This is a genomic window from Mesorhizobium sp. C432A, assembly GCF_030323145.1.
GTDB lineage: Bacteria > Pseudomonadota > Alphaproteobacteria > Rhizobiales > Rhizobiaceae > Mesorhizobium.
The window spans coordinates 3,996,207-4,053,431 of sequence record NZ_CP100470.1; the positions used below are offsets into that span (position 1 = coordinate 3,996,207).

The window sequence follows — 57,225 nt, forward strand, 5'->3', positions numbered from 1 at the left end:
GCCCTTCGAGTCGATTGTCGCCAAGGCGAAGTAATTTCGCTCGAGAATACCAGGCACGGCCTTTCGGGCTTGCAAAACAGACCCGGTCGCGGATGCGCGGCCGGGTTTTTTCATGCCGGTTCAATTCCGGGGCTTCGGCGGTTCACGATTTTGAAAATCGCCTCGGTTTCCCCACCTAGCCATATTGTCAGCTAACAAGAAGGGCTTAAAATCGTCCATCGAACACCTACATATCGAACTCGCATGGGGATTCGAAAGAGGCAGGACTACGTGACTTCAGGTTTGACTGCCACGACAAGCGTGGTGCGGATGCAAAGTGACGGCGACGGCAATGAGGCCGGTCGCGGCACAGCCGTCATTACGCGCACGAAGACCAAGACCAAGAAGCCCAGCCTTTACAGGGTCCTCATCCTCAACGACGACTACACGCCCATGGAGTTCGTGGTTCACGTCCTGGAGCGTTTTTTTCAAAAGGACCGCGAAGCCGCCACACGCATCATGCTTCATGTTCACAATCATGGGGTGGGAGAGTGCGGGGTCTATACATTCGAGGTGGCCGAGACCAAAGTGTCTCAGGTCATGGATTTCGCCCGACAGAATCAGCATCCGCTGCAATGCGTGATGGAGAAGAAGTGAGGTAACATGCCGGCTTTCTCCCAAGGCCTGGAAAAGGCGCTTCACCAGGCGCTGACGCTCGCCAATGAGCGGCACCATGAATATGCAACCCTAGAACATCTGCTGCTCGCCCTCATCGACGACACGGAGGCGGCCGCCGTCATGCGCGCCTGCAACGTCGATCTCGACGAGCTGAAGCACACCGTTCTGACCTATATCGACACCGAGCTCGATAATCTCGTCACCGGCTACGATGAGGATTCCAAGCCGACCGCCGGCTTCCAGCGCGTCATCCAGCGCGCGGTGATCCATGTGCAGTCGTCGGGCCGCGAGGAAGTATCCGGCGCCAACGTGCTCGTCGCCATCTTTGCCGAGCGCGAGAGCCATGCCGCTTATTTCCTGCAGGAACAGCAGATGACCCGCTACGACGCGGTCAACTACATCTCGCACGGCATCGCCAAGCGCCCCGGCGCATCGGAGACGCGCTCGCCGCGCGGCGCCGATGACGAGCAGGGCGGCCAGAACGGCGCCGAGCCGCAGGAGGAAGGCGGCAAGAAGAAGCAGCAGCAGGATGCGCTGACGGCTTATTGCGTCAACCTCAACAACAAGGCCAAGGCCGGCAAGATCGATCCGCTGATCGGCCGCGAGAGCGAAATCAACCGCACCATCCAGGTGCTGTGCCGCCGCTCCAAGAACAACCCGCTCTATGTCGGCGATCCCGGCGTCGGCAAGACGGCGATTGCCGAAGGTCTGGCCAAGCGCATCGTCGAAGGCGACGTGCCCGAAGTGCTGCAGGACGCCACCATTTTCGCGCTCGACATGGGCACGCTTCTGGCCGGCACCCGCTACCGTGGCGATTTCGAAGAGCGGCTGAAGCAGGTTGTCAAGGAGCTAGAGGATTATCCCGGCGCCGTGCTGTTCATCGACGAGATCCACACCGTCATCGGCGCCGGTGCGACGTCCGGCGGCGCGATGGATGCGTCGAACCTGTTGAAGCCGGCGCTGTCTTCGGGTGCCATCCGCTGCATCGGCTCGACCACTTACAAGGAGTTCCGCCAGTTCTTCGAGAAGGACCGCGCTCTGGTGCGGCGCTTCCAGAAGATCGACGTCAACGAGCCGACCATCGAGGACGCCATCGAGATCATGAAGGGCCTCAAGCCCTATTATGAGGAATTCCACAAGGTGAAGTTCACCAACGAGGCGATCAAGGCTTCGGTGGAACTGTCGGCCCGCTACATCAACGACCGCAAGCTGCCGGACAAGGCGATCGACGTGATCGACGAGACGGGCGCCTCGCAGATGCTGGTGCCGGAAGCCAAGCGCAAAAAGACGATCGGCATCAAGGAGATCGAAGCCACGATCGCCACGATGGCCCGCATCCCGCCGAAGACGGTTTCGGCAGACGACGAGAAGGTGCTGCAAGGCCTCGACATCGAGCTGAAGCGCGTCGTCTATGGCCAGGACACCGCCATCACCGCGCTGACCTCGGCGATCAAGCTGGCACGTGCCGGCCTGCGCGAACCGGAAAAGCCGATCGGCTCCTACCTGTTCTCAGGCCCGACCGGCGTCGGCAAGACCGAAGTCGCCAAGCAGTTGGCTGCCTCGCTCGGCGTCGAGCTGATCCGCTTCGACATGTCGGAATATATGGAACGCCACACCGTCTCGCGGTTGATCGGCGCGCCTCCCGGCTATGTCGGCTTCGACCAGGGCGGTCTGCTTACCGACGGGGTCGACCAGCATCCGCACTGCGTGCTCTTGCTGGATGAAGTCGAGAAGGCGCATCCGGACCTGTTCAACATCCTGTTGCAGGTCATGGACCACGGCAAGCTGACCGACCATAACGGCAAGCAGATCGACTTCCGCAATGTCATCCTTATCATGACCACCAATGCGGGCGCATCCGATGCGCAGCGCGCGGCGATCGGTTTCGGATCGACCAAGCGCGAAGGCGACGATGTCGAGGCCATCAACCGGTTGTTCACGCCGGAGTTCCGCAACCGTCTCGATGCGATCATCCCGTTCGGTTCGCTGCCGGTGCCGGTCATCCATCAGGTGGTGCAGAAGTTCGTCATGCAGCTCGAGGCCCAGCTCTCCGAGCGGGGCGTCACCTTCGACCTGTCGTCCGACGCGATCGCCTGGCTGGCCGACAAGGGCTATGATGAGCGCATGGGTGCGCGGCCGCTCGGCCGGGTCATCCAGGAGCACATCAAGAAGCCGTTGGCCGACGAGGTGCTGTTCGGCAAGCTCAAGAAGGGCGGCACGGTGCGCGTCACCGTCGAGAAGAAGGAAACCGGCGAAACCGGCCTGAAGCTCGAATCACTGGCCGACGAAGCCCCGGTGCAGCCGAAGCAGGAGCCGGAAGAGGCGCCGAAAGCCCGCAAGGCGGTGGCCAAGAAGCCCGTCGCCAAGAAGGCGGTGGCGCAGAAGCCTCAGCCCAAGGGCAAGGACGAGCCTGAGCCGAAGGGCAAGGACGGCGGCAAGCGCAGCCTGGTGCCGCAACTGCCGCGCAAGAGCTAAAAAGTTCGCCTATGAAAAAAGGGCCCGGTGACGGGCCCTTTTTCATTGGCTGGCCGGTTTGCCGACACAGCGCCCCTGCTTTTCAGGTCAGATGTTGTTAGGTCAGGCGGCGACGCCCTCGGGTGCAAACTTGCCCAGGAAGTACCCGCACGCCTTCCAGATGGCGATCGAAATCAGAACGCTCGCATAGCCATCCACGGCATAATGCCAGCCAAGGACGACCGAGCCGACCATGATGATTGCGGCGAATGCCCACATCAAAAGGCCGGCCAACCATGAGCGGCGTGTTGCATAAAGCGCGAAAAGCACCGCCATCGCTACATGCATGGACGGGAAGGCGGATATGCCGAGACTGCCTGGCGTCGCCCCGATATAGCCGCTCCACACAATGTCCTGCGTGCTGAGCGCCCAGATCGGATAGATGCGATCGGCGGCGGCGAGTGCTTGCATCAGGGAATGATAGTCGCTGCCCAGCCCCAGTCGCTCGTAAAAGCACGGCCCTGCCGAAGACAGGCCCATCGCCAGGAAAAAACCCGCCAGTATCCACACGAGCATGAAGCTCATCAGGAACTGGTGACGCAGCTTCGTGTCCCTGCGCGTGATGCAAGCGATGAAGACCGAGGCGATAAGGACGACGAACCAGGAATTGTAAGCCAGGTTGAACGATCTTACGGCGAGCGGCGACTGGACGATAAACCATAGCCATTCATGGGGCGCTCGGCCGAAATGCAGCACCCGGTCGGCCTGAGCCAATGCGTGATCCCATGCGAATGGCGAAAGGATCGCGACCGCGCCTTTCAACACACCGAAAGCGGATATGAGCGCAATGCACGCGGCCAGACCATTCAGGCTGTTGGCGTTGCGCTCGGCGTCGCCGAAGACGCCGCCGATCGATCGCAGGAAAGTGCCGAGCGGCTCAGGATCCCGCTTGATGAGTGCAAGGTGAAAAAAGCTGCCGAGTGCGAAGGCGCAGCCACCGATCCAGAAAGCGAAAAGAAGGTATTGGGAATAGTCTTCCAGCACGCCGAAATCCGGCATGTTTCCGGTGCGCAGGCCGACCGCGGCTGCCAAAAGCAGGGCAGCGATGGCCATCGCGTGCAGCAGGCGGTGTCGCCGGTACGCGTCCGCCAAGGTGCGCAGAAAGGCCCGCCCGGCAGCTGCTTTTACCAACGGCTCTGATGTCGCAACCGAATGTTCCACGATTTTGAAAACCCAAACGCATCCCGGTACGGAGCACGTTATCACGGCGTGGTTTGATATTTTCCTAACCGACGTGGTGGATTGTGGCTGAGCGCATCTCCCTGAGGCGCGCGCCACCTCAACCGTTCAGCGCTGCTCGGATCTTCGCCGCGTTCTCCGTCAGCACTTCGGGCTTCTCCATCTGCCCCGTATGCGGCTTGAGCGCGATGCCTTCGAACCGCGGGATGACATGGACATGTAGGTGGTAGACGGTCTGGCCGGACGCCGGTTCGTTGAACTGCAGGATGGTGACCCCGTCAGCGCCGAAAGCCTTTTTGACCGCCAGCGCGACCGTTTGGACCGTGGTGAACAGCCGGCCGAGCGTCGCGGGATCGGCATCGAGCAGATTGCGCGACGGTGCTTTGGGCACCACCAGCGTGTGACCGGGGCCTTGCGGCATCACATCCATGAAGGCGACCACGGCATCATCCTCGTAGATGCGGTGCGAGGGGATTTCGCCGCGCAGGATCTTTGCGAAGATATTGCTGGGGTCGTAGGCCTCGGTCATGGCGGCGCTCCGGGAGTATGCTCCCGGTGTAGCGAAGCTGTCCCGGACCGGCAAGATGGTCAGGTAAGATGGTCAGGCGAGGGCAGGGGCGGATCGCTATTCCTCAAGATCCTTGCGGAACGGCGTATGCTCTTCCAGGATTTCGCCCATCCGCTCGACCTCGCGGCGTTCCCGCCGGAGATAGTCGGCCACAGCATTGCGCAGGCCGGGATGTGCGATGTAGTGCGCCGAATGCATGGTCACGGGACGATAGCCGCGCGCCAGCTTGTGCTCACCCTGCGCGCCGGCCTCGACCACCTTCAGCTTACGCTCGATGGCGAAGTCGATGGCCTGATGGTAGCAAACTTCGAAATGCAGGAACGGGTGGTCCTCGATGCAGCCCCAATTGCGGCCGTAGAGCGCATCGGAGCCGATGAAGTTGATGGCGCCGGCGACATAGCGGCCATTGCGCTTGGCCATTACCAACAGGATATCCTGGGACATGCGCTCGCCGATCAGCGAGAAGAACTTGCGGTTGAGATAGGGCCGGCCCCATTTGCGGCTGCCGGTATCCATATAGAAGGCGAAGAAATCGTCCCAGGCCCTTTCGGTCAGGTCCTTGCCGGTCAGCCGGTCGATCGAGATATCGTTGGCGAGCGCCTCGCGCCGCTCCTTCTTCATCGCCTTGCGCTTGCGCGATGCCAGCGTGGCGAGGAAATCGTCATAGGTCGAAAAGCCTTCGTTGAAGAAGTGGAACTGCTGGTCGGTGCGGTGCAGGAAGCCGGCTGCTTCCAGCGTTGCAACGTCGCTTTCACTGGCGAAGGTGACATGCGCGGACGACACGCCGAGCTTTTCCGTCACCGCCTTTAGGCCCGCTGCGAGACCGGCCTTCACAATGGCGCTGTCCTCGCCCTTGCTGACCAGCAGGCGAGGGCCGGTGACCGGAGAGAACGGCACGGCGCATTGCAGTTTCGGATAGTAGTTGCCGCCGGCGCGTTCGAACGCATCGGACCAGCCGTGGTCGAAGACATATTCGCCCTGGCTGTGCGATTTGAGATAGCAGGGCACGGCGCCCAGCAATCTGCCTTGGGCATTTTCCAGTCTGAGATGATGACCTTGCCAGCCGGTACGCCGCACGGCGCAGCCGGAATCTTCAAGCGCGCTCAGAAAAGCATATGAAACGAGAGGGTTATAGCCATTTTCTGTGTCGCTGCGGGTTGTGCCGGTAAAGCCGTTCCACTCGTCGCAGGTGAAGGCATTGATGCCGGCGGCAACGCGGATGGAAAACTCCGCATTCGCCGTTTGCCCGTCACCTTCATCACCCTGATCCATGGGGCTTATTTAAGCTCTGTCGGGGCCGCTACAAGTCACGTTTCAGGCACTTCCATCAGGCGACATTGACCAGATCGGGTTCGAACCCTTCGAACGTCATCTGGTCGGCGTATTTGAAGGTGAGATCCACCGCCGGCTGGTCATGCACCGTCCAGGTGATGACAGGCATTTTAAGCCTTTCGCGCACGAAGCTGACGAACGGGTTCGGCAGATCGCCCGCGGCATAGGAGGTGAAGGCGAGGTCATGCGCCAGCATGGCGAAATGCGCCTCGATCAACTGGTTGTCCTGGCCATAGGCCGTGAGCCCGCCCGGAATTCCTGGCGCATCCCTGGGGAAATCGCGGACCAGCCAGTGGTCGAACGACATGATCGCCGCCTTGCCCTTGTAGCGCTCCAGCATCTTGCCGACGCTCGCCACCAGGCCCTCGTCGTAGCCGGGCACACCCTTCAATTCGACCACCAAAGGCACGCGGCCGTCGACCAGGTCGAGCACCTCCTGAAGTGTCGGCACATGGTCCTTGGTGCCGCCGATCCTGAGCGCCGCCAGTTCCGCTGCCGTGCGCTGCCAGACGAAGCCGTCCTGGCCGGTCAACCGACTGAGATCGCCGTCATGAATGATGACGGGGACGCGGTCGGACGACAAATGCACGTCGCATTCGATCGCATAGCCGCGCTCGGCGGCAGCAGCGAAGGCCGACAGCGTGTTTTCCCAGCGCGTCTTGTTCATGTCGTGAAAGCCGCGATGCGCCACCGGGCGGGCGGTCAGCCAGGAAAGGTCGGTCATTGTCTTGGTCCTGCTCATGCGACCTCGAAGACGGCTTCGATTTCCACTGCGGCATTAAGCGGCAGACAGGCGGTGCCGACGGCGGAGCGGGCATGCTTGCCGCGCTCGCCAAGGGCCGCGACCAGGAAATCGGAGGCGCCATTGGCGACCAGATGCTGCTCGACGAAATCCGGCACTGATGCAACAAAGACGGTGATCTTGACCAGCCGCTGGATTTTTTCGAGATCGCCAAGTGCTGCTTTTGCCTGCGCCAAGATGTTGATTGCACAGTACTTTGCGCCTTCCTTGCCGGTTGCCGTGTCGACGTCGCGGCCGAGCAGGCCGCTTGCCTGCAGCTTGCCGTCCTTGAGCGGCAACTGCCCGGCGGTGAACAAAAGATTGCCGGACCTGCAATAGGGCACATAGTTCGCGGCGGGCGCTGCGGCGGCAGGTATCGTCACGCCGAGATCGCTTAGCCGCTTTTCGATTGTTTCACTCATCGTATTTCCCTATTGCTTGGAGACGCCGCGCTGGCCGGGCCGAAATTGCTATTTTTGCCTCGCTTCCGCCACGACTTTTTTTAAGCTGGACCATCCTTACCTGCGGCCTGCCATCAGCTGCGACGATCGGAGCCCTTTATGCGCGCAACGCGCCTTGCCTTCCACGCCGTTCTCGTTCCGGTGCTGTTCTCGATGGCTCCAGCCTTTGCCGTGCCGGCGCTGCAGGCGCATCGCGCCGTCTACGATCTTACCCTCGACAAGGCGTCGGACCGCTCGGGCATCACCGGCATTTCCGGCCGCATGGTCTATGAGTTCAACGGCTCGCCCTGCGAGGGCTATACGGCAAAATTCCGTTTCGTCACCCAGATCGCCACCGGCGACAACACCAGGCTGACCGACCAGCAGACGACCACGTTCGAGGACGCTGAAGGCAAGACCTTCTCGTTCGTGACCAAATCCTTCGTCGACCAGAACCTAGACAAGGAGGTCAAGGGCACCGCCACGAAAGAGACCAAGGGCCTCAAGGTCGACATCGACAAGCCCGAGAAGAACAGCCTGGAACTCGCCGCTACTCAGTTCCCGACCCAGCATCTGGTCGAACTGATCGGCAAGGCCGAGAAGGGCGAGAATTTCTACGAAACCAGCCTGTTCGACGGTTCGGAGGATGCCAACAAGGTGATGACCACCACCGTCATCGTCGGCAAGAAGGCCGAGGGCGACAAGGCCGACCCCGAAGCGCCGGCGCTGGCCAAGCTTGCAGGCGACAAATACTGGCCGGTCGACATCGCCTATTTCGACGAGACCGACAAATCGGGCGAAGAGGTGCCGGAATACCGCATCAGCTTCAAGCTGCACGAGAACGGCATCACCCGCGACCTCACAATGGACTATGGCGAGTTCTCGATGACCGGAAAGCTGGTCAACCTGTCGCTGTTCGATCAGACCAAGCCTTGCCCGGTCTCGAAATAGCAACAATGCGGCGCTGGCCACGGCAGGCTTGATGGCAGTTCCCGATGGCGGTCTATGTCGATGCGGCGATCTGGAAATGGGCCGGCCATCGCTGGTGCCACCTGATGGCCGACGATACGGACGAACTGCATCGTTTCGCCGCCGAGCTTGGCGTCAAGCGTTCGTCCTACCAGGGGCCGCCCAGGACATCGGCGCCGCACTATGACATAACCGGCTTCGAGCGCGACCGGGCGGTGCGGCTCGGCGCCATCGAATGCAGCCGCGAGGAGATCGTTGCGATCTTCAGGCGCGTACGGGTACCCAACGGAAAGGGCCGATCGTGACCCTAACGGCATTCCTGGCTTATTGCCTTGCCATCACACTTGCCGCCGCCACGCCGGGACCGGCGATGTTCACGGTGATCACCAACGGCGTGGCACGCGGCTTCCTGCGTGCGTTCGTCGCCGGAATGGGCATTGCCGCCGGCGATGCCGTGCTGGTCACCCTGGCACTGCTCGGGCTGGTGGCGCTGGCCCAGACCTTCGAATGGGTGTTTCTCCTGTTGAATACGCCGGTGCGGCCTACCTGATTTTCCTCGGCATCAAGATGTGGCGGGCCGCGGCCGCGCAATCGGCCGCGCAAGGAATCCCCCAAACCGGATTGTCGCGGTCGTTCCTGCTTGGCGCCTCCGTGGCGCTCGGCAACCCGAAGGCGATCCTGTTCCACGCCTCGATCATGCCGCTGATCCTCAACCTCGACACCATGACGTTTGCCGACGGCCTGCTGGTGGTGGCAGTCGTCGTCGGCGCCAATATTCTCACCATTGGCATCTACGCCGCGCTGGCGGGCAGGGCATCCGGCTGGCTCAGGACGCCCGAACGCATGCGGCTGATTAACCGGTTCGCCGGCAGCGCCATGATCGGCACCGGAGCGCTGATTGCCGCACGCTGAGCGATGAAGCACCTCACCGCTTGCGTTTGCAGCGCTTCCCCTCTATATGCGCGCTCATTCCACACACGGACTTTGGTGTCTGCCCGGGAGAAATCCGGCTGAAACCTCCGGTGGCGTTCGAGGACAAAGTCCAAAAATGCCTGTGTCCGTGGAGGCTAACCGGAAAAGGAACTAAGAATGGCACTGCCTGATTTCAGCATGCGCCAGCTTTTGGAAGCTGGCATTCACTTCGGCCACCAGACCCACCGCTGGAACCCGAAGATGGCGCCTTACATCTACGGCGCCCGCAACAACATCCACATCATCGACCTGTCGCAGACGGTGCCTTTGCTGCACCAGGCTCTGAAGCAGGTTTCCGACACCGTTGCCAAGGGCGGCCGCGTGCTGTTCGTCGGCACCAAGCGCCAAGCGTCCGACATCGTCGCCGACGCCGCACAGCGTTCGGCCCAATACTATGTCAACTCGCGTTGGCTCGGCGGCATGCTGACCAACTGGAAGACGATCTCGAATTCGATCCAGCGCCTGCGCAAGCTCGACGAGATGCTGGCCGGCGAAGCCCAGGGCCTGACCAAGAAGGAACGCCTGAACCTCGACCGCGAGCGCGAGAAGCTCGACAAGGCGCTCGGCGGTATCAAGGACATGGGCTCGACGCCCGACCTGATGTTCGTCATCGACACCAACAAGGAAGCGATCGCCATTCTCGAGGCCAAGCGCCTCGGCATTCCGGTCGTTGCCATCATCGATTCGAACTGCGATCCGGACAAGATCGACTTCCCGATCCCCGGTAATGACGACGCGGCGCGCGCCATCCAGCTCTATTGCGACCTGATCGCCAAGGCTGCCATCGACGGCATCGCCCGCCAGCAGGGCGCGCTCGGCGTCGACATCGGCGCCTCGGTCGAAGCTCCGGTCGAACCGGCGCTTGATCCGGCTCCGGCCCCGGCTGCGGACGCTCCGGAAGCTTGACAATCGAAGGCCGGTTGCGGCCTTCATCATTCTCATATTTGGCACGCTAGACGGACGCATCACCGAGTACCGGTGGTGCGTCGGTGCATTTAAAACAAAGAGGCGACAATGAGCATTTCGGCTGCACAGGTCAAAGAACTCCGCGACTTGACCGGCGCGGGCATGATGGACTGCAAGGCGGCGTTGACCGAGACCAACGGCAACATCGAAGAGGCCGTCGACTGGCTGCGCAAGAAGGGCATTTCCAAGGCCGACAAGAAGGCTGGCCGTACTGCCGCCGAAGGCCTGATCGGCGTCGACTCCGGCGTCCGCGAGGCCGCCATCGTCGAGGTTAACTCCGAGACCGATTTCGTGGCCCGCAACGAGCAGTTCCAGGAGATCGTTCGCAATGTCGCCAAGGTCGCGCTTGCTTATGGCACGACGGAGGCTGTCTCTGCCGCAAAGTATCCGGGTTCGGACAAGTCGGTCACTGACACCATCAAGGACGCCGTTGGCACCATTGGCGAGAACATGAGCTTCCGCCGTTCGGCCAAGCTCACCGTCCCGCACGGTGCTGTCGCAACCTACGTCCACAATGCGGTTGCCGATGGTCTTGGCAAGCTCGGCGTTCTGGTCGCGATCGAGACGACGGGCAATGAGCATGCCGCCAACGCCTTTGGCCGCCATGTCGCCATGCATGTCGCCGCCACCAACCCGCTGGCGTTGACCGCCGAGCAGATCGATCCGGCAGCGGTCGAGCGCGAGAAGGCGATCTTCGCCGACCAGGCGCGCCAGTCCGGCAAGCCGGAAGCGATCATCGAAAAGATGGTCGAAGGCCGCCTGCGCAAGTTCTACGAGGAAGTCGTGCTCCTCAAGCAGGCCTTCGTGCTCAATCCCGACATCACTGTCGAGCAGGCGCTGAAGGATGCCGAGAAGGACATCGGCGCTCCGGCCAAGATCTCCGCCTATCTGCGCTTTGCGCTGGGCGAAGGCATCGAAAAGGAAGAGACCGATTTCGCGGCGGAAGTCGCGGCGGCGGTGAAGAAGTAGTTTTAAAAATAGCCCCGAAAAGGGCTTCTCAGCTCAGGCAACTCGGCCGGGTGTCCGCAAGGATGCTCGGCCGATTTCTTGTGCGGTGTCGATGAAGGCCCTGAGCTTTGGCGCCATCGACGCCCTGCGCGGGAAGTAGAGGAAGAGGCCGGGCTCCTCGATCGCCGTTTGCGGCAGGATCTGAACGAGGCGGCCGGCGGCCAATTCCGCGCGCACCAGCGGCTCGAACACATAGATCAGCCCGACGCCGGCAAGCGCAAGGTCGATCGCGGCCAGCGAATCGGTAACGATGACCGTACCCTTCGTCTCGGCCACGACATCCTTGCCGTCCTCGGTCAGGTCCCAGCGATAGAGTGCGCCGGAGCGCACAAGCCGGTAGCCGACGCAATTGTGGTCCGAAAGATCCGTCACACCGCGCGGACGGCCATGCCGGCCGACATAGGCGGGGGAGGCGACGATCACGGCGTTGAATGGCGGCGTCAGCCGGACCGTGACCATGTCCTGTGCGATCATCTCGCCCAGCCGGATGCCGGCATCAAAACCCTCGCCGACAATGTCCACCAGCCCCTGGTCGATGAGCAATTCGATGGTCACATCAGGATAGCGTTCAGCCATCGCGGCGACCACGGGAGTGACGGCAAGTGGAACGGCGATGTTGGGAACGTTCAACCTGAGCAAGCCGGAGGGCCGGCCCTTGATGGCTCGGATGCGGTCCATCCGGTCGGCGATATCCTGGAGAGCAGGGGCTGCCGTCTCCACCAGCGCCTTGCCGGCTTCCGTCAGCGAGACGCTGCGCGTGGTGCGCGCAAACAGCGGCTGGCCGATCCGCTCCTCCACGAGGCGCACCGCATGGCTGACGGCGGATGGGGACATGCCCAGTTCGGCCGCGGCAAGCGCAAAGCCGCCGCGTCGGGCAACGGCGACGATGACAGGCAAATGACTGAGCAGATCCCGGTCCATTCATGCATGATATCGCATAGTCCTTGCAAACACTCAATCTTCTCGATGCCGACAGGCTGACCCATATTGCCATCACCGATGCACAAAGGAGAAGAGAGATGGATGCCTTGAAACACGCTACCTTCGCCGCAGGCCTTGCCCTAGCGCCGGTCGATGCCGGCGGCGCCGAGCCGTCCGGTTGGCGCGCGCTCGCCGACGAACGCGCCGTCATCCGCATCGCCGATGCCATCGACCGTGCCGTCGATGCGCAGGACTGGAAGCTTGCCCGCTCCTATTTCGCCGACCGTGTCACCGTCGACTTCAGCAGCCTGTCAGGATAGCCTGCCGCCACCATCCCCTCCGACAATCTGATCGGTACCTGGGCCGGCAACCTCAGGGGCAGCAAGACCAGCCTGCATCTGCGCACCAATCACCAGGTGATCTTTGAGGCGGACGCGGCGACCGTCTCTTCGAACGGCTATGCCTGGAACCGGATGGAAGGCAATGGCGACCCGCTGTGGGAAGTCTGGGGCACCTACGAGCACCATCTGGTTCGCTCCGGGACCGGCTGGAAAGTCGACGGCTTCGGTTTCCGCGCCACGCATGAGCGCGGCAATCCCTGGGTCAAGATGACGCCTGGCCAGTGAGCCGGCGTCAAGAAATCAGGATAGGAAAAACACCATGACCATGAGCTATTACACACTGGGCAACAGCGGCCTGCGCGTCAGCCGGCTGGCACTGGGCACCATGACCTTTGGCACCGAATGGGGCTGGGGCGCGGACAGGGAAACCGCGCGCGCCATGGCCGACGCCTATGTCGAGGCCGGCGGCAATTTCTTCGACACCGCCGACCTCTACACCGGCGGCACAGCCGAAACCTGGCTCGGCGAATTCATCGCCGAGCGAGGCTTGCGCGACAGAGCGGTGATCGCCACGAAATTCACCTTCAACGCGGAGCCCGGCAATCCGAACGCCGGTGGCAATGGCCGCAAGAACATCTTGCGCGCCGTGGACGCCTCGCTGAAGCGGTTGGGCACTGACTATATCGACCTCTACCTCCTCCATGTCTGGGACGGGCTGACGCCGGCCGAGGAGGTCATGCGCACGATGGATGATCTCGTGCGTGCGGGCAAAATTCGCCATGTCGGCCTGTCCGATGTGCCGGCCTGGTATGCTGCCCGCGCGCAGACGATCGCCGAGTGGCGCGGCTACGAGCCGGTGTCGGCCTTGCAGCTTGAATATTCGCTGGCGGAGCGTTCGACCGAAAATGAGTTCGTGCCCTTCGGCACCCGCCATGGCGCAGGAATCATGGTGTGGAGCCCGCTGGCCAGCGGGCTGCTCAGCGGCAAGTACCGGCCGACGCAGGAAGGCCATGCCGGCCGGCTCGACGGCTTTCGCAACACCACTCATCCAGGGTTCCAGAAGTTCACCGAGCGCAACTGGGCGATCGTGGCGGAGCTCGAAAAAGTTGCGGCCGAACTCGGACGCAGCATGGCGCAGGTCGCGCTCAACTGGGTGGCAACGCAACCGGGCATCGCCACCGTGATTCTTGGCGCCACCAAGCTGGCGCAGTTGCAGGACAATCTAGCGGCGTTGGATTTCACTTTACCCGCCGAGCTTCGCGCGCGGCTGGATACGGTCAGCAGGACACCGCCGCCATTCCCGTACGCCTATTTCGGTTCCGACATACAAGCCCGGGTTACCGGCGGCGCCGTGACCGGCGACAAGCCGTTGGGTTATGCGCCGCCGCTGCTGGTCGAGGGCGACGCCGTCAGCATCACCAGCAACTGACGGGCCGCGACGGGAAGGCGGAATTGGGCGAGGGGCGCCGCGTGACATCGCGGCGCCCTTCGTGTATCGGAACTCGGCATCGCGCCAGCGGCGGCGCCCGCGCGAGGGCGGCCTGCCCAGGCTGCCACACGCAACAATGACGAGGTCCAGATGACGGCAAAGCCCCTCTATCGACGTGTCCTGCTGAAAGCGTCGGGCGAAGCGTTGATGGGCGAGCAGCATTTCGGCATCGATGTCTCGGTGGTCGACCGAATCGCCGCCGACATCGCCGAAGCCCGCGCACTTGGCATCGAGGTCGGCGTCGTCATTGGCGGCGGCAATATCTTTCGCGGCGTGGCGGTGGCATCCAAGGGCGGCGACCGCGTTACCGGCGACCACATGGGCATGCTGGCCACCGTCATCAACTCGCTGGCGCTGCGCACCTCGCTGAACAAGATCGGCGTCGACGCCGTCGTGCTGTCGGCCATAGCCATGCCCGAACTTTGCGAGAGTTTTTCCCAGCGCCAGGCCACCGCCTATATGAACCAGGGCAAGGTCGTCATTTTCGCCGGCGGCACCGGCAATCCGTTCTTCACCACCGATTCGGCCGCGGCCTTGCGCGCCGCCGAGATCGGCGCCGACGCGCTGTTCAAGGGCACCCAGGTCGACGGCGTCTATTCGGCCGATCCCAAGAAGGATCCGAATGCGACCCGCTTCGAGCGCATCAGCCATGCCGAAGTCATCAACAAGGGCCTTTCGATCATGGATACCGCCGCAATTGCACTTGCGCGCGAAAACAACATCCCGATAATCGTCTATTCGATCCACGAAAAAGGTGGTTTCGGCGATATTCTGCGGGGCGGCGGCCGTTGCACGATCGTCGCCGACGAATAATCCGGAGTATACTCTCCTAAAAAGGGATCAGTTTTCGAAAGAGGGTCCGGATATAGGCCCTAAGCAGTGAACCCGGATCAAACGGGTCGAGGAGACTAAGATGAGTGGTGAGTTCGACGACCTCAAGCGGCGCATGGATGGCGCGATCGCCGCCTTCAAGCACGATCTGGCTTCGCTGCGCACCGGCCGTGCCTCCAGCAATCTGCTCGACGCCATCCAGGTCCAGGCCTACGGCACCACCATGCCCATCAACCAGGTGGCGAACGTGTCGGTGCCGGAGCCGCGCATGATCTCGGTTTCGGTATGGGACAAGTCGATGGTCGGCGCGGTCGACCGTGCCATCAGAGAATCCAATCTCGGCTTCAATCCGATCGTCGACGGCACCAATCTCAGAATTCCGCTGCCCGAGCTCAACGAGCAGCGCCGCAAGGAACTGGTCAAGATTTCGCATGGCTACGCCGAGAACGCCCGCGTTGCGGTGCGCCATGTCCGTCGCGACGGCATGGACTTCTTGAAGAAGGCGGAAAAGGACGGCGACATCAGCGAGGACGATCAGCGCAAGCGCTCCGATCAGGTCCAGAAGCTGACCGACGAAACGATCAGCACCATCGATCACCTGCTTTCCGATAAGGAAGCTGAAATCATGCAGGTTTAGGGTCGGCCCGCACCGGCCCGAAAGCGAGACAATGGCAACGCCCGCGCATGTCGCGATCATCATGGATGGAAACGGACGCTGGGCCAAGGCGCGCGGCATGCCGCGGCTTGCCGGCCATCGCGCCGGCGTCGAAGCGCTGCGCAAGACGGTGCGCGCCGCGCCCGGTCTCGGCATTTCCTTCCTGACCGTCTACGCCTTTTCGTCGGAAAACTGGTCGCGGCCCAAGGCCGAAGTCAGCGATCTGATGGGGCTTTTGAAACTGTTCATCCGCCGCGATCTGGCCGAACTGCACCAGAACGGCGTGCGCGTCAGGATCATCGGTGACAGGGCGGGGCTGCAGCCGGACATCAGGGGCCTGCTGGAAGAGGCCGAATCGCTGACTGCGCGCAATGAATCGCTGACCTTGGTCATCGCCTTCAACTATGGCGGGCGCGACGAGATCGTGCGCACGTCACGCAAGCTCGCAGCCGCAGTGGCGCGCGGCGAGATCGACGCAGAGGCGATCACGGCAGACACTTTTGCCGGCGCCCTCGACACCGCAGGCATTCCCGATCCGGAGCTGGTCATCCGCACCAGTGGCGAGCTTCGGCTGTCGAACTTCCTTCTGTGGCAGGCAGCCTACAGCGAACTGGTTTTTCTGCCTTGCTACTGGCCTGACTTCAGCCGCGAACACCTGGCCGACGCATTGCGCGATTTTGCTGGCCGCGAGCGCCGTTTTGGCGGGCTTGCCGCTCAAGATGTCGCTGCCTCGTGATCGGCGGCGGGATGAACAATCTTCAGCTTCGCATCGTCTCGGCGCTGGTGCTGGCCGCAATAGCGCTTGGCCTGACCTGGTTGGGAGGGCTGTGGTTCCGCCTGCTTTGCGCCGGGATATCGGCGGTCATCTTCTATGAATGGGCGCGCATGTCGCGCCCCTTGGCCGGTGCGACCCTCGGCTTCATTCCCGAAGCGCTGCTTCTGGTGTTCGTCGTCGCCCTGGTTGCAGGCGTGCCGGCATCGTGGCTTCTGTCTCTTGTCCTGGCCATGGTTGTGGTCGCTGCTGTCGGCGCCCGTATGCGTGGAGCGGCGCAATGGGATGCAGCCGGTCTTGCCTACGCGGCTTTGTCCGGCTTATCGCTGGCGCTGCTGCGCGGCGGCGACCATCCCGGCCTGGTCGCAATCCTGTTTCTGTTCGCCGTGGTCTGGGCGACCGACATCTTCGCCTATTTCGCCGGCCGCTCCGTCGGCGGGCCCAAGCTCGCGCCATCGATATCCCCCGGCAAAACGCAGAGCGGCGCACTTGGCGGCGCTGTCGGCGGCGTGGCCGCCGGCGTGCTTCTGGCTGCCGCCGCCGGGGCCGGCAATCTTGGCGTCCTCGCCTTGGTTGCGCTGGTGCTGTCGATTGTTGCCCAGGTTGGCGATCTCTTCGAATCCTGGGTCAAGCGCCGCCACGGCCGCAAGGATTCAAGCGCGTTGATACCCGGGCATGGCGGTGTCATGGACAGGGTGGACGGGCTTGTCGCGGCGGCTGTTGCCCTATACGTGATCGGCTGGATTTCGGCGGGCGCCGATCATCCGGCGCGGGGACTGTTTCCGGCTTGAGTGATATTTCACGGCGAAGAAATGGCGCACGCCACGGATTCGCCTGGATTGATGTCACAGTCGCGGCGACACCTTTTGCCGCAGGTGAATTTGAGGGCATGAGTTGAACGAAATTCTTCACGCGTTTTTCAGCACGGAAGGCTTTGTCCTCGGCACGCTGGTGCCGTTTCTGTTCGTGCTGACCGTGGTCGTCTTCATTCACGAAATGGGCCATTACCTGGTCGGCCGCTGGTGCGGCATTGGCGTGAAGGCCTTTTCGATCGGCTTCGGCCCCGAACTTCTCGGCTTCAACGACAGCCACGGCACGCGCTGGAAGCTCTGCGCCATACCGCTCGGCGGTTATGTCAAATTCGTCGGCGACATGAGCGCCACGTCGAGCCAGCCGAGTTCGGAAGATCTGGAAACGCTGACTGACGCTGAACGCAAGGTCGCCTTCCACACGCAACCCATCTGGAAACGCGCCGCCACGGTGGTGGCCGGACCGCTGTTCAACTTCCTTTTGACCATTGCCGTCTTTGCCGTGCTGTTTTCCCTCTATGGCCGCCCTGTGTTTGAGCCGATGGTGGCGGCGGTCACCGCCGGCAGTCCAGCCGCAAGGGCCGGCATTTTGCCAGGCGACCGATTCGTCGCCGTCGACGGCAGCAAGGTTGAGACCTTCGCCGACGTCCAGCGCCTAGTTTCGGGCCGCGGCGGCGACGCCATCACCTTCACCATGTTGCGCGACGGCAAGGAGGTCACGGTCGTCGCGACGCCGGAGCCGATGGAGCAGCTGGACGCACTGGGCAACAAGGTCAAGGTGGCCGTCATCGGCGTCGTCAACAACAAGGATGTCGGCCAGCCCAGGCTGATCACCTACAGCCCTGTCGGAGCAGTCGGCGCCGCGGTCGAGGAGACGGGGCACGTCATTCAGCGCACCGGCCAGTTCCTGCAGCGATTCGTTGTCGGCCGCGAAGACAAATGCCAGCTGGGCGGCCCGATCAAGATCGCCAAGATGTCGGGGCAGGCGGCAAAGCTGGGCTTCCTATGGCTGGTGCAACTCGTCGCCGGCCTGTCGGTCGGGATCGGAATTCTGAACCTTTTGCCGATTCCCCCCCTCGACGGCGGCCATCTCCTGTTCTACGCACTCGAAGCCGTTTTCCGGCGTCCGGTATCGGAGCGGATGATGGAAATGGGATACCGGGCCGGCCTCTTTCTGGTTCTGGGATTTATGGGCTTCGTCTTCTGGAACGATCTGTTTGGGTGCTGAAATCATGAAGAAATTTGGCTTCAGCACCGGCAATGTTGAGACGCCGTTTACCATGCACGGGGGTATGCGTGACGCGAAAGCCACGCATCAGGGTTAAGTAATTACAAATTAACCAGAAGCCTTGCGTGTAGGGAAAATCCGGTTAATACGGTAGGAGAAATTACCGCACGTCCGGTTTTCTCGCCGTGGGGACTTCGAGAAAAGGTACAAAAGCCCGATGAAGGCAGCATCCAAATTTTTGAGCGCCGCGTCCGCGGTGGCTATGTCCGCCGCTCTGGTTGTACCAGGTGCGCTCGCCGTGCAGTTCGTTGCCACATCTGCGGCGCAGGCAGCCGTTGTCTCGAGAGTCGAGGTCAGCGGCAACCAGCGTGTCGACGCCGACACCATCCGCAACTACATCACGATCAAGCCGGGCAAGGCGTTTTCCAGCGCCGATATCGACGATGCGGTCAAGGCGCTGTTCGGCACCGGGCTGTTCTCGGACGTGCAGATCAATCAGGTCGGTTCGACGCTGGTAGTCAAGGTTGCCGAATACCAGGTCGTCAACCAGGTTCTGTTCCAGGGCAACAAGAAGCTCAAGGACAACGCGCTGGCAGTCGCCGTGCAGTTGAAGCCGCGCGGGACGTTCTCGCAGGCAACGCTGGACTCCGATGTCGAGGCGGTAAAGGCTGCCTACAGGCGAATTGGCCGGGATGACGCCGCTGTCACGACCCAGATCATGGATCTCGGCGACAACCGCGTGAACGTGGTCTTCAACATCAACGAAGGCGGCCGCACCAAGATCGCCGCTGTCAATTTCGTCGGCAACAGCGCCTATTCGAGCCGCCGCCTGTCCGACGTCATCGCAACCAAGCGCTCGAGCTTCTTGTCCTTCGTGCTGCGTGACGACGTCTATGACGAGGACAAGCTCCGCGCCGACCAGGAATCGCTGCGCCGCTTCTATTACAATCACGGCTATGCCGACTTCCAGGTGGTCTCAGCCGTCGGCGAGCTCGACGACACGACCAACCAGTACACCGTTACCATCACCGTCCAGGAAGGCGACCGCTATACGTTCGGCGACGTCAGCGTCGAGAGCACCATTCCCGAAGTCGACTCGAAGGCGCTGGAATCGGTGGTTCAGACCCACAAGGGCGACGTCTACAACGCCAAGAATGTCGAGGATACCATCATCGCGCTGACCGAAAAGGTCGCGGGTTCGGGCTATGCCTTCGCCCAGGTGACGCCGCGCGGCGATCGCAACTTCGAGAACCACACCATTTCGGTCGTCTATACGATCGACCAGGGCACCAAGGCCTATATCGAGCGCATCGAAATCCGCGGCAACGACCGCACACGCGACTATGTCATTCGTCGTGAGTTCGATGTCAGCGAAGGCGACGCCTTCAACCAGGTACTCATCCAGCGCGCGAAGAAGCGGCTGGAAAAGCTAGATTACTTTGAGAAAGTCGACGTTTCGACTGTCCCGGGTTCTGAGCCAGACCAGGTCGTGCTCGTGGTCGACGTGGTCGAGAAATCGACCGGCGAGTTCTCGGTTGGCGCAGGTTATTCGACAGGTGGCGACACTGCCGGTCCGTCCGTCGAAGGTTCGGTCGCGGAGCGCAACTTCCTCGGTCGCGGCCAGTACATCAAGGTTTCGGCGGGTGGCCGCAAGAATTCGCGGGACTACAGCCTGTCCTTCACCGAACCCTATTTCCTGGGGCGCCGTATCGCCGCCGGCTTCGATATCTTCCAGCAGACCCGCAACTACGACCACTATGACAGCGAGACGCTGGGTGCGACGGTGCGCTTCGGCCTGCCGATCACCGACAACATCTCGACGCAGTTGGCGTACAATATCGCCCAGGAGAAGTACAAGCTCGACGACGGTTGCGATAACAATCCTGCCATCCCGGGCAACGCCCCTGGCGACGGGATTCCCGACGCGGACTGCAACGTATCTGCGGCAATCGTCCAGGGAATTGATGAAAGCCCTTGGATCAAGTCGTCGGTCAGCCTTGGGCTGGTCTACAACACCATCGACGACATGAAGAGCCCGCATGAAGGCATCTACGCCACCACGACCATGGAAGTGGCCGGCCTTGGTGGCGATGCCAAATTCGTCAAGGTTACCGGTCGTGGCACTGTCTACCAGACGTTGTCCGAACAGCTGGATCTGGTCGGCCTGATCTCAGGTGGTGCTGGCCATATTGCGGGCTATGGCGATAACGGCCTGCGTATCTTCGATCAGTTCCAGAGCAGCGACCGCATGATCCGCGGCTTCGAGTATGGCGGTATCGGCCCCGCGGATATTGCAACGGGTGACCACCTCGGCGGCACCACTTATTTCAATGCGTCGGCCGAAGCTCAATTCCCGATACCGGTCATTCCGGAAAGCTTTGGTGTCCGCGGCGCTGTGTTTGCTGATGCCGCCACACTGTACGGCAGCAAGATAAATGTCGCCGGGGTTACTCAAGCTTCAACTGATCTAGAGCTGCGCGCGTCGGTTGGTGTCGGCTTGCTGTGGTCATCGCCTTTTGGCCCGATCCGCATCGACTACGCGATGCCCGTCAAGAAGGAAAAGACCGACGACGTGCAGGAATTCAACTTCGGCATGTCGAGCCGCTTCTGATCTTGCGGTAACGATGCTTCCGGGCCGTTGGGGTCCGGAAGAGAATTGATCCGACCTAGCTGGATATTGCTTCTGGAATGACCGATCCGGTGTTCTTCGCGCCATCACGCCGGTATACGGCCGGCGAAGTCGCGAATCTGACCGGCGCATCGCTTGTCGATTCCGATCTTGCCCACATATCGATCGATGCGTTGGCGCCAGCCAACGAAGGCGGCGAGGGTGCGCTCGTCTTCGTCGACGGCAAGCGCAATTTCGCGCTGATGCAGTCGCTGAAGGCGGCGGCCGTGTTTTGTCCCGCCGAGTTCGCCGGCAAGGCGCCGGCCGGCATTGCGGTTCTGGTGCATCCGCGCCCGCAGCAGGCCTTCGCCATGATCGGCCGGCTGCTGTTCCCGATGGCGGCTACGCCGGGACCGATGACCAGCGAAACCGGGGTCTCGCCGCAAGCTCATGTCGATACCACGGCGCATATCGAGGCAGGCGCGATCATCGAGGCCGGAGCCGTCGTCGGCCCGCGTGCTTCCATCGGCAGCGGAACGGTCATTGCCCCCCACGCCGTTATCGGTCCGTCATGCCAGATCGGCCGCGACGGCTATATCGGACCAGGTGTCAGCGTCCAGTACGCGCTGATCGGCAACCGCGTCATCATTCATGGCGGCGCCAGGATAGGCCAGGACGGCTTCGGCTTTGTCGGCGGCGCCAAAGGGCCCGAGCGTGTGCCGCAGGTCGGCCGCGTCATCATTCAGGACGATGTCGAAATCGGCTCGAACACGACCGTCGATCGCGGCGCCATGTCGGATACGGTCATCGGTCAGGGCACCAAGATCGACAATCTGGTGCAGATCGCCCATAACGTTCGCATCGGCCGCAATTGCATTATTGCCGGGCTCTCTGGTATTTCCGGCTCCGTCACCGTCGGCGACGGTGTCACCATGGGCGGCGGCGTTGGCCTTGCCGATCATTTGACCATAGGATCAGGGGCCAAGCTTGCTGCAAGGAGCGGGTTCATGAGCAACGTGCCGGCGGGCGAGATCTGGGGAGGCTATCCGGCGCAGCCGATGGCGGAAGCCATGCGCGAGATCGCCATGCTGAGGAAGCTCGCCAGGACGCGCAAGCAGGGCGAGGGGGAAGTAGCTGAGATGGTGCCGGCGACGCTCGAAGCGGTCGATATATTGGGGTTGATGAAGCTTTTGCCGCATCGCTATCCCTTCCTGATGATCGATCGCATCATCGAAATCGACGGCAATGATTCTGCCATCGGCATCAAGAACGTGACCATCAATGAGCCGCATTTCCAGGGCCATTTCCCGGATCAGCCGGTGATGCCGGGCGTGCTCATCGTCGAGGCTATGGCGCAGACGGCCGGCGCGATCTGCATCCGTAACCTCAACACGGAAAAGCCGTCGCTGGTCTATTTCCTGACCATCGACAACGCGAAATTCCGCAAACCGGTCGTCCCGGGCGACCAGTTGAAGATCCACGTCAAGAAAATCAAGATGCGCGGCAACCTGCTCAAATTCGCCTGCGAGGCCATGGTGGAGGGCACAAAGGCCGCCGAAGCCGAGATCTCGGCAATGATGGTTACCGGCTGACGGTTCGAAATGCTCATGAAAATACAGACTTCAATCCACCCCTCGGCCGTCATCGAGGCCGGCGCGCAGATCGGCGAAGGCGCCGCAATAGGACCTTTCTGCTATGTCGGCGCTGACGCCGTGATCGGTGACCGCGTCGAACTGGTCAGCCATGTCTCGGTGCTGGGCGCGACAACCATTGGCGCCGCGACCAAGGTCTATCCAATGGCGACACTGGGCGGACCGCCGCAGAACACCAAGCACAAGGGCGGCCGCACCACTTTGGTCATCGGCCAGAACTGCACGATCCGCGAAGGCGTGACCATGCATCTCGGCACCGATTCCAGCCGCGGCGAGACGACCGTCGGCGACAACGGCAATTTCCTTGCCTATGCCCACATTGCCCATGATTGCGTCGTCGGTAAAAACGCCACCTTCGCTAATGGCGCGACCCTGGGCGGCCATTGCGAGGTCGGTGACAGCGTTTATATTGGCGGCCTCAGCGCCGTTCATCAGTTCGTGCGTGTTGGTGACAACGCCTTTCTCGGCGGCTGCTCGGCTTTTGTCGGCGATGTCATTCCCTACGCCATTGCGGTGGGCAATCGCGCGAGCCTGCGTGGACTCAACATCATCGGCCTGAAGCGCGCCGGGTTGCCGCGCGCCGAAATCTACCTGCTGCGCAAGGCTTACAAGACCATCTTCGACCGCTCCCGCACTGTCGGCGAGAACATCGAATTCGCCAAGGCCGAGTTTGCGTCGTCGCCGACGGCCATGAAAATCATCGATTTCATCACCAGTCGCGGCAAGCGGCATTTTGCCGTCCCGTCGCTTAAGGGTGGCGACGGCGACGATGCCGATGACGAAGGCTGAGGCCACTTCAACGGCCCTCGATCTTGCGCCGGACGCCAGGGTCGGCATCATTGCCGGCGGCGGTAGCTTGCCGGTCGAAGTTGCCGCCGGCCTGGCGGAGGCCGGACATCCGCCCGTCATCATCCTGGTCGAAGGTCAGGCCGACCGTCAGTCCGACCTCACAATCTATGAGCATGAAAGCCTTGCGCTGGAAGACATCGGCTCGCTGGTTGCGTTGCTGAGGCGCCGGCGGATCACCCATCTTGTGCTTGCCGGCGAGATCAGGCGCAGGCCGCGGTTGGTCGACATGCGTCCGAACCTTGGGCTACTGGCACTTATACCCTCGCTCGCCATGGCGCTTGCCCGCGGCGATGACGGGCTGTTGAAGATATTGACCCGCGGCCTGGAGGCACGGGGCGTCAAGGTTGTCGGTGCGCATGAAGTCGTGCCCCGGCTCGTCGCGGCCGAAGGGCCGCTGACCAAAGCAGTGCCGCGAAAGTCCGACTGGCGCGATATCGAGGCGGCACACGCGGCGGCAAAGGCCATCGGCGCGCTCGACATTGGTCAGGCGGCAATTGCCATCGGTGGCCGCACTGTTGCCCTGGAAGGCGTCGAGGGCACCCACGGACTGCTCGAGCGGACGCAGCAGTTGCGCGGCCATGGCAGGCTGGCCGGCAAGACGCGCGGTGTCCTGGTCAAATGCGCCAAACCTGGCCAGGAATTGCGTGCCGATCTGCCATCTATTGGCCCCCAGACCGTCGAGGCGGCGCATGCCGCGGGGCTCGCCGGCATTGCCGTCGAAGCCCGCCGTTCGCTCATCCTCGAAGGCCCCGCCGTTGTCGCGCGCGCCAATGCGCTCGGCCTGTTCGTGTTCGGCCTGCCGGCTGCGGAGTCTGTCCATGGCAGCTGAGAAGCCGCTGAAGATTGCCATCGTCGCCGGCGAAGAATCCGGCGACCTGCTCGGCGCCGACATCGTGCAGGCGCTGAAGCGCATGACCGGGCGCGAGGTGCAACTCGTCGGCACTGGCGGGCGGCATCTGCAGGCGCTCGGACTGGCGCCGCTGTTCGACGGCGCCGAGATCGCGCTGATGGGGCTCAGCGCCATCCTGCGTGACTTGCCGCGCCTGATGCGGCGGATCAGCCAGACGGCAAGTGCTGTCGCCGCCGAAAAACCCGACTGTCTGATCACCATCGACAGCCCCGATTTCTCGCTGCGCGTCGCCAAAAAGATCCGCGCCGCCGATCCGTCGATCCCGATCGTCCATTATGTCTGCCCGAGCGTCTGGGCGTGGCGGCCGGGTAGGGCGGCCGCGATGAAGCCCTATGTCGACCACATACTGTGCATCCTGCCTTTCGAGGTAAAGGAGCTCAGCCGTCTCGGCGGCCCGCCTGGCACTTACGTCGGACATCGCCTCACGCATGATCCAGGCGTGCAGGGCGCGGCCAGGGCGCAAGCCCAGCCACGCGATCTCTCGGCCGATCACGTCAAGACGCTGCTCGTCCTGCCAGGGTCGCGGCGCGGCGAGGTGAGCCGGCTTATCGGTCCGTTCGGCGAGACGGTGTCGGCGCTGCGCGCGCGTGGCCACCGGCTGCGGCTGTTGCTGCCGACGGTGCCGCATGTCGCCGAACTGGTCAAGACATCGGTGGCGCGCTGGGATCAGGAGCCGGAAGTCATCCTCGATCCCGAGCGCAAGTGGCAGGCCTTCGGCAAGGCCGATGCGGCGCTGACCGCGTCTGGAACGGTGTCACTGGAACTGGCGATGTCGGGTGTCCCGATGATCTCTTGCTACAAGTTCGATCCGATCATGCTGATGGCGCAGAGCCTGATCACGGTGTGGAGCGCTGCTTTGCCCAACCTTATTGCCGACCGGCCGGTCGTGCCGGAAAGCTACAACCAGTATGTGCGGCCGCACTATCTGGCGCGGCAGCTCGAGGCACTGTTCTCAGACACCGCCTACCGCGCTTGGCAAAAGGACGGCTTTGGCGAGGTTGCCAGACGCATGGCCACCGACAGGCCCTCCGGCGACATCGCCGCCGATGTCGTTCTTCGCCACATCGGGAGAGCGAATAGGGCTTAGCGAGTGAATAGTGAATAGTGAATAGTGAATAGGATTAACGAGCTCTCGACTATAATCAAGCTGCTACTTACTACCTGCTATTACTACCTGCTATTCACTACTTACCATTCACCATTCACTCTCTTTCACCTTTTCGCAATCGGCACGTAGTCGCGTTCCGGGGCGCCGGTATAGAGCTGGCGCGGGCGGCCGATCTTCTGGTGCGGGTCCTCGATCATTTCCTTCCACTGCGCGATCCAGCCGACGGTGCGCGCGACCGCGAACAGTACGGTGAACATGGTGGTGGGGAAGCCCAGCGCCTTCAGCGTGATGCCGGAATAGAAATCGACGTTCGGATAGAGCTTCTTCTCGATGAAGTAGGAATCGGTCAGCGCGATCTTTTCCAGCTCCATGGCGATGTCGAGCAGCGGATCGTCCTTGATGCCGAGTTCGCCCAGCACCTCATGCGCCGTCTTCTGCATGATTTTCGCGCGAGGATCGTAGTTCTTGTAGACGCGATGGCCGAAGCCCATTAGCCGGAACGGATCGTTCTTGTCCTTGGCGCGGGCGATGAATTCCGGGATGTGGTCGACATGGCCGATCTCGCCCAGCATGTTGAGCGCCGCTTCGTTGGCGCCGCCATGCGCCGGGCCCCACAGGCAGGCGATGCCGGCGGCAATGCAGGCGAACGGATTGGCGCCCGACGAGCCGGCAAGGCGCACCGTCGAGGTCGAGGCGTTCTGTTCGTGGTCGGCGTGCAGGATGAAGATGCGCTCCATGGCGCGCGCCAGCACCGGATTGATCTTGTATTCCTCGCACGGCACCGCAAAGCACATATGCAGGAAGTTGGCGGCGAAGTTCAGCTCGTTCTTCGGGTAAATGAAGGGCTGGCCGATATGGTATTTGTAGGCCATGGCTGCAATCGTCGGCATCTTGGCAATCAGCCGCATCGAGGCGACCATGCGCTGATACGGGTCCGAAATGTCGGTGGAGTCGTGATAGAAGGCCGACAGCGCGCCGACCACGCCGCACATCACAGCCATCGGATGCGCGTCGCGGCGGAAGCCGGTGAAGAAGCGCGACATCTGCTCGTGCACCATGGTGTGGCGCGTCACCCGGTAGTCGAAATCGTCCTTCTGTGCCTTGGTCGGCAGTTCGCCGTAGAGCAGGAGGTAGCAGACTTCGAGGAAGTCGCCATGCTCGGCCAGCTGGTCGATGGGATAGCCGCGGTGAAGCAGGATGCCGGCATCGCCGTCGATGAAGGTTATCGCCGACTCGCAGCTCGCCGTCGAAGTGAAGCCGGGATCGTAGGTGAAGGCGCCGGTGGTGTTGTAGAGCGCACCGATGTCGATGACGTCGGGCCCGACCGAGCCGCTCCGCACCTTGAATTCATGCGTCTTGCCGGCCAGTTCGAGCGTGGCAGTCGACGGGTGCGTCGTCTTGCTGCCGGTTTCCAGTCTCGTCGCAGCTTCGCTCATTCTCAAACTCCTTCATCTTCCTCATGCCGGCAAGGCAATTCCTGCAAACGACACGTCGAAATCACCGGAATGCGCGAACTCGCCACCGCATTTAGGAAGTGCGTGCCAGATTGGGCCAAGGCCTAATGTTGCACTGCGAAACCCGCCTTTCAATGCCAATCTTTTTGGGCCAGCTCGCTCCTAATCGATTTGATCCGCAATCCGCGCCAGGCTTTCCTCGCGGCCAAGCACGGCAAGCACGTCGAACACGCCGGGCGAGGTGCTGCGGCCGGTAAGGGCCGCCCGGAGCGGTTGGGCCACGGCGCCGAGCTTGTGGCCGCCGGCCGCTGCGAACTTGCGCACCGCGGCTTCAGCCGCGGCAGCCGACCAATCGCCCGAAACAGTCTGCAAAGCGGCATGTGCGCCGCGCAGGATCGCGCGCGCGTCGGCACTGAGCAGTGCTGCCGCCTTCTCGTCGATCGGCAGCGGCCGCTCGACGAACAGGAAGGCAGCGCCATCGGCCAGTTCCACCAGCGTCTTGGCGCGCTCTTTCAGGCCAGGCAAGGCGGCCAGCAGCTGCGCCTTCCTGGCGTCGTCGAGACGGGCGGCGATAGCAGATCCGCCTTCGAGGTATGGCAGAGTGGCGACGAAAATGTCGAACAGCTCGGTATCGGCCATCTTGCGCATATGCGCGCCGTTGATTGACTCGAGCTTGGCGAAGTCGAAGCGCGCCGCACCCTTGTTGACATCGCCGATGTCGAACCACGAAATCATGTCCTTGATCGACATGATCTCGTCGTCGCCATGGCTCCAGCCGAGCCTTGCCAGATAGTTGAGCAGTGCCTCGGGCAGATAGCCCATGGCGCGATAAGCCTCGACACCGAGTGCGCCGTGCCGCTTCGACAGCTTGGCGCCGTCGGCGCCGTGGATCAGCGGGATATGCGACATCGACGGGACGTCCCAGCCCATGGCGTTGTAGATCACCGTCTGGCGCGCGGCGTTGGTCAGATGGTCGTCGCCGCGGATGATGTGGGTGACGCCCATGTCATGGTCGTCGACGACGACGGCATGCATGTAGGTCGGATTGCCGTCCGAGCGCAGGATGATGAAATCGTCGAGGTCCTTGTTGGGGAAGCGCACCTCGCCCTGCACACGGTCGTGCACCACGGTTTCGCCCTCGGTCGGCGCCTTGATGCGGATGGCGCCCTTGACGCCGGGAGGCGCCTCCGAGGGGGCACGATCTCGCCACTGGCCGTTGTAGCGCGGCGGCAGGCCCTTGGCGCGTGCGGCCTCGCGCATCGCCTCGAGCTCGGCAGGCGTCTCGTAGCTGTAATAGGCCTTGCCCAGGCGCACCAGCTCCTCGGCCACCTCACGGTGGCGCGGCGCGCGCTCGAACTGCGATATGGCCTCACCGTCCCAGGAAAGGCCGAGCCAGGTCAGCCCATCCAGAATGGCCTGTGTCGCCGCCTCGTTGAAGCGTTCGCGGTCGGTGTCCTCGATGCGCAGCACCATCGTGCCGCCGGTGTGCTTGGCGTACAGCCAGTTGAACAGCGCCGTGCGCGCGCCGCCGATATGCAGATAGCCGGTGGGCGAGGGGGCAAAACGGGTGACGACCGTGTCGGACATGGAACTCTCGGGAAGCCTTGGAAAGCGGAGCGTGATCGCGCGGACTTTCGCGCTTTGCGCGTTCATGTAGCATAGGGGGTCTGGGGCGCAAGGGGCAGACCCGATGGCTGGATGAGGCCGGGGGCACGTCGGCAATTATCGTTTGCGTCAACTGGCGGTGGAGCCTTGTAGCACAAAAATCTGTTCGCACCTCCGCGCAACCTCATTTGGCAGCAGCGTCAATGTCTGGGTTTCATTCGGCTGCAGCGCCCGTCACAGTGCCTGGAACATCGCTGCGACGGTGGTAGCCCCCTCTGACGAGCGGACATTTCTTCACGGATGCGGCACTGCCCGACACAACGCCGCCGTGACAGCGTTGGCTTGGTCACGCATATTGACCTTTCTGCAATCATTATCGTGAACACCGCAACTGTGTGCGGTCCGGCCTCGCCACGAAGGAGGAATGATTGAAAGAAGGACTACCGATGACCAGAAACGCCGACCATACGGAGGGTGATCCGTTCTACCATGGTACCCGGGCGGATTTGAAACCCGGGGATCTGCTGAGCGTCGGCCACCCTTCCAATTTCAGAGGTAAACCACTGTCATGGATCTATTTCACCCAGACACTGGAAGCCGCCATCTGGGGAGCAGAGCTTGCAACGGGTGACGGTCGTCAAAGGATTTACATCGTAAAGCCGACGGGGTTTTTTATGGATGACCCTAACCTGACCGATAAAAAATTTCCCGGTAATCCGACGAAATCCTACCGCTCCCGTGATCCGTTGCTCATCCTGGGGGAGCTCGCTGAATGGCAGGGTCATACACCGGAACAATTGAAGGCAATGCACGATGGGCTTGCTCGCCTGAGGGCGGAGGGCCGGGATATGATTGAGGATTGAGCGTCCTTGGCGAGTGATCGTCAATTCCGGCGCGGTGGACGCGACCGCACGGACTTTCGCACTTTGCGCGTTCATGTAGCATAGGAGGTCTGGGGCGCAAGGGGCAGACCCGATGGCTGGACGTGGCCGGGGCACGAAGGAAGGCGAAGGCGGCGAGGCAAGCGTCAGCGAACGCTCGCTGTTTGCCGATAGTCCCTATGCCGAGCCGCTGCCCCTCGCGCTGCCTGAGCCGCATCCCGGCATAGCGCCCGCGCTGCCCGGTCACGCCTTGCCGGCGCAAGTCACAGCGCCCGGATCTATCGCCCGACTGCGCAGACGGCTTCGCCGCCCGTCATGGCCCGCGCTCCGCCGCAGCCTTGCCGTGGCCGCCAACACGGAGCTCGACCGGGGCGTCGCCTTCCTGCTGGTCCCGGTTTTCCTGGCAGCCGGCGTCATCGTCTACTTCTCGCTGGCCGGCGAGCCGGGCTTTGCGCAGCCAATCGCCATTGTGGTGCTGGCGACATGTTGCGCTGTCGCCACGCGATCGCGGCCGAGGACGCATCTGTTCTGCATGGCCGCGATGCTGTGCGCGCTCGGCGTCGTCGCCGCCAAAGTCGAGACCTGGCGCGCCGGAACGCAGATGCTCGGCTCCGAGATCCAGACACGGCTGACCGGCCGCGTCGTCAGTCTCGAACAGATGGAGAGCGGGCGCATCAGGCTGACGCTCGACGTGGTTTCGACCGCTTACCCCAAGCTGCGCTACGCCCCGGAGCGGGTCAGGCTCTCGGCGCGGACCGTTCCCGCCGATATGACCGCCGGCTCCCTGATCACCGGCTATGCCAGGCTGTTGCCGCCGACCGGTCCGGTGCGGCCGGAGAGCTACGATTTCTCCTTCGACAGCTATTTCACCGGTATCGGCGGCAGCGGCTTCTTTCTCGGCAATCCGAAAACCATTGCTACGCAGGGACCGCCGCCGCTGACCGCGCGGCTCTCCTCGGCAATCGAGAGCGCGCGCGAAAACATTGCCGACCATATCAGGGGCAAGATCGGCGGCGCCGAAGGCGAGATTGCCGCGGCGCTGATTGTCGGCGTGCGCGCCGGCATCCCGGACGAGGTCAACGAAGCGATGCGGCGCACCGGCATCTATCACATCATCTCCATCTCCGGCCTGCATATGGCGCTGGTTGCCGGCACCATCATGGCGTTGCTGCGCGGCGCCTTTGCGCTGTTTCCGGATTTCTCCTCGCGCCGGCCGGTGAAGAAATATGCAGCAGTGGCAGCACTCGTCTCCATCGCCGCCTATCTCGTCATTTCAGGCATCGTGGTGGCTGCCGAGCGCAGTTTCATCATGCTAGCGGTCATGCTTGTCGCCGTGCTGTTTGATCGCGCCGCACTCACCATGCGCAATCTGGCGATCTCCGCCATTGCCGTCATCCTGGTGTCGCCGCACGAGGTGGTCGGTCCCAGCTTCCAGATGTCGTTTGCCGCCACTGCCGCCCTTGTCGGCGCCTATGCCGGCTGGGCCGATTACCGCGCCGACAAGGTGAGAACGCCACCGGCAAAGCGCTCCTTCGTCGGCTTCCTGTCGCGAAAATTCGCGCTGGCCATGGGCGGCCTCGCCATGACCTCGATCATCGCCGGCAGTGCAACCTTGCTGTTCGCCATCTGGCATTTTCAGCGTGTGTCGCCGCTCAGCCTGATCGCCAATCTGGCCGTGATGCCGATTGTATCGTTGATCGTCATGCCGTTTGCCGTGCTCAGCGCGCTGGCGATGCCGTTCGGCGCCGACGGACCGTTCCTCTATGTGATGGGCAAAGGCCTGACGGCGATGATCGCCATATCGGCCTGGATTTCCGAGCGCTCGCCGGTCGATGCCGTCGGGTTGATTTCCATCCGCTCGGTGCTGCTGGTGACGGTCGCCCTCGTCATCGCCACCATGGCCACCACCTGGCTCAGGCTGGCGGCCGTGCCTTTCGCGCTGGCCGGCCTGTTGACGGTGCCGCAGGTGCTTACGCCCGACGTGCTCATATCCGAGGATGCGCATCTGGTGGCCATGCCGATCGGTGGCGGCGAACTCGCCCTCAACCGCGAACGCTCCAACGAATTCACCACGGACAATTGGAAACGGGCGCTGCGGGCCGAAACCATTATCCCACCTGAGATTTTCGAGTCAACAGATACGCGGTTCGATCTCGATCCGCTCGATCTGCCGCCCGGCTCGCCCTTCTATTGCACCGGCGATCTCTGTATCGCCCGGCACCCTTCCGGAGCCATTGTAGCGCTTGCGAAAGACCGCAAGACGGCGCGGCCGGCCTGTGCCTTCGCGAGCCTGATCGTCATCGATGACGCCACCGCCTACAATCCGTGCCGCGACCCGCTGGTGCTGGTCGTGACGAAGAAACAGCTGGCCCGCGACGGCAGCGCCGCCGTCTTCTTCGATCCGCAATCGGCAGCTGCAGCGCCAACCATCCGCTTCGCCGTCGACAAGCCGTATCGCCACTGGCACGAGCAACGCCGCTTCTCCCGCGAAGCGCGCGGCCTGCCGCCTTACAACCAGCGTGAAAAGTACAAACCCAAGCCGGCTCAGTAGCGCCGGATCAATCCGACAAGCTTGCCCTGCACCTTCACCCTGTCCGGTCCAAAAATGCGGGTCTCGTAGGCCGGGTTGGCGGCTTCCAGGGCGATCGAGGCGCCCTTGCGGCGGAAGCGTTTCAGGGTCGCTTCCTCATCGTCGACCAACGCCACCACGATCTCGCCGGGGCTGGCTGTGTCGGCATTGCGGATGATGACCGTGTCGCCATCGAAAATGCCGGCCTCGATCATCGAATCGCCCTTGACCTCGAGCGCGTAGTGTTCGCCGCCCATGATCATATCGGGCGGCACCGAGATCGAATGGGTCTGATGCTGGATGGCGTCGATCGGCACGCCGGCGGCGATGCGTCCCATAACCGGGATTGAAATCGCGGAAACGGCATCGTCATTGCCGGCCGACATCGAACGCGACGGCGAGCCCGGCTTGATCTGGCGGCCGAGACCGCCTTGGCCCAACGCGCCTTGTCCTTGGCCGCCTTGCCCTTGGCCGGTTTGACCAAGACTGCCCTGAATGACGCTCGGCGAAAACTTCCTCGCCGCATTGAGGCCTGGTGCGATCGAGTCGGGCAGCCGCAGCACTTCCAGCGCGCGCGCCCGGTTCGGCAGCCGGCGAATGAAACCGCGCTCCTCAAGCGCCGTGATCAGGCGGTGGATGCCGGACTTGGAGGCGAGGTCGAGCGCTTCCTTCATCTCGTCGAAGGACGGCGGGATTCCGCTCTCCTTCAGGCGTTCATGGATGAACATCAGAAGCTCATGTTGTTTGCGCGTCAGCATCGCGGCCCCCAAGGGTTCTGAAACCAGAATCAGAAAAAACAAACCCAGAACAAACACTATCTGTTCCAGTTGTGTTCCGCAACCTTTTAAAGTTTAATGAATGTGTTGACGTTTTGTTCAGCGTAACGTTCGGCGCTGCGAGCGCCGCCTGCGCCCAGTTGCCAGCAACGGGGTGAAACGAAGACAAAGTGCCCTGCGTCGTCGGCTACGATCGCCGCTTCCTTTTCGGACGGGGCTGCGCAGCATCCGCGCGGGGTTCTCTCTGGGCATAGACCCGCAGCGTGTAGCCGATGTGAGCGGTCATCAGAGTTTTCGCACGTTCGACGTCGCGATCGAGGGCCGCTTCCATCAGGGCGGTATGGTGTTCGATCGCCACGGCGTCGCGCAGGGCCGCCACGGCCTTCCGGTGTCCGTCCGTGCGGCCGGCGGCGGCGCGCAGCGTCGGGGCCAGACCCAGAAAGCGGTGATGGCGATGCAATTGGTCGGAAATCGTTGCATTGAAGCGCAGCAGCCAGCTGGATGTCGCGGCACTGAGCAGCGCCGCATGGAAGGCATCGTGTTTTTCGTACCACGCGTCGACCGCATCATCCGATGGATCGTCGAGAACAGACCCGCACCGTGAGAGACGATAGTGGGCGGCAACGACCGCGTCTTCCCACTCACGGTCGCCCTTCTCGATCGATTCCACCAGCAGGGGCAGTTCGACCACCAGCCGCGCACGTGCCAAATCCTCGAGCTCCGCCCGAGAGACGGGAGCGACCGCAAACCCGCGGTTGCTGATGGCGGTCACAAGCCGTTCCGCCTCCAGCCGCGACAGCGCCTCGCGCAACGGCGTCCAGCCGATGCCGTAGGTGTTGCGCAGCGTGCTCAGCTTCAACGGCGCGGCAGGCGCCAGCCGGGTCGCAAGAATATCGCGCCTGAGCAGGCGATAGGCCACTTCCGTCTTCGAGGTCTGCTCGTCATCCAGCATCGTGATCCATCAGACATAAACGCTCGGGCGGATCATTATATATCAAAGCCTTTCAATGGGTGAATTATATATAATGTTTGACAGTTCAAGGGCGACCACTCAAGATCGCCGGCATGTTTGGGCGGCAGGCTCCGCCGCGCGCGTTTGTCCATGGAGGGGCGCCGGATCATGAGCACGACACCCGATCTCGCTACAATCGAAGCAATGGATGCCGCCGATCCGCTGCGCTCCATGCGTGAACGCTTTGTCTTGCCGCAAGGCGTGATTTATCTCGACGGCAATTCCCTGGGCGCCGCGTCAGCGGTCGTCTTCAGCGAACTGCAGCAGGCCGCCACGCAGGAATGGGCGCACGACCTCATTCGCGCCTGGAACACCGCCGGCTGGTTCAACATGCCGGTGGAACTCGGAGATCAGCTCGGGCGACTGATCGGCGCGGCTGATGGGCAGACGGTGGTCTGCGACACAACCTCGATCAACATCTACAAGCTGCTGCACGCAGCGCTCGGCATGCGGCCGGATCGGTCGGTCATCGTTGCCGAGGGCGACAGTTTCCCGACCGACCTCTACATGGCCGAAGGCGTCGCCTCGACCCGGCCGGGAACGCGGCTGCGGCTGGAGGGCGTCGACGCGGCCGCAATCGAGGAGCTGATCGACGACAGCGTTGCCGTCATCCTGGTCAACCACGTCAACTACAAATCCGGCCAGTTGCGCGACATGGCGGCGCTGACGCGCAAGGCACATGACGCCGGCGCGCTGATCATCTGGGATCTCTGCCACACGGCCGGCGCCTTGCCGGTCGAACTTGACCGTGCCAATGCCGATTTCGCCGTCGGCTGCACCTACAAATACCTCAATGGCGGCCCGGGCTCGCCGGCCTTCATCTACGCGGCCGAGCGCCACCATGACGATGCCCACCAGCCGCTCAGCGGCTGGTGGGGCCATGCGCGGCCCTTTGCCTTCGAGCAGGGCTTTGCCGTCGGCAGCGGCATTCGCCGCTTCCTGTGCGGAACGCAGCCGGTGCTGTCGATGCGGGCGCTCAAGGGCGCGCTCGATATCTGGAACGACGTCGATATGGCGGCGGTGCGCAGAAAAAGCATCGCGCTGACCGACCTGTTTATCCAGCTCGTCGAAGCCAGATGCGGCGCCTACCGGCTTGAACTGGAAAGTCCTCGCGACGGCAGCCAGCGCGGCAGCCAGGTGTCGTTCCTCCACCCGCATGGCTATCAGGTGATGCGGGCGCTGATCGAGCGCGGCGTGATCGGCGATTTCCGGGCGCCGTCGACCATCCGTTTCGGCTTCACGCCGCTCTATGTCGGATATGGCGATGTCTGGCAGGCGGTCGAAGTCCTGGAGGATATTCTGCGCACCGGCGCCTGGCAGGACGCCCGCTTCGCGGTGAAGACCGCGGTTACGTGAGAAACCAGAGCAATTTCAGGAAAAGTGTGAAGCGGTTTTCCGTCCGAAATTGCGTCAATCAAAGAGCTAGAGCATTTCGCCGTTTCCGTTAAACGGTGAAATGCTCTAGAGCCGGGTGCGGACCGTCCAGAGCTCCGGAAACAGCACGACCTCCAGCATCTTCTTCAGATAGGAGGCGCCTGAGGTGCCGCCGGTGCCGCGCTTCAAGCCGATGATGCGCTCGACCGTTGTGACGTGGTTGAAGCGCCAGCGGCGGAAGTAATCCTCGAAGTCGACCAGCTTCTCGGCCAGTTCGTAGAGCATCCAGTAGCGCTGCGGGTCGCGGTAGACGGTTTGCCAGGCAGCCAGCACGTCTTCGTTCTCACCGCGCGTCTCGCGCCAGTCCGTGCGCCCGGCATCGGCGCCGATGTCGAAGCCATTGCGCGCCAAAAGCAGAAGCGCCTCGTCGTACAGCGACGGCGTGGCCAGGATCGCTTCCAGCCTGTCCGTAAGATCGCGCCGGTGCTTGTGCGGCCCGAGCATGGCTAGGTTGCGGTTGCCGGCCATGAACTCGATGGCGCGGTACTGCCACGACTGGAAGCCCGAGGATTGGCCGAGCGCGTCGCGAAACTCGGTGTATTCGCTTGGCGTCATCGTGCGCAGCACGTCCCAGGCATTGTTGAGCTGCTCGAAGATGCGCGCGACGCGAGACAGCATCTTGAAGCTCGGTTCGAGGCGGTCGGCGCGGATAGAGCGGATCGCGGCGCCGATCTCGTGTAAAGCGAGCTTCATCCACAATTCCGATGTCTGATGCTGGATGATGAACAGCATCTCGTCATGGGCCGAAGACAGCGGCGCCTGCGCATCGAGCACCTTGTCCAGCTGCAGATAGTCGCTGTAGGACATCCGCTCCTTGAACGACATCTGCGCGCCATCGGACGCCGGATCGTGCGGCTTAATCAATTGCTCTTCTCCGCGCGCAACCGGAAGCGCTGGATCTTGCCGGTCTGGGTTTTGGGCAAGGCGTCGATGAACTTCACCGAACGCGGATATTTGTAGGGCGCGATCGTTGCCTTGACGTGGTCCTGCAGGCGTTTGACGGTCAATGCGTCCGGCGAAACACCTTGCACAAGCACGATATGCGCCTCGACGATCTGGCCGCGTTCACCGTCCTCGGCGCCGGTCACCGCGCATTCGGCGACGTCGGGATGCGAGAGCAGCGCCGCTTCGACCTCGGGGCCGGCGATGTTGTAGCCGGCGCTGACGATCATGTCGTCGGAACGCGCGGCGAAGTGGAAGAAGCCATCCTCGTCCTGCGTGAACGTATCGCCGGTGAGATTCCAGCCGTCGCGGACATAGTCCTTTTGCCTGGCATCGGCCATGTAGCGGCAGCCGGTCGGGCCGCGCACCGCCAGCCGGCCAGTAGAGCCGCGCGGCAACTCCCGCATCTCGTCATCGACGATGCGTGCCTGATAGCCGCCGACGGGTTTGCCGGTGGAGGCCGGCTTCATGTCGTCGAAGCGGTTGGAGATGAAGATATGCAGCATCTCGGTGGCGCCGATCCCATCGAGGATCGGCTTGCCGGTCTTCTCAGTCCATTCCTCGAAGACAGGCGCCGGCAGCGTCTCGCCCGCCGAAACCGCGACGCGCAGCGAGGACAAGTCAGCGCCTTGATCCATGGCCTTGAGCATGGCCCGATAGGCGGTTGGAGCGGTGAAGGAAATGGTCGCTTTGTAGGTCTCGATGATGTGGATCATGTTGGGTGGCGTCGCCTGTTCCAGCAGCGTCGCCGCGGCGCCGAAACGCAGCGGGAAGATGGCGAGCCCGCCAAGACCGAAGGTAAAGGCAAGGGGCGGGGAGCCGACGAAGATGTCGTCGGGCGTCACCTCCAGGATTTCGCGGGCATAGGCGTCGGCGACGATCAGCAGGTCGCGGTGGAAATGCATCGTCGCCTTCGGCACGCCGGTGGTGCCGGAGGTGAAGCCGAGCAGGGCGACATCGTCGCGGCCGGTGTTGACGGCAGTGAAGGTGACCGGCTTGTCGAGGGCGGCGCGGTCGAGTTCCGCGTCATGGTTGGCCGTGCCGTCGAAGCCAATGACCTGCTTGAGATACGCACTGCCCTTGGCGCAGGCGGTCATCTCGTCCATCAGCCTTGTATCGCAAAGCGCAACCGTGATTTCCGCCTTGTCGACGATCTTGGCGAGTTCGCCGGCGCGCAGCATCGGCATGGTGTTGACGACCACCGCGCCAACCTTGGTGGCGGCCAGCCAACAGGCGACCATGGCCGGGTTGTTGGCCGAGCGGATCAGCACCCGGTTGCCCGGCTTGACGCCATAATTCTCGACCAGGGCATGGGCGAGCCTGTTGGTCCAGTCGGACAGTTCCTTGTAGGTGCGGCGGCGGCCATTGCCGATCAGCGCGGTGTGGTCGCCGAACCCTTTTTCGACCAGCCTGTCGGTCAATTCGACGCCGGCATTTATGTGGTCGGGATAGTCGAAGCCGTCGAGCAAAAACTCCGGCCATTGCTCCGGCGGCGGCAGGTTGTCGCGCGTGAATGTGTCGATATGCGCTGATGGCCCAAGCATTTTCGGCTGCCCCTGTCTGCCTCGCGCCCATGGCTGAACAAGGCGCAGGATCGCACCAGTCGAAATTTGTTTCAAGCCTAAAATGTTTTTAGGTCGCAGGATTGACGCCGCCCTGTTCGGCGGCCATTCCTGTCGACTGAACTGAAGCCATCCGGGAGGGATGCAGATGCTCCAACATCGTGTTGCCGATTGGGACAATGCCTACGCCAACGGCGACAACATTGCCGGCAGCAATCGCTGGCCGGCCGCGTGGGACACACCGGCACAGGCTTTTCGCGACACAATGTCGGCGTCCGGTCGGGCCAAGCTCGACATCGCCTATGGCGACAGCCCGCGCAACAGGCTCGATCTGTTCCTTCCCGATGTCATGCCCAAAGGGCTCGTCGTCTTCATCCATGGCGGTTACTGGAAGGCGTTCGACAACAAGCCATGGTCGCATCTGGCCAACGGCGCGGTTGCCAATGGCTTTGCCGTGGCAATGCCGACTTACACGCTTTGTCCCGACATACGCATTTCCGGCATCGTCAGGGAAATCGCGGCGGCGATCGGCAAGGCGGCGACGATGGTCGGCGGGCCGGTGATCCTGACCGGGCATTCCGCCGGCGGCCATCTCGCCTCCAGGATGGTGACGACAACGACGCCTCTGGCCGCCGATGTGGCCGGCCGCATACGCAATGTCGTCTCGATCTCCGGGGTTCATGATCTGCGGCCGATCATGCGGACGGGGATGAACGCGACACTGGCCATCGATGAAGCGGAAGCACTGGCCGAAAGCCCGGTTCTGCTGCGCCCCATGCAGGGCGCGCGCATCACCTGCTGGGCCGGCGGCGGCGAGCGGGCGGAGTTCCTGCGCCAGAATGCGCTGCTTGCCAACATCTGGATCGGCCTCGGCGCCACGACCAGCACAGTGGTCGAGCCGGACCGGCATCATTTCAGCATCGTCGACGGGCTTGCCGATCCGACACATCCGCTGACGCGGACATTGCTGGCGGAGTAACAACCAGTCTTATCTCTTGGAATTAACGGCTTGGATCCGCGACCTTCAGCGCAACATCAGAACGCTGCAAGCAGCGCCTGCTTCTGCCGCCGGAGCGAAGGGCTCGCGCACGATCAGGCCGGTGGCGTCGGCCAGCATTCTCAGCATCGAGGAATCCTGGATGCCGAACGGCGTCGCCACCAATGCGCCGGCTTCTTCCCGGACCACGGCGCGCACATAGTCTTGCCTTAGATCATTGGCCGGCATCGCGGCGCCAAGCTGAGCCTGGCGGATGTCCTGCCGGTGGGGACGGCCGCCGAGCTGCGCCAATAACGGCTTCAGGAACAATTGCGAGCAGACCAGGCTCGCCACCGGATTGCCGGGCAGGCCGATGCACCTGATATCGCCCAGCCGCCCGAACATCAGCGGCTTGCCCGGGCGCATGGCGAGCTTCCAGAAGTCGAGGTTCATGCCTTCGCCGGTCAGCACGTCATGGACGAGATCATGGTCGCCGACCGAGGCGCCGCCGAGCGTGACGATGACGTCGGCTTTCGCATCGACCGCCTTTTTCACCAGCGCCGCGATCGCTTCCTTGCGATCGGCCGCTATACCGAGATCGAGCGCGCGAGCGCCGACCGACTGCGCCACAGCAGCGACGCCATAGGCGTTGGACGAGATGATCTGGTCGGGGCCAGGTTCGCTACCCGGTGGCAGCAATTCGTCGCCGGTGGCGATGATGGCGACCAGCGGCCGTTGCACCACGTTCAACCGGGGATGATTGGCCGACGCCGCCAGCGACAATGCAGCCGGATCGAGCACGCGGCCTTTCTCCAGCAGCACGTCGCCTTGGGCAAAATCCAGTCCAAGGCGGCGGATGTTACGGTTCTTCGCCGTCGGTTCGGTGACCTCGATCCGGCCACCGCCGAGATCGCGGACATTCTCCTGGATGACGATGGTGTCTGCGCCTTCCGGCAGCGGCGCGCCGGTGAAGATGCGCACAGCTTCCGCCTTACCTACAGCGCCGTCAAAGCCTCGCCCTGCAGGCGCCTTGCCGATCACCGAAAGCCTCGCCGGGAGGGTCGCCACATCCCGCGCCCGTGCGGCATAGCCGTCCATGGCAGATGCATTGAAAGGCGGCTGGGTACGCAGCGCCACGACCGGCTCCGCCAGCACCCGGCCGGCCGAATCCGCCAGCGCGACGCTTTCACCGGGCAACGCCACAGCGCCGTCGAGTAGGCGTTGAAGCGCCTCGGCGACCGGAACCAGCGCCATTTACGAACCCGCCTTGTAGTCGCCGGACTTGCCGCCGGTCTTTTCCACCAGCTTTATACCGGAAATCACCATGGCGCGGTCGACCGCCTTGGCCATGTCGTAAATGGTCAGGCACGCGACAGATGCCGCGGTCAGCGCCTCCATCTCGACCCCGGTCTTGCCGGTGACGCGGGCGAGCGCGGTGACCCTGAGGCCGGGCAGCGTGGTGTCCGGTTCGATGTCGACCGACACCTTGGTCAAAAGCAGCGGATGGCAGAGTGGGATCAGCTCATGCGTCTTCTTGGCAGCCATGATGCCGGCAATGCGCGCGGTACCCAGCACATCGCCCTTCTTGGCGTCGCCGTCGAGGATCATCTTCAGGGTTTCGGCCCGCATCGAGACAAAGCCCTCGGCGACCGCCGTGCGCGTCGTCTCCGCCTTCTCGCCGACATCGACCATGTTGGCCTCGCCCTTGGCGCCGAGATGGGTGAGGGCGGCTGCCATCCTCAGATGGCCTCTGCTTTCGCCTTGCCTGTCAAAAGCAGCCGCGTTGCCGCAGCGACATCCTCTTGCCGCATCAGGCTCTCGCCGACGAGGAAGGTGCTGATGCCGGTCTTTTGCATCCTGAAGCAATCGTCGTGGGTGAAAATTCCGCTCTCGCTGACCAGCAATCGGCCGCCCGGCACCATCGATGCCAGCCGTTCCGAGGTCTCGAGGCTGGTCTCGAATGTTCTGAGATTGCGGTTGTTGATGCCGATCAGCTGCGACGAGAGTTTTACCGCGCGCTGCGTCTCGGCCTCGTCATGCACCTCGATCAGCGCGTCCATGCCGAGTTCGAACGCGGTCGCTTCCAATTCGCTCGCCAAGGCATCATCGACGCTGGCCATGATGATCAGGATGGCATCGGCGCCCCATGCGCGAGCCTCGTAGACCTGGTAAGGGTCGAACAGGAAATCCTTGCGCAGCGCGGGCAGGGACACTGCCTTGCGTGCATTGGTGAGAAATTCCGGCGCGCCCTGGAAGGATGGCGCATCGGTCAGCACCGAAAGACAGGCGGCACCGCCTTTCTCATAGGCCTGCGCCAGTGCGGGCGGGTCGAAATCGGCACGGATCAAGCCTTTGGATGGGCTTGCCTTTTTGATCTCGGCGATCAGGCCGAAGCTGCCCGATCTGCGCTTCGCCTCAAGCGCCCTCCGAAAGCCACGCGGTGCGTCGGCATCCTTGGCTCGCGCCTTGATCTCGGCCAACGGTATCCGCGCCTTCGCCGCCGCGATCTCGTCGCGCTTGTAGGCCTCGATCTTGCGCAGAATGTCAGCCACGGCTCATCCGTTCGAAATCTCGACCAGCCTGTCGAGCACGCCCAGCGCCCGGCCGCTGTCGATGGCCTGTGTGGCCGCGGCCATGCCGTCGGCAAGCGTCGTCGCCTTGCCGGCCACCACCATGCCGGCGCCGGCGTTCATCAGCACCGTATCGCGATAGGCCCCGGCAGCACCTCTCAGCATGTCGCGCAACGCCGTGGCATTGTAGGCGGCGTCGCCGCCGCGCAACTCGTCCTTGGTGTGGCGCTGCAGGCCGACGGCTTCCGGGGTGAGCCTGAAATGGCGGATCTCGCCGCCGGCCAGTTCCGCCACCTGCGTTTCGCCGGTGGTGGTGATTTCGTCATAGCCATCCCCATGGACCACCCAGGCATGCTCGGTGCCCAACGCCTTCAATGTCTCGGCCACCGGCACGATCCATTCCGGCAGGAACACGCCGACCATCTGCCTGCTGACGCCAGCCGGATTGGACAGCGGTCCGAGCAGGTTGAAGATGGTACGCGTGCCGAGCTCGACGCGGGTCGGGCCGACATGCTTCATCGCAGGGTGGTGCGCCGGCGCGAACATGAAGCCGACGCCGGCCTCCTGGATGCAGCGGCCGATCACCTCTGGCAGGATATCGATCTTGACGCCGAGCGCGACCAGCACATCGGCAGCGCCCGTCAGCGACGACAGGCCGCGATTGCCGTGCTTGGCGACCGGCACGCCGCAGCCGGCAATGACGAAGGCCGAAGCGGTCGAGATGTTGACTGAATGCGAATTGTCGCCGCCCGTGCCGACAATGTCGATGGCGCCCTCAGGAGCTTCGACGCGCAGCATCTTGGCACGCATGGTGGCGACGGCGCCGGAAATCTCGCTCACGGTCTCCCCGCGCACGCGCAACGCCATCAGGAAGCCGCCGATCTGGCCCGGCGTCGCGTCGCCAGACATGATGATGTCGAAAGCTTCGCGCGCTTCCTCGAAGGTAAGCCCGGTTCCCGTGGCGACCTTGGCGATATGGGTCTTCAGGGCGCTCATTGGGCCAAGACGTTCATTGGGCTAAGGCCATTCATTGGGCGAGGGCTTGGGAAACGGCGGCCTGGTCGACGCTGACGGCGTACTGCGTCTGCAACTGCGCCACCAGCTGGTCGAGCAGATCGTCGGACATGCCTTGCGTGAAGGATTTTTGCGCATCGTCGGGTACCGAGCTGGCGTCGGCTCCGGCCGGCTCGAACACTTCGGCGACCTTGAACAGGATCTGGCCGTCGCCGGTGGGCGAGGGGATCAGCCCGGTGCCGCCTTCGCCGACCCCGAACATCGCAGCAGCACCCTCCTTGCCGAAATCGACATCGTCGGCCTCGCGCTTCACGCCGCGCTTGGTCTGCTTTTCAAGCTTCAGTTCGCCGGCGATGACGTCGAGTGTGGTGCCAGCCTTGAGGCGCTTGTCGAGTTCGTCTGCTTTCGCGGTCAGCCGCTTGGTCGTTTCCTCTGTCGTCCAGTCCGCCACCACGCGCTGGCGGACTTCGTCCAGCGTGCGGTCGCGAGCCGGCGTGATCGATGTCAGTTCATAGAACACGAAGCCGTTGTTAGGCGTGGTCAGGGCTTGATTCTCGGTGTTGGGCTCGGCCTCGAACACCGCCTTGATCAGGTCCGGCGATGCCGGCAGGTCCTTGATGATGGTGCCGTCCGGCTTGAGGCCGGTGCGGTCTATGGCCTCGACGGTGACGTCCTTGAGCTTCAGTTTGGCGGCGGCTTCGGCCAGCGTGCTGCCGGCGGCGCGGGTGTCTTCGTAGTTGTCGTGCACGTCGAGCAGGATGCGGCTTGCTTCGCCGAGCGCCAGATCCTTTCGGATCTGGTCTGACACTTCCGCCAGCGGCTTCACCGTTTCCGGTTTGATCTCGGTGACGCGCAAAAGCACCGGACCGAACGCGCCCTGGACGACCGGGCTGACTTCGTTGACGGCAAGCGCGAATGCGGCATCGGCGACCGCCTTGTCGGTGATCTTATCCTTGGAGAGCGTGCCGAGCAGCGTGTCGGCCGGGGTCTTGCCCTGCGCGGTGACGATCTTGTCGAAAGTGGCGCCCGTCTTCAGCGAATCGGATGCCGCCTTGGCGGCGTCCGCGGAAGGGAACACCAGCTGTTCGATGGTGCGCATTTCCGGCGTGGTGTAGCGGCCCTTGTTCTTGTTGTAGTCGTCGCTGACCTGCTGGTCCGTTACGGCGCTGACATCCATGATGTCTTCGGGCTCGAGCCGGACATAGGAGAATTTGCGGTATTCTGGCGCCGCGTAGGTTTTCTTGTTGGCCTCGAAATAAGCCTGAAGCACGCTGTCGGATGGCGCCTCGATGGGCTCCACCAACGCCTTTGGCAAGATCAGATAGTCGATGGTGCGGTCTTCGCCCCGATAGAGCGCAACTGCCTTGAAGAAGGTGTCCGGAGCCTTGAGGCCGTCCGAAACCGCTTCGACGATCTGCTGGCGCACCGCCACCTGAGCCCGGTTCTTCAGATAATCCTCCGGCCGCATTCCCAGTTCGCGCAGCCGGGATTCGAACAGCCGGCGGTCGAACTGGCCATTCGGGCCTTGGAAGGCGGGTTCCTGCCGCGTCAGTTCGGCCAGCCTGTCCTTGGAGAAGCCAAGCCCGAGCTTGCGCGCCTGTTCGTCAAGGACGGCGCCGGACACCAACTGAGCCAGCACCTGGTTGTCGATGCCATAGGCCTTGGCCTGGTCGCGGCTGATGCGCTGGCCGATCTGCTGCTGCAGCATGGCGATCTGGCGATCGTAGGCGAGGCGGTACTCGGTGATCGACACGGTGGTGCTGCCGGCGGTGATCACCGCATGATGGCCAGCCAGGAAGCCGCCCGTCATCCGCGTGGTGACGCCCCAGGCAAGGAAACTCAACACCAGCAGCGACAGCAGGGCTTTCGCGACCCAGGTCCCTGCCGCGCTTCTCAATATACCAAGCATTGTTACTTCCGATTTTTGCGCAGTTTTGCGTGCGCCCGAGTCTGAAACAAGCGCAATAGCGCCCTTCCGGCTCACTGTCGATTGCTTTGTGGCCTGATTTTGATAGGGAGGGCGAGACCCCAATGTCGCCCGGAGAACCAGATCCCCATGACGCCAGGAATTCGACCGCTCGTTGCCGGCAACTGGAAAATGAACGGCACCAGCGCTTCGCTGAACGAGCTCAGGATGATCGGCAACGGCTTCATGAGCGGGCTCGACGCAGAGACCGAAGCATTGGTCTGCGTGCCGGCGACCTTACTGTCGCGCGCCGTCGAAATCCTGTCGCGCACGCCGGTGCGGGCCGGTGGCGAGGACTGCCACATCAAGGAAAGCGGCGCCTTCACCGGCTGCGTCTCAGCCGAGATGCTGAAGGATGCGGGCGCCAGCCACGTCATTGTCGGCCATTCCGAGTGCCGCGAACAGCGCAGCGAGGACGATGCCATCGTCCTCGCCAAGGCCTCGGCGGCGTGGCGGGCAGGGCTCGTCGCCATCATCTGCATCGGCGAGACCAAGGCCGAGCGCGAAGCGGGCACAGCACTCGACGTGTTATCGCGCCAGGTCGCCGGCTCGGTGCCACCGAGCGCAACGCCCGCCAACACCGTTATCGCCTACGAGCCGGTATGGGCTATCGGCACCGGCCTGACGCCGACCGCCGAAGACGTGGCGGAGGCGCACGCGCATATCCGCCAAAAACTGGCGGAAGCGCTCGGCGCAGCCGTGGCCGGCAAGATGCGCATCCTCTATGGCGGCTCGGTCAAGGCGTCCAACGCTGTCGAACTGCTAGGCGTCAAAAACGTCGATGGCGCGCTGGTTGGCGGCGCCAGCCTGAAGGCGTCCGACTTTCTCGCCATCGCCGAGGCATACCAGAATATCTCGTAGGCCCCGGAATTTCGTTGCCGACCAGTTCGGTCATAGACTTATGAACGCAGCAGTTCGGCGGAAATCGTTGCAAAGGGCGCATTGCTTCCCATATTCCGGCCACGGGCTTGGAAATGCCGTTAAAGCATTGTATGGAGCCGCCTCCAAATCACCGGCCCTGATCGCCAGGGAGCGGCAGGGCTTGCCAGGATAAAATATGGAAACCGTACTGATCGTCATCCACCTCATGGTCGTGCTCGCCCTTGTCGGCGTGGTGCTGCTGCAACGCTCCGAAGGCGGTGGTCTCGGCATTGGCGGCGGTTCCGGTTTCATGACCGCGCGTGGCGCCGCCAATGCGCTGACGCGGGCGACGGCGATCCTGGCCGCGGCCTTCTTCGTGACGTCGCTGACACTCTCGATCGTTGCCCGCTATGGCGAAAAACCGATCGACATTCTCGACCGCGTGCCGGCCGACAGCGGCAACGGCGTGCTCAATCAGTTGCCCGGCACGACGGCGCCGACGCCGCCTTCGGGCAACACCGCACCGGCCGCGCCCGCGGCCAACGGCGCCGCCACCACGCCGCCCGCCACCACGGCCCCGGCGACGGCTCCATCTCCGGCGACGCCACCTGCAACCGATTCGGCTACGCCGCCGGCTACCAATGGCGTTACCTTGCCGGTGACACCGCAGGTTCCGAACCAGTAGTCGGTAGCGTCAGATGCCGCGATCTGTTGTTGTTTCAACACAGTCGCGGCAAATGGCACACGATCACGAAGATTCGACCGCACCCCGTGCTTGAGGCCCGTACGCCACTTCGATTATAGATTGCCGGCGGCACTTTCTGCGCCCTTGGGGGGCGCCGGGCGACGCCGTGGGCAACAAGCATTGAACGATCGGATCTTCGCCATGCAGCTTCGCAGCTTCATTTTCATGGGGTTTTGTGCCGTATTCGGCATGAGCTCCGCGGTCTTCGCCGGCACTCCGGCAATGACCTCACCGCAGGCGGTTGGCAAAACCGCTGTCATCAACGTCGCCGCCAAGAGCGATGCGACGCAGCTGAAGCTTCTCAAGAAGAAGAAAAACCCGAGCCCGGATGATCTGGCTCAGATCAGCAAGCTCGAAGACAAGATCGCCGCCGACAGGGATCTCGCCCGCGTCAAGGCGCTCGAGGCCCGCAAGCTGGCGATGCGCGATGCGGCGAAAGCCAGGGCCGATGCCCAGCGCCAGGCGTTCCTGGCAAGCAAGGGCAAGCCGGTCGTGGTTGCCGACGCCAAGCCAGGCAAGAAGACCACCAAGATCATCGCTCCGGTTGACCCGATCGCGCCGATCGAGCCGATCGAATCGGCTGAACCGCTTCCGGCCGAAGCGATGAATATCGCGCTGACCGGCAACAATGGCGAATTGCGCAGCGAGGCCCCGGGCCAGAAGCCGACGAGCGGCGGACTGTTCGCCGGCCTGTTCGGCGGCACGTCCTCTGCCTCGTCGATTGCCTATCTCCCCGAAACGCGCGCGCTCGACCAGGCTCTCGCCAAGCGGCAAGCCAAGAAGCAGTTCAAGGTGAAGCCGGAATTCGTGCCGCAGGACGTCGAATTCAGCGGCTATGAGCCGGGTACGATCGTCATCGATACCAGCGCGCGCCGCCTCTACCTCGTCGAATCGGCTTTCACCGCCCGCCGCTATGCGATCGCGGTCGGCCGCGAAGGCCTGCAGTTCAAGGGCAAGGTTGCCGTTGGCGACAAGCAGGAATGGCCGCGCTGGATCCCGACGCTCGACATGCAGAAGCGCGAACCCAAGCATTATGGCCAGTACAAGGACGGCATGCCCGGCGGCGGCCAGAACCCGCTCGGCGCCCGCGCCATCTATCTCTACGACGGCAAGAAGGACACGCATCTGCGCATCCACGGCACCATCGCGCCGCAGTCGATCGGAACCAGCGCTTCCAATGGCTGCTTCCGCATGATCAACGAGCACGTCATGGACCTCTACAGCCGCGTCAGGGTCGGCACCAAGGTCGTCATCATCTGACGCTTTCACAAACCTGCCGAAAGGGCCGGCTTTTGCCGGCCCTTTTGTTTTGACCAAAACACCAGTCTCGAACCTCGGGACTATCGCGCCTTCTCTGGAAAAAGCCTCAGCGGCGGTTTTTTCTCTGGCGGAATCAATTCGGCCGCGTTAAGCGATGACTCCCATGGCGCGATATGTATTCATCACAGGCGGCGTGGTTTCCTCACTTGGAAAAGGCATCGCTGCAGCGGCCCTTGGGGCTCTCTTGCAGGCGCGAGGCTATCGCGCACGCATCAAAAAGCTCGATCCCTATCTCAATGTCGATCCCGGAACGATGTCGCCTTACCAGCATGGCGAGGTTTTCGTCACCGATGACGGCGCCGAGACCGATCTCGATCTTGGCCATTACGAGCGCTTCACCGGCCGCTCGGCCAACCAGCAAGACAACATCACCACCGGCCGCATCTACAAGAACATCATCGAGCGCGAACGGCGCGGCGACTATCTCGGCGCCACCGTGCAGGTCATTCCGCATGTCACCGATGAGATCAAGAATTTCGTGCTCGACGGCAATGACGACTATGATTTCGTGCTGTGCGAGATCGGCGGTACGGTTGGCGATATCGAGGCGATGCCGTTTCTCGAGGCTATCCGCCAGCTCGGCAACGATCTGCCGCGCAACAACGCCGTCTATGTCCACCTGACCTTGATGCCTTACATCCCCACGGCCGGCGAGTTGAAGACCAAGCCGACCCAGCATTCGGTCAAGGAACTGCGCGGCATCGGCATCGCGCCCGATATCCTGCTGGTCCGCGCCGACCGCGCCATCCCCAAGGAAGAGCGCAGAAAACTGTCGCTGTTCTGCAATGTGCGCGAGAGCGCCGTCATCCAGGCGCTCGACGTGCCCCACATCTATGACGTGCCGATGGCTTACCACAAGGAAGGGCTCGATTCGGAAGTGCTGGCCGCCTTCGGTATCGATCCGGCGCCGAAGCCGCGCATGGAGCCCTGGCAGGCCGTGTCCAACCGCATCCACAATCCGGAAGGCGAGGTAACGATCGCCATTGTCGGCAAATACACCGGCCTCAAGGATGCCTACAAATCGCTGATCGAGGCTTTGTCGCATGGCGGCATGGCCAACCGCGTCAAGGTCAAGCTCGACTGGATCGAGAGCGAGATTTTCGAGAAGGAAGACCCGACGCCGTGGCTGGAAAAGGTGCATGGCATCCTGGTGCCCGGCGGCTTCGGCGAGCGCGGCTCGGAAGGCAAGATCCTGGCGGCGAAATTCGCCCGCGAGCGCAAGGTGCCGTATTTCGGCATCTGCTTCGGCATGCAGATGGCCTGCATCGAGGCAGCGCGCTCGCTGGCCGGCGTCGAACACGCCTCGTCGACCGAATTCGGTCCGACCGACGAGCCGGTCGTCGGCCTGATGACCGAATGGCTGAAAGGCAACATGCTGGAGAAGCGCCGCGAAACGGGCGATCTCGGCGGCACCATGCGGCTTGGCGCCTATCAGGCTGAACTCGCCAAGGGTTCGAAGATCGCCGACATCTATGGCGACACCCAGATTTCCGAGCGCCATCGCCACCGCTACGAGGTCAATATCGACTACAAGGAGCGGCTAGAAGATTGCGGCCTGGTGTTTGCCGGCATGTCGCCCGACGGTGTGCTGCCGGAAACCGTCGAATATCCCGACCATCCCTGGTTTATCGGCGTCCAGTATCACCCGGAGCTGAAGAGCCGGCCGCTGGAGCCGCATCCCCTGTTCGCCAGCTTCATCTCGGCCGCGGTGGACCAGTCGCGGCTGGTATAAGCAGGCCGCGTTGCCATGCAAACCTATGTTGCGCTGCTCTACAGCATTATCCTCGGCGAAGGCCGCCGGGTCGTCATGGCCGACCTCAAGGCGATGGCTGAACAGCTTGGGCTGAAGAACCCGCGCACCCTGGTGGCGACCGGCAATCTGGTCTTCGAGACACGGGCGACTGGTATCGCCAAGCTGGAACAGCAGTTGGAAACGGCCTTCGAAAAAACCTTCGGCCGCAATGTCGTCATCATCGTGCGCACTGCCGAGGATTGGCTGAAACTTGCCGCCGGCAACCCATTCCCGGCCGACTCTGCCGAGGCAGGCGATCAGGTGGCCGTGCGGGTGATGCGCGAGCCAGCGCCAGCGGATGGTGTGGCCGCGCTCCAGGCCTATGCCGCCGAGGACGAGAGGGTGGCTTCGGTCGACGGCGACATCTGGGTCGTCTTTTCGCGCCAGCGGCCAAGCTCGCGGCTGCTCGCTGCCATGAACCACAAGCGCATGGGCATCGGCACCGCACGCAACTGGAACACGGTGCGGAGGTTGGCTGAGATGGTGGAGTAGGGAGTAGGGAGTAGGGAGTAGGGAGTAGGGAGTAGGGAGTAGGGAGTAGGGAGTAGGGAGTAGGGAGTAGGGAGTAGGGAGTAGGGAGTAGGGAGTAGGGAGTAGGGAGTAGGGAGTAGGGAGTAGGGAGTAGGGAGTAGGGGTATTATTCCCTACTGACTACTGACTACTGACTACTGACTACTGACTACTGACTACTCCCTATCCCTCAATTTCACGCCTTCGCCGTCCTGGCCCCTGCGCCAAGGGCGGCGGTGCGAAGGACGTAGTAGATGACCCCTGCAATGCCGACGCCGAAAAACCAGCCATAAACGCCCCACCATGCCGGCAGCAAATTGGTGAAGTTCGGCAGGACCGAGGAGAAGATGGCGCCGATGCCGGCTGCTATGAAGGCGTTGACGTGCCAGCCGCCCTGGAAGCGGAACTCGCCATCTTCGCGGTACAGTGCCTCGACGTCGACCTCGCCCTTCCGGATCAGATAGTAGTCGACCATCATCACCCCGAAGATCGGCCCCATCGTCGCGCCGATGACGTTGACGAAAGATGCGGCACTGCCTTCCCACGGCGCGAAGGGATAGAGCACCAGCGCGATAACAGCTGCGATATAGCCGCCCTTCTTGAAGTCGATCTGCCGGGGAAAGACATTGGAGAAGTCGAAGGCCGGCGAGACGAAGTTTGCCACCACATTGATGCCGAGCGTCGCCACGGCAAAAGTCAGGGCTGCAAGCGCTGCCAGGAACCAGCTGTCGAATTTCGCCGAGATCTGGTCGGGATGCAGAAGCACTTCGCCATACACGTCGAAGGCAGCGATGGTGGTCACGCCGGCGACCAGCGAGAACAGGATGAGATTGATCGGCAGGCCCCAGATGTTGCCCTTGCGCAGCGATGCCTTGTCTGGGGCATAGCGGGCGAAATCGCAGAAATTGAGATAGAGCGCTGAGAAATAGGTGACCCAGATCGCCGCCACCGCAAACAGCGACGTCCAGGAGCCAGGGGTTCCGGGTACGCCGGCATCCTTTGTCTTGTCGAGCAGCACATCCATCGGGATGTCGCTGGTGAAGGCAAATCTCCCGGATTTTACACAGAGATAGATCGCCAGGATCAACATCATCACCCACACCGCCGGTCCGGCCCAATCCTGGAAGCGGCGCACCGTTTCCATGCCGTTCTGGATGATCAGCAATTGCAGTGCCCAGATGACCACAAAACAGATCACTTCCAGACCCGTGTGGCCGAGGAAATGCGTGTTGGCGTTGAAATCGGCGAACCATTGCGAGCGGATCAGCAACGCCACGATCGCGCCCGATGCCGCCGCCGTCTGCGCGCCGTACCAGAAGCAGGCGACGATGGCGCGCACCAGGGCCGGAATGTTGGCGCCCCAGATGCCGAAGGAGGCGCGCGCCAGCACGGGGTAGGGCACGCCGGTCTTCACGCCGGCATAGCCGACCATGTTCATCAGCGCGTAGATGATCAGCGAACCGATGCCGATGGCGATGATGAAATTGACGAAGCCGCCGCAAAACAGCAACAGGCTTGCGGCGAGATAATAGCCCCAGAGGCTGTGGACGTCCGACGTCCAGACGTTGAAGATCGAGAACGGCCCCCAGTTTCGGACTTTGGCCGGAGCCAGATCCTCATTGTATAGATCAGGTGATGCGCCTTGTATGGTCACTGCGATGTCCTCCCCTTGATGCCGCACGCGCCCTCACGCGTCGACTGCGCAGGTTATGCCTGACGCAGGGGAACCGGCAAGCAATCCATTTGCCGGCTTTGGCCTTAAAGATATTCAATGAGAACAGCGCTTATCGATCGGCTTTTGGCGAAGGTCGGCGCAAACGCGGCGTATCTTGATTCGATCCGCAGGCGGCAGCGATCAGGACGCTTTGCGGTTGAGAGCCGGTGATGCGTCGAAATTGGCGGCAAGCCAAGCTATCGCGCAGGTGACATCATCGAGCCTGTATTGGGCCACGGTCGGCCCACGCGGCTTGACCCGGATCGAGATGCCGCCGGCCTCGTTGATCGCCTCGAAACCGTTTTCGTCGGCGGTGTCGTCGCCGAGAAAGACCGGCCGCCGTCCGGCAAAGGGCGGGATTGCCATGAAACGCCGCACGGCAGCGCCCTTGGCCGCTTCGAGCGGCATGAGTTCGACGCCGGCGTTGCCCGGGATAACCCGATAGCCCTTGGGAAGCTCGGTCAATGCCTGTTCGGCAAGATGCGTTGCCCTGGCCAGCAGATGCGGCGCCGCACGCGTATGGATGGCGAGGATCGGACCCTTGCGCTCGATATGAACAAGGCCGTCATCCAGTTCGGCCTCGATGGCGTCGGCAAGGGCAGCGATATCGGCGGGAGCATCGGCGGTAACGACCGGGCCGTCCGGCGTCAGCCGGTGTTCCAGCCCATAGAGACCGGCAACACGCAGCTTCAACGGATGAAACAGGCGGTCGGCGCCTTCGACCGAGCGGCCGGTGATAAAGGCGACAGCGCCGTCCAGCCGTTCATCGACGACGCCGAGGAGGTTGCGCAGTTCGTCGCTTACGGACACGGCGTCGGGGTGCGCCGCGTGCTCCAGCAACGTGCCGTCGATATCGAGGAAAAGCGCCCATTGTCCTTCCGGCAGGTCGGGTGCGGTTGGCAGGCCCGGTGCTTTTGACAGGCTATTCATGACGCCACCTTCCGCATGCGGTCGAACAGCGAGACGATGTTGGTGTCGGTGTTTGCGGGCCGCTCGGCGACACTTGTCGCTCTTTCGAGGTCGCCGCGTTTGCGCAGGCGCGCCGCATCGAGCAGCATGCTGCCGGCCCAGCGAAAGACATTGTTGTCGCGCACTATTTCGCGCATCGGGCGCATGCGCTCGCGTTGTTCGTCCGGTGACATGGTTAGCGCCTGCAGCAGCACCTGGCTCATCATCGCCGCGTCGTAAGGATTGACGATCAGTGCTTCCAGCAGTTCGCGCGACGCGCCGGCAAACGTGCTGAGCAACAGCACGCCCTGTTCGTCGTCACGCGCGGCGACGAATTCCTTGGCTACGAGGTTCATGCCGTCATGCAGGCTGGTGACCATGCAGATGTCGGCGGCGCGATAGATCTCATAGACCTGTTGCTGCGAATGGTGCTCAGCCACCATGACCACGGGCTTGTAGCCGTCATGACCGTAGCGCTGGTTGAGCTCGTTGGCATAACGCAGGCATTCATCGTGCAATTGCTGGTAGGCCGGCAACGTGCCGCGGCTTGGGGCAGCAATCTGCAGGAACACTACCTTGCCGATCCACTCGGGGTGGCGCGTAAACAATTCGTCCAGCGCATGGAAGCGGTCGAGGATGCCCTTGGTGTAGTCCAGGCGCTCGACGCCGACGCACAGCTTGACGTCCGCCGACAGGCCGAACCGCTCACGCAGGCGGGCGCGGCTTTCCTCGACCGGTGGCAGTTTCGCCAGGAGTTCGGCCGGCCATTCGATGGAGATGGGATAGGCGTGCACCAGGGTCGTCCGCCCGCCATACGAGATCGCGGCGTCGGCGCGCTCGATGCGGCTTTCCAGGAACCGGTCTACGCTTTCAGTGAAATTATTGGCATGAAACTGGGTGTGAAAGCCGATGATCGAGCTCCCGAGCAGTCCATCAAGAACGCGTTCGCGCCATGGGCAGATGCTGAACACTTCGGAGTTCGGCCACGGGATGTGCCAGAAGGTGATGATGATCGCCTCCGGCAGGCGCTCGCGGATCATGCGCGGCAGGAGCGCGAAATGGTAATCCTGAACCAGCACGATCGGCCGCTCATTGCGCGCCTCGGCAACCACCATATCGGCGAATTTGCGGTTGACGACCTCATAGGCCTCCCAGTCCGAGGCACGGAAGACCGGCCGGGTGAAGGCGATATGGCAGAGCGGCCAAAGCCCTTCATTGGCAAAGCCGAGATAGTAGCCCTGATATTCGTCGTCGCTCAGCCACACGCGGCGCAGCGTATAGGACGGATTGTCCGGCGGCACCTGAACCCGATCGTTGCTATCGACCGTCAGACGATCCGCCGTTCCGCCGCCATAGGCGATCCAGGTGCCGCTGCAGGCGCGGGTGATAGGCTCAAGCGCCGACACCAGGCCGCTGGCCGGCACCAGAAGCTCGACGCCGTCGTCCTTGATGTTGTGGATATAGGGTTCTCGGTTCGAGACGACGATGACCTGCGCGTCCGGCAGGTCGTCGGCAAGTATCTTGCGCAAGGTGTCGGGCGACCAGTTCACCAGCGCCGCGTCGGGAGATTGTCCATTCTTCTCGAACTCCCGCAAAACCTTGCGCGTCGCTTCCGATGCGACGTCCTCGCCGGCAGTCGGTGCAACCGTCAAGCTATGGCTACGACGTTGCCTGGAGATCGATAACAGAACGGCTAGAATCGAAAGGCCAAGGCTTGCAAGGATCAAGACCCAGAGCAGGGCCATGCCATAATCAGTCATTCCAATTCCAACTCAATTTTGGCCGTCAGGGCCTTTTTCTTCATGGTTCGATTTGAGTGTTCGCAGCCGACGATCGCCCGTGAGAACCTGTGTTTTTCGCAACGCACAAACCCTGGGTTCGGTTCCCGTTGAAGGCCGTTCAGATCATGTCCGCACGATCAGCGGAACCAGCCCTTCATGGCGATCGGCGAGAAAGGCGACGACGCGGTCGCCGACGCGCTGGAAGGTAAGATCGACCCTCTTTTCGCCGACACCCAGATGCCTGAGCGTCAGCGTATCGATGCCGATCGGCAAACGGGGTCGAGTGACGTGGATTTCGCCGTTCCAGCCGTCGATTTCCAGACCGAGGCACGCCTGCATCAGCATGAAGGCCGAGCCTGCCGACCACGCTTGCGGCAGGCAGGCGACGGGGTAGGCGATCGGCGCTTCGCCCGGCGAGCGGGTGAAACCGCAGAACAGTTCCGGCAGTCGCATGTTGAAATGCACTGCCGATTCGAACGTACCGCTCATCAGCCGCACCACGCTGTCACGCTCGCCGAACCGCGCCAGGCCGGCGCCGCACATCGCCGTGTCATGCGGCCAGATGGAACCATTGTGGTACGACATCGGGTTGAACAGCACAGCATCGTCGGAAAGCGTTCGCACCCCCCAGCCGGAGTGGAAGGAAGCCGAAAGCAACTGGTCGGCGACCATCTTAGCCCGCGCCGGTTCGGGCAGGCCGACATAGAGCAGGTGTCCGGCATTCGAGGTGCGCACCTTGCACGGCTCTCCGGCGCCGTCGATCGCCAGCGCATAGAACCCGAGATCGTCCAGCCAGAAATCACGCTCGACGGCGATCCGCATCTCTTCGGCGCGATTTTCCCACTGCTCGGCCTGCGCGAACTCGCCCCGGCGGCGGGCGAGAGCGGCAAGGCCCCTGAAGGCGGCGAAGACATAACCCTGCACTTCGACCAGCGCGATCGGCCCCTTGGGGATGCGCCCGTCGGCGTGGAAGACGGAGTCGAAGCTGTCCTTCCAGCCCTGGTTCGCAAGGCCGGATTCGGCAGCGCGCTGATAGGTGACGAAGCCGGTTGCGCGGCTCGCCTCTTCCGTCCACTTGGCGGCGGCGCAGAGAGACGGCCACAGGCTGGCGATGAAGTCCATGTCGCCGGTGCGTTCGGCATAGGCGCAAGCGAGGTGGATGTAGAGCGGCGTGGTATCGACGCCGCCATAGTAGCGGCCGAAAGGCAGTTCCTGCAGCGCCACCATCTCGCCCTTGCGCGTCTCGTGCATGATCTTGCCGGGCTGCGAGTCGCTGAAAGGCGATGTCTCGGTCGCCTGGTGCTGGGCGAGGAAGGCAAGCACGCCGCGCGCCAGGCCGGGGTTGAGCCATAGCATCTGCAGCGCCGAGATGACGCCGTCACGGCCGAAGGCCGTCGAAAACCAGGGGATGCCGGCATAGGGGTAGGGGCCGGTCGACAACTCGGTGGTCAGCAAGGCGACATCCGCGCGGGCGCGTTCGACCCAATCGTTGAAGACGCGACCCGAACTGTGCACCGTCGCGCCATGGCGGCGCTTGGCCCGCATGCCGAAACGGGCGCGCGCCGCGGCCGCCCGGAAGCGGTCGCGGTCGGGCGTTTCGGTCAGTTCCGCGCCGACCTCGACGTAAAGCATCTTGCTGCTGCGCTTGGTCACTGCGATGAGGAAATCCGCGCTCTCGGCGCTCAACTGGTCTGGCGGCTGCGAGAACGAGATCGCCGACACCCGCGCCAGCCCGTCCAGTCCGTCATAGCGCAGCAGCACCGAGGCAGGCGCGATCTCCGCTGCATGCGCCATTCCGCGCTTCGGCCGGGTCGAACCGCGCACCTCGAACATGTCGCGGAAATCGGCGGCAAAATGCAGCGAGACGCGGATTGCCGAATGCTCCTGGCTGTAGTTGGAAAGGGTGATGCGCTCGAACAGCCGGTCCTGCCACAACAGCCTGACGCGCTCGATATGGATGGCGCCCTGCGGGATGTCGCGGCCACCGACGCTTTGCATCGGCAAATTGGTCATATTGCTGGTGAACAGCACATTGTCCTGGCTGAGCGAGGCGCCGAGCAGCGATGTCTGCCGGCCGCCGACGGTGAGCCTGAACTCCGACAGCACCCGGGTGTCGTCACGGAAGAAACCGTCGCCCGCACCCCTGATATCGCCGTAGGCGTCGGCCACGGCAAAACAGTCGCCTTGCTTTAGGGCAAACAGCCGGTGCGGCTCGCGCGGCGCGGTTTCGTCCAGGGAGGCAAGGGCCACGGCAGGGTCGAGCTTGCGCTCGTCAAGTTCGGTCATCAGTCACAAATCTCTGTTTCGGGCTCGGAACGTCCGCCGTCGTTCACGACGCTTTCGATTCAGCGGGGGCGCCGATGAGACGCGCATAGGCAGTGAGATAGTCGCGCGCCATCCTGTTGGCGGAGAACCGACTTTCGAAGACGGCGCGCACCTTTCGCCGGTCGAGCTGCAGCAAGGCTGGCACTGCGGCGACCGCGGCATCGAGAGAATCGACGACAAATCCGGTGACGCCATGGTCGATGACTTCCGGCAACGCACCGCAGTCCCAGCCGATGGTTGGCGTACCGCACGCCATCGCCTCGATCGCGGCAAGGCCGAACGGCTCGGGCCAGTCTATCGGAAACAGCAGACCAGCGGCATTGCCGAGGAATTCAGTCTTCTCACCCTCGGCGATCTCGCCGATATAGTCGATGCGGTCGCCATCGATCAATGGCTCGATCGTCTCATCGAAATAGGCGCGATCATCGTCGCCGATCTTGGCCGCCAGCTTGAGCTTCATGCCCGAGCGCAAGGCGATGTCGATGGCCCGGTCCGGCCGCTTGTCGCGCGAAAGCCGGCCGAGAAAGGCAAGGTATGGTTCGCCCGCCGCCGTCTCGAAGGTCGGCTGATAGAGACCCGTCGGCAGCCCGTGATGGATGGTGGCCAGCCAATTGGCATTCGCAAGCCCGGTCTTCTGGCTATGTGAGATCGAGATCAGCGGAAAGCGCGGAAAACGCTCATAGGCTGGCGCCAGGTCGACATAATCGAGCCGGCCATGCGGCGTCGTCACCGTCTTGTCCGGCATGGTCTCGAAGAACGAGAAATGCAGGAAATGACTGAGGTGAAAATGAATGATATCAAAGTCGTGGGCTCGGTTCCTCACATCGGCAAGCATCGCAAGATGCGCCGCCGTGTCCGATTTCAGTGGACGCGGATCGAGGCGTAGCGCGCGTTCGCGACCTGGTATCA

The 57,225-nt window shown here is 62.8% G+C and carries 49 protein-coding genes and 3 pseudogenes (2 of these 52 running past the window's edge); 30 read left to right on the top strand and 22 right to left on the bottom strand.

The annotated features are described in order from the left end of the window. The 3 genes from NLY33_RS19360 to clpA form a co-directional block, all read left to right on the top strand. Window positions 1-34, top strand: the 3' end of a protein-coding gene (locus NLY33_RS19360; protein WP_023671011.1) for a phasin family protein. The gene continues 296 nt to the left of window position 1, outside the view; the window shows 34 of its 330 coding nt (coding positions 297-330); its start codon lies beyond the left edge, outside the window; its stop codon occupies window positions 32-34. A gap of 275 nt (window positions 35-309) precedes the next feature. Then, the gene (clpS, locus tag NLY33_RS19365; RefSeq protein WP_023671012.1) at window positions 310-636 is read left to right on the top strand and encodes an ATP-dependent Clp protease adapter ClpS; all 327 of its coding nucleotides are present in this window, start codon (window positions 310-312) and stop codon (window positions 634-636) included. 6 nt (window positions 637-642) lie between these two features. Next, window positions 643-3,132, top strand: coding sequence for an ATP-dependent Clp protease ATP-binding subunit ClpA (gene clpA / locus NLY33_RS19370; protein WP_023671013.1), 2,490 nt, complete (start codon window positions 643-645; stop codon window positions 3,130-3,132). Between the two features lie 102 nt (window positions 3,133-3,234). On the opposite strand, the gene NLY33_RS19375 is transcribed toward clpA, so the two are convergent. The 5 genes from NLY33_RS19375 to NLY33_RS19395 all read right to left on the bottom strand — a co-directional run bounded on the left by NLY33_RS19375 (window position 3,235) and on the right by NLY33_RS19395 (window position 7,453). Continuing rightward, complete coding sequence (locus NLY33_RS19375) at window positions 3,235-4,377, bottom strand: phosphatase PAP2 family protein (protein WP_245262849.1); 1,143 nt, start codon at window positions 4,375-4,377, stop codon at window positions 3,235-3,237. Window positions 4,378-4,450: 73 nt separating this feature from the next. Next, entirely contained in the window at window positions 4,451-4,879 is a 429-nt protein-coding gene (locus NLY33_RS19380; RefSeq protein ID WP_023684683.1) for an HIT family protein, read from the bottom strand. 96 nt (window positions 4,880-4,975) lie between these two features. After that, complete coding sequence (locus NLY33_RS19385; RefSeq protein WP_023693439.1) at window positions 4,976-6,190, bottom strand: GNAT family N-acetyltransferase; 1,215 nt, start codon at window positions 6,188-6,190, stop codon at window positions 4,976-4,978. Window positions 6,191-6,245: 55 nt separating this feature from the next. Further along, window positions 6,246-6,974, bottom strand: coding sequence for a glycerophosphodiester phosphodiesterase (locus NLY33_RS19390; RefSeq protein ID WP_023706226.1), 729 nt, complete (start codon window positions 6,972-6,974; stop codon window positions 6,246-6,248). A gap of 14 nt (window positions 6,975-6,988) precedes the next feature. Further along, window positions 6,989-7,453: a RidA family protein gene (locus tag NLY33_RS19395; protein ID WP_023693441.1), complete on the bottom strand. Its 465-nt coding sequence runs from the start codon at window positions 7,451-7,453 to the stop codon at window positions 6,989-6,991. 138 nt (window positions 7,454-7,591) lie between these two features. Here NLY33_RS19395 and NLY33_RS19400 point away from each other — a divergent pair, with 138 nt between their 5' ends. The 5 genes and pseudogenes from NLY33_RS19400 (at window position 7,592) to tsf (ending at window position 11,347) form a co-directional block, all read left to right on the top strand. Beyond that, complete coding sequence (locus tag NLY33_RS19400; RefSeq protein WP_023706227.1) at window positions 7,592-8,422, top strand: cell envelope integrity EipB family protein; 831 nt, start codon at window positions 7,592-7,594, stop codon at window positions 8,420-8,422. Between the two features lie 44 nt (window positions 8,423-8,466). Next, on the top strand, window positions 8,467-8,745 hold the full coding sequence (locus tag NLY33_RS19405; protein WP_023671020.1) for a DUF4031 domain-containing protein: 279 nt from the start codon (window positions 8,467-8,469) through the stop codon (window positions 8,743-8,745). A 65-nt stretch (window positions 8,746-8,810) separates the two neighbouring features. After that, window positions 8,811-9,352: pseudogene (locus NLY33_RS19410) on the top strand (LysE family translocator). 177 nt (window positions 9,353-9,529) lie between these two features. Next, complete coding sequence (rpsB, locus tag NLY33_RS19415; RefSeq protein ID WP_023671022.1) at window positions 9,530-10,318, top strand: 30S ribosomal protein S2; 789 nt, start codon at window positions 9,530-9,532, stop codon at window positions 10,316-10,318. 108 nt (window positions 10,319-10,426) lie between these two features. Continuing rightward, on the top strand, window positions 10,427-11,347 hold the full coding sequence (gene tsf, locus NLY33_RS19420; protein WP_023706229.1) for a translation elongation factor Ts: 921 nt from the start codon (window positions 10,427-10,429) through the stop codon (window positions 11,345-11,347). A 33-nt stretch (window positions 11,348-11,380) separates the two neighbouring features. On the opposite strand, the gene NLY33_RS19425 is transcribed toward tsf, so the two are convergent. Further along, window positions 11,381-12,307 (bottom strand): LysR substrate-binding domain-containing protein, encoded by a 927-nt coding sequence (locus NLY33_RS19425; protein WP_023706230.1) that lies wholly within the window; start codon window positions 12,305-12,307, stop codon window positions 11,381-11,383. Window positions 12,308-12,405: 98 nt separating this feature from the next. On the opposite strand from NLY33_RS19425, the pseudogene NLY33_RS29680 reads away from it, so the two are divergent. The 13 genes and pseudogenes from NLY33_RS29680 to lpxB all read left to right on the top strand — a co-directional run bounded on the left by NLY33_RS29680 (window position 12,406) and on the right by lpxB (window position 25,538). Next, window positions 12,406-12,933 (top strand): annotated as a pseudogene (locus NLY33_RS29680) (nuclear transport factor 2 family protein). 34 nt (window positions 12,934-12,967) lie between these two features. After that, window positions 12,968-14,077: an aldo/keto reductase gene (locus NLY33_RS19440; RefSeq protein ID WP_023706231.1), complete on the top strand. Its 1,110-nt coding sequence runs from the start codon at window positions 12,968-12,970 to the stop codon at window positions 14,075-14,077. A gap of 150 nt (window positions 14,078-14,227) precedes the next feature. Further along, on the top strand, window positions 14,228-14,950 hold the full coding sequence (pyrH, locus tag NLY33_RS19445; protein WP_023671026.1) for a UMP kinase: 723 nt from the start codon (window positions 14,228-14,230) through the stop codon (window positions 14,948-14,950). A gap of 100 nt (window positions 14,951-15,050) precedes the next feature. Beyond that, window positions 15,051-15,605: a ribosome recycling factor gene (frr, locus tag NLY33_RS19450; protein ID WP_023671027.1), complete on the top strand. Its 555-nt coding sequence runs from the start codon at window positions 15,051-15,053 to the stop codon at window positions 15,603-15,605. A gap of 31 nt (window positions 15,606-15,636) precedes the next feature. Beyond that, on the top strand, window positions 15,637-16,359 hold the full coding sequence (locus NLY33_RS19455; RefSeq protein ID WP_031196581.1) for an isoprenyl transferase: 723 nt from the start codon (window positions 15,637-15,639) through the stop codon (window positions 16,357-16,359). A gap of 11 nt (window positions 16,360-16,370) precedes the next feature. After that, window positions 16,371-17,186 (top strand): phosphatidate cytidylyltransferase, encoded by an 816-nt coding sequence (locus NLY33_RS19460; RefSeq protein ID WP_023706232.1) that lies wholly within the window; start codon window positions 16,371-16,373, stop codon window positions 17,184-17,186. 103 nt (window positions 17,187-17,289) lie between these two features. Next, entirely contained in the window at window positions 17,290-18,432 is a 1,143-nt protein-coding gene (gene rseP, locus NLY33_RS19465) for an RIP metalloprotease RseP (protein ID WP_023693444.1), read from the top strand. 217 nt (window positions 18,433-18,649) lie between these two features. Then, entirely contained in the window at window positions 18,650-21,043 is a 2,394-nt protein-coding gene (bamA, locus tag NLY33_RS19470) for an outer membrane protein assembly factor BamA (RefSeq protein ID WP_023707489.1), read from the top strand. Between the two features lie 77 nt (window positions 21,044-21,120). Next, a pseudogene (gene lpxD, locus NLY33_RS19475) lies at window positions 21,121-22,164 on the top strand (UDP-3-O-(3-hydroxymyristoyl)glucosamine N-acyltransferase); the annotation flags it as partial. Between the two features lie 15 nt (window positions 22,165-22,179). Beyond that, window positions 22,180-22,632 carry a 3-hydroxyacyl-ACP dehydratase FabZ gene (gene fabZ, locus NLY33_RS19480; protein WP_023684696.1) on the top strand — a complete coding sequence of 151 codons (453 nt, stop codon included), beginning with the start codon at window positions 22,180-22,182 and terminating at the stop codon, window positions 22,630-22,632. A gap of 15 nt (window positions 22,633-22,647) precedes the next feature. Continuing rightward, window positions 22,648-23,481: an acyl-ACP--UDP-N-acetylglucosamine O-acyltransferase gene (gene lpxA / locus NLY33_RS19485; protein WP_023706235.1), complete on the top strand. Its 834-nt coding sequence runs from the start codon at window positions 22,648-22,650 to the stop codon at window positions 23,479-23,481. Further along, window positions 23,468-24,370 (top strand): LpxI family protein, encoded by a 903-nt coding sequence (locus tag NLY33_RS19490; RefSeq protein WP_023706236.1) that lies wholly within the window; start codon window positions 23,468-23,470, stop codon window positions 24,368-24,370. The genes lpxA and NLY33_RS19490 overlap by 14 nt, the downstream gene beginning before the upstream one ends. Beyond that, window positions 24,360-25,538 (top strand): lipid-A-disaccharide synthase, encoded by a 1,179-nt coding sequence (lpxB, locus tag NLY33_RS19495; RefSeq protein ID WP_023706237.1) that lies wholly within the window; start codon window positions 24,360-24,362, stop codon window positions 25,536-25,538. Before NLY33_RS19490 ends, lpxB begins: the two co-directional genes overlap by 11 nt. Before the next feature lie 125 nt (window positions 25,539-25,663). Here the strand turns inward: lpxB and gltA are convergent, their stop codons facing one another. Together gltA and gltX are read right to left on the bottom strand one after the other, a co-directional pair. Then, window positions 25,664-26,995 (bottom strand): citrate synthase, encoded by a 1,332-nt coding sequence (gene gltA, locus NLY33_RS19500; protein WP_023671037.1) that lies wholly within the window; start codon window positions 26,993-26,995, stop codon window positions 25,664-25,666. Between the two features lie 180 nt (window positions 26,996-27,175). Continuing rightward, window positions 27,176-28,600: a glutamate--tRNA ligase gene (gene gltX / locus NLY33_RS19505; RefSeq protein WP_023706238.1), complete on the bottom strand. Its 1,425-nt coding sequence runs from the start codon at window positions 28,598-28,600 to the stop codon at window positions 27,176-27,178. Window positions 28,601-29,064: 464 nt separating this feature from the next. Between gltX and arr the strand changes: the two genes are divergently transcribed. Both arr and NLY33_RS19515 read left to right on the top strand, forming a co-directional pair. After that, the gene (gene arr / locus NLY33_RS19510) at window positions 29,065-29,481 is read left to right on the top strand and encodes an NAD(+)--rifampin ADP-ribosyltransferase (protein WP_023696562.1); all 417 of its coding nucleotides are present in this window, start codon (window positions 29,065-29,067) and stop codon (window positions 29,479-29,481) included. Window positions 29,482-29,593: 112 nt separating this feature from the next. Beyond that, entirely contained in the window at window positions 29,594-32,050 is a 2,457-nt protein-coding gene (locus NLY33_RS19515; RefSeq protein WP_023707490.1) for a ComEC/Rec2 family competence protein, read from the top strand. Here the strand turns inward: NLY33_RS19515 and lexA are convergent. Next, window positions 32,044-32,826, bottom strand: a complete 783-nt coding sequence (lexA, locus tag NLY33_RS19520; RefSeq protein WP_023684703.1) for a transcriptional repressor LexA — start codon at window positions 32,824-32,826, stop codon at window positions 32,044-32,046. The genes NLY33_RS19515 and lexA overlap by 7 nt on opposite strands. A 205-nt stretch (window positions 32,827-33,031) precedes the next feature. Next, window positions 33,032-33,796: a GntR family transcriptional regulator gene (locus NLY33_RS19525; protein WP_023684704.1), complete on the bottom strand. Its 765-nt coding sequence runs from the start codon at window positions 33,794-33,796 to the stop codon at window positions 33,032-33,034. A 168-nt stretch (window positions 33,797-33,964) separates the two neighbouring features. On the opposite strand from NLY33_RS19525, the gene kynU reads away from it, so the two are divergent. Continuing rightward, a complete protein-coding gene (kynU, locus tag NLY33_RS19530; RefSeq protein ID WP_023684705.1) occupies window positions 33,965-35,212 on the top strand; it encodes a kynureninase in 1,248 nt (415 codons plus the stop codon). Between the two features lie 105 nt (window positions 35,213-35,317). Here the strand turns inward: kynU and kynA are convergent, their stop codons facing one another. Both kynA and NLY33_RS19540 read right to left on the bottom strand, forming a co-directional pair. Further along, window positions 35,318-36,154 (bottom strand): tryptophan 2,3-dioxygenase, encoded by an 837-nt coding sequence (gene kynA, locus NLY33_RS19535; protein WP_031196583.1) that lies wholly within the window; start codon window positions 36,152-36,154, stop codon window positions 35,318-35,320. Next, window positions 36,151-37,776, bottom strand: a complete 1,626-nt coding sequence (locus NLY33_RS19540) for an AMP-binding protein (protein ID WP_023671045.1) — start codon at window positions 37,774-37,776, stop codon at window positions 36,151-36,153. Before NLY33_RS19540 ends, kynA begins: the two co-directional genes overlap by 4 nt. A gap of 166 nt (window positions 37,777-37,942) precedes the next feature. On the opposite strand from NLY33_RS19540, the gene NLY33_RS19545 reads away from it, so the two are divergent. Then, on the top strand, window positions 37,943-38,773 hold the full coding sequence (locus NLY33_RS19545) for a hormone-sensitive lipase (RefSeq protein ID WP_023706240.1): 831 nt from the start codon (window positions 37,943-37,945) through the stop codon (window positions 38,771-38,773). Window positions 38,774-38,818: 45 nt separating this feature from the next. Here NLY33_RS19545 and NLY33_RS19550 read toward each other — a convergent pair whose 3' ends face one another. Genes NLY33_RS19550 through NLY33_RS19570 form a run of 5 tightly spaced genes read right to left on the bottom strand, consistent with a single transcriptional unit; the run spans window position 38,819 to window position 44,263 of the window. After that, a complete protein-coding gene (locus tag NLY33_RS19550; RefSeq protein WP_023693454.1) occupies window positions 38,819-40,024 on the bottom strand; it encodes a molybdopterin molybdotransferase MoeA in 1,206 nt (401 codons plus the stop codon). Next, window positions 40,025-40,507 carry a cyclic pyranopterin monophosphate synthase MoaC gene (gene moaC, locus NLY33_RS19555; RefSeq protein ID WP_023684710.1) on the bottom strand — a complete coding sequence of 161 codons (483 nt, stop codon included), beginning with the start codon at window positions 40,505-40,507 and terminating at the stop codon, window positions 40,025-40,027. 2 nt (window positions 40,508-40,509) lie between these two features. Further along, window positions 40,510-41,322: an indole-3-glycerol phosphate synthase TrpC gene (gene trpC, locus NLY33_RS19560; protein WP_023684711.1), complete on the bottom strand. Its 813-nt coding sequence runs from the start codon at window positions 41,320-41,322 to the stop codon at window positions 40,510-40,512. Between the two features lie 3 nt (window positions 41,323-41,325). Then, window positions 41,326-42,336, bottom strand: coding sequence for an anthranilate phosphoribosyltransferase (gene trpD / locus NLY33_RS19565; protein ID WP_023706241.1), 1,011 nt, complete (start codon window positions 42,334-42,336; stop codon window positions 41,326-41,328). 31 nt (window positions 42,337-42,367) lie between these two features. Further along, window positions 42,368-44,263, bottom strand: a complete 1,896-nt coding sequence (locus tag NLY33_RS19570; protein ID WP_023688560.1) for a peptidylprolyl isomerase — start codon at window positions 44,261-44,263, stop codon at window positions 42,368-42,370. Between the two features lie 147 nt (window positions 44,264-44,410). On the opposite strand from NLY33_RS19570, the gene tpiA reads away from it, so the two are divergent. From tpiA to NLY33_RS19595, 5 genes are all read left to right on the top strand, one after another. Next, window positions 44,411-45,181: a triose-phosphate isomerase gene (gene tpiA / locus NLY33_RS19575; protein WP_023688559.1), complete on the top strand. Its 771-nt coding sequence runs from the start codon at window positions 44,411-44,413 to the stop codon at window positions 45,179-45,181. Window positions 45,182-45,377: 196 nt separating this feature from the next. Then, on the top strand, window positions 45,378-45,866 hold the full coding sequence (gene secG, locus NLY33_RS19580; RefSeq protein WP_023693455.1) for a preprotein translocase subunit SecG: 489 nt from the start codon (window positions 45,378-45,380) through the stop codon (window positions 45,864-45,866). A gap of 201 nt (window positions 45,867-46,067) precedes the next feature. Continuing rightward, window positions 46,068-47,186 carry a L,D-transpeptidase gene (locus NLY33_RS19585; protein WP_023693456.1) on the top strand — a complete coding sequence of 373 codons (1,119 nt, stop codon included), beginning with the start codon at window positions 46,068-46,070 and terminating at the stop codon, window positions 47,184-47,186. A 154-nt stretch (window positions 47,187-47,340) separates the two neighbouring features. After that, the gene (gene pyrG / locus NLY33_RS19590) at window positions 47,341-48,978 is read left to right on the top strand and encodes a CTP synthase (protein WP_081725397.1); all 1,638 of its coding nucleotides are present in this window, start codon (window positions 47,341-47,343) and stop codon (window positions 48,976-48,978) included. A 15-nt stretch (window positions 48,979-48,993) separates the two neighbouring features. Continuing rightward, the gene (locus tag NLY33_RS19595) at window positions 48,994-49,530 is read left to right on the top strand and encodes a DUF1697 domain-containing protein (protein WP_023709418.1); all 537 of its coding nucleotides are present in this window, start codon (window positions 48,994-48,996) and stop codon (window positions 49,528-49,530) included. A 214-nt stretch (window positions 49,531-49,744) separates the two neighbouring features. On the opposite strand, the gene NLY33_RS19600 is transcribed toward NLY33_RS19595, so the two are convergent. From NLY33_RS19600 to NLY33_RS19620, 5 genes are all read right to left on the bottom strand, one after another. Further along, a complete protein-coding gene (locus NLY33_RS19600; protein WP_023707491.1) occupies window positions 49,745-51,202 on the bottom strand; it encodes an NCS1 family nucleobase:cation symporter-1 in 1,458 nt (485 codons plus the stop codon). Window positions 51,203-51,403: 201 nt separating this feature from the next. Next, entirely contained in the window at window positions 51,404-52,192 is a 789-nt protein-coding gene (gene otsB / locus NLY33_RS19605) for a trehalose-phosphatase (RefSeq protein ID WP_023672690.1), read from the bottom strand. Beyond that, entirely contained in the window at window positions 52,189-53,970 is a 1,782-nt protein-coding gene (locus NLY33_RS19610) for an alpha,alpha-trehalose-phosphate synthase (UDP-forming) (protein ID WP_023707492.1), read from the bottom strand. Before NLY33_RS19610 ends, otsB begins: the two co-directional genes overlap by 4 nt. Before the next feature lie 144 nt (window positions 53,971-54,114). Continuing rightward, the gene (locus NLY33_RS19615) at window positions 54,115-56,277 is read right to left on the bottom strand and encodes an amylo-alpha-1,6-glucosidase (protein WP_023707493.1); all 2,163 of its coding nucleotides are present in this window, start codon (window positions 56,275-56,277) and stop codon (window positions 54,115-54,117) included. A 43-nt stretch (window positions 56,278-56,320) separates the two neighbouring features. Next, a protein-coding gene (locus NLY33_RS19620; protein WP_023707494.1) for a glycosyltransferase family 4 protein crosses the window boundary here: on the bottom strand, window positions 56,321-57,225 show its 3' portion. It continues 157 nt past the right edge of the window; 905 of the gene's 1,062 nt are visible here — the last part of the coding sequence; its start codon lies off the right edge, out of view; its stop codon occupies window positions 56,321-56,323.

What these genes read in the sequence shown, in the direction of transcription:
- clpS (WP_023671012.1), top strand. Translation starts at nt 310, where the DNA reads ATGCAAAGTGACGGCGACGGCAATGAGGCCGGTCGCGGCACAGCCGTC.
- clpA (WP_023671013.1), top strand. Translation starts at nt 643, where the DNA reads ATGCCGGCTTTCTCCCAAGGCCTGGAAAAGGCGCTTCACCAGGCGCTG.
- NLY33_RS19380 (WP_023684683.1), bottom strand. Translation starts at nt 4,879, where the DNA reads ATGACCGAGGCCTACGACCCCAGCAATATCTTCGCAAAGATCCTGCGC.
- NLY33_RS19385 (WP_023693439.1), bottom strand. Translation starts at nt 6,190, where the DNA reads ATGGATCAGGGTGATGAAGGTGACGGGCAAACGGCGAATGCGGAGTTT.
- NLY33_RS19390 (WP_023706226.1), bottom strand. Translation starts at nt 6,974, where the DNA reads ATGACCGACCTTTCCTGGCTGACCGCCCGCCCGGTGGCGCATCGCGGC.
- NLY33_RS19395 (WP_023693441.1), bottom strand. Translation starts at nt 7,453, where the DNA reads ATGAGTGAAACAATCGAAAAGCGGCTAAGCGATCTCGGCGTGACGATA.
- NLY33_RS19400 (WP_023706227.1), top strand. Translation starts at nt 7,592, where the DNA reads ATGCGCGCAACGCGCCTTGCCTTCCACGCCGTTCTCGTTCCGGTGCTG.
- NLY33_RS19405 (WP_023671020.1), top strand. Translation starts at nt 8,467, where the DNA reads ATGGCGGTCTATGTCGATGCGGCGATCTGGAAATGGGCCGGCCATCGC.
- rpsB (WP_023671022.1), top strand. Translation starts at nt 9,530, where the DNA reads ATGGCACTGCCTGATTTCAGCATGCGCCAGCTTTTGGAAGCTGGCATT.
- tsf (WP_023706229.1), top strand. Translation starts at nt 10,427, where the DNA reads ATGAGCATTTCGGCTGCACAGGTCAAAGAACTCCGCGACTTGACCGGC.
- NLY33_RS19425 (WP_023706230.1), bottom strand. Translation starts at nt 12,307, where the DNA reads ATGGACCGGGATCTGCTCAGTCATTTGCCTGTCATCGTCGCCGTTGCC.
- NLY33_RS19440 (WP_023706231.1), top strand. Translation starts at nt 12,968, where the DNA reads ATGACCATGAGCTATTACACACTGGGCAACAGCGGCCTGCGCGTCAGC.
- pyrH (WP_023671026.1), top strand. Translation starts at nt 14,228, where the DNA reads ATGACGGCAAAGCCCCTCTATCGACGTGTCCTGCTGAAAGCGTCGGGC.
- frr (WP_023671027.1), top strand. Translation starts at nt 15,051, where the DNA reads ATGAGTGGTGAGTTCGACGACCTCAAGCGGCGCATGGATGGCGCGATC.
- NLY33_RS19455 (WP_031196581.1), top strand. Translation starts at nt 15,637, where the DNA reads ATGGCAACGCCCGCGCATGTCGCGATCATCATGGATGGAAACGGACGC.
- NLY33_RS19460 (WP_023706232.1), top strand. Translation starts at nt 16,371, where the DNA reads ATGAACAATCTTCAGCTTCGCATCGTCTCGGCGCTGGTGCTGGCCGCA.
- bamA (WP_023707489.1), top strand. Translation starts at nt 18,650, where the DNA reads ATGAAGGCAGCATCCAAATTTTTGAGCGCCGCGTCCGCGGTGGCTATG.
- fabZ (WP_023684696.1), top strand. Translation starts at nt 22,180, where the DNA reads ATGGTGCCGGCGACGCTCGAAGCGGTCGATATATTGGGGTTGATGAAG.
- lpxA (WP_023706235.1), top strand. Translation starts at nt 22,648, where the DNA reads ATGAAAATACAGACTTCAATCCACCCCTCGGCCGTCATCGAGGCCGGC.
- NLY33_RS19490 (WP_023706236.1), top strand. Translation starts at nt 23,468, where the DNA reads ATGACGAAGGCTGAGGCCACTTCAACGGCCCTCGATCTTGCGCCGGAC.
- lpxB (WP_023706237.1), top strand. Translation starts at nt 24,360, where the DNA reads ATGGCAGCTGAGAAGCCGCTGAAGATTGCCATCGTCGCCGGCGAAGAA.
- gltA (WP_023671037.1), bottom strand. Translation starts at nt 26,995, where the DNA reads ATGAGCGAAGCTGCGACGAGACTGGAAACCGGCAGCAAGACGACGCAC.
- gltX (WP_023706238.1), bottom strand. Translation starts at nt 28,600, where the DNA reads ATGTCCGACACGGTCGTCACCCGTTTTGCCCCCTCGCCCACCGGCTAT.
- arr (WP_023696562.1), top strand. Translation starts at nt 29,065, where the DNA reads ATGACCAGAAACGCCGACCATACGGAGGGTGATCCGTTCTACCATGGT.
- NLY33_RS19515 (WP_023707490.1), top strand. Translation starts at nt 29,594, where the DNA reads ATGGCTGGACGTGGCCGGGGCACGAAGGAAGGCGAAGGCGGCGAGGCA.
- lexA (WP_023684703.1), bottom strand. Translation starts at nt 32,826, where the DNA reads ATGCTGACGCGCAAACAACATGAGCTTCTGATGTTCATCCATGAACGC.
- NLY33_RS19525 (WP_023684704.1), bottom strand. Translation starts at nt 33,796, where the DNA reads ATGCTGGATGACGAGCAGACCTCGAAGACGGAAGTGGCCTATCGCCTG.
- kynU (WP_023684705.1), top strand. Translation starts at nt 33,965, where the DNA reads ATGAGCACGACACCCGATCTCGCTACAATCGAAGCAATGGATGCCGCC.
- NLY33_RS19540 (WP_023671045.1), bottom strand. Translation starts at nt 37,776, where the DNA reads ATGCTTGGGCCATCAGCGCATATCGACACATTCACGCGCGACAACCTG.
- NLY33_RS19545 (WP_023706240.1), top strand. Translation starts at nt 37,943, where the DNA reads ATGCTCCAACATCGTGTTGCCGATTGGGACAATGCCTACGCCAACGGC.
- NLY33_RS19550 (WP_023693454.1), bottom strand. Translation starts at nt 40,024, where the DNA reads ATGGCGCTGGTTCCGGTCGCCGAGGCGCTTCAACGCCTACTCGACGGC.
- moaC (WP_023684710.1), bottom strand. Translation starts at nt 40,507, where the DNA reads ATGGCAGCCGCCCTCACCCATCTCGGCGCCAAGGGCGAGGCCAACATG.
- trpD (WP_023706241.1), bottom strand. Translation starts at nt 42,336, where the DNA reads ATGAGCGCCCTGAAGACCCATATCGCCAAGGTCGCCACGGGAACCGGG.
- NLY33_RS19570 (WP_023688560.1), bottom strand. Translation starts at nt 44,263, where the DNA reads ATGCTTGGTATATTGAGAAGCGCGGCAGGGACCTGGGTCGCGAAAGCC.
- tpiA (WP_023688559.1), top strand. Translation starts at nt 44,411, where the DNA reads ATGACGCCAGGAATTCGACCGCTCGTTGCCGGCAACTGGAAAATGAAC.
- secG (WP_023693455.1), top strand. Translation starts at nt 45,378, where the DNA reads ATGGAAACCGTACTGATCGTCATCCACCTCATGGTCGTGCTCGCCCTT.
- NLY33_RS19585 (WP_023693456.1), top strand. Translation starts at nt 46,068, where the DNA reads ATGCAGCTTCGCAGCTTCATTTTCATGGGGTTTTGTGCCGTATTCGGC.
- pyrG (WP_081725397.1), top strand. Translation starts at nt 47,341, where the DNA reads ATGACTCCCATGGCGCGATATGTATTCATCACAGGCGGCGTGGTTTCC.
- NLY33_RS19595 (WP_023709418.1), top strand. Translation starts at nt 48,994, where the DNA reads ATGCAAACCTATGTTGCGCTGCTCTACAGCATTATCCTCGGCGAAGGC.
- otsB (WP_023672690.1), bottom strand. Translation starts at nt 52,192, where the DNA reads ATGAATAGCCTGTCAAAAGCACCGGGCCTGCCAACCGCACCCGACCTG.
- NLY33_RS19610 (WP_023707492.1), bottom strand. Translation starts at nt 53,970, where the DNA reads ATGACTGATTATGGCATGGCCCTGCTCTGGGTCTTGATCCTTGCAAGC.
- NLY33_RS19615 (WP_023707493.1), bottom strand. Translation starts at nt 56,277, where the DNA reads ATGACCGAACTTGACGAGCGCAAGCTCGACCCTGCCGTGGCCCTTGCC.